This is a genomic window from Paenimyroides marinum (genome assembly GCF_900108395.1).
Classification (GTDB): domain Bacteria; phylum Bacteroidota; class Bacteroidia; order Flavobacteriales; family Flavobacteriaceae; genus Flavobacterium; species Flavobacterium marinum.
In genome coordinates, this window is record NZ_FNXE01000010.1 from 1 (window position 1) to 57,671 (window position 57,671).

The following is a 57,671-nucleotide window of genomic DNA, read 5'->3' on the forward strand; positions in this document are numbered from 1 at the left end:
GAACTATGCTTGTAGACAAGCATATCAAATTTATCTTTTGGAATAAAATTGATGATTTGTTTGAAAATCGGCTGACCGACTAATTTCTTTTCTGTATCTTTATTGCTCATATTTTTGATTTGTCGTAAAACCAAAATATGAAAAAAGGAGCTAACCACAATGGGAAGCTCCTTAATTTTGAAAAGTTAGTCGGTTAGTAGTGGAAAAAAATATATTTTTTGATTTTTGTTTTTATCAGTAATTGTACGATACTAAATGCACAATCAGCTTTAGACCAATTTAATATTGAAAACGCTAATAATTCTACAGAAAAACCAATAAAAGTTAGTCTCAGAAAATTATATAATAATCCAGAGAAGTATAATGGAAAGGTTATTTCTGTAACAGGATTTATGATAATTGAATTTGAAGGAACTGCAATTTATGATACCAAAAATCGGAATAGAAAAAATAAAACGAACTTGAAATATTGGTTAATGATGTCTAAAAAAGATATTCATAAGTTGGAGGGAGAATGTACACATAAATATGCGACAGTTATAGGACAGTTTAATAGAAATATTAAGGGGCATTTTGGTATGTTTAATGGTTGTATAATGAACATTCGAAATATAGAATTGAAATAGCATAAGAAACGCTCGATATTTTCGAGCGTTTTATATTTAAAAAATTATTTATCCAATCCACGTTTCTTCAACAGCGGTTCAATCTTTGGATCGGCACCACGGAATTTTCTGTATAATGCTGCGGGGTCTTCGGTTCCGCCTTTTTCCAATACGTTTTCACGGAATAATTTTGCTTTTTCCTGATTGAATAATGAAGTCTCTTTAAACGCCTGGAAAGCATCTGTGTCTAATACGGCACTCCAAATGTAGCTGTAGTATCCTGATGAATATCCTCCTGCAAAAATATGACTGAAATAAGTGCTGCGGTAACGGGGAATTATCGCATCAATCAAACCAATGTTTTTCATGGCATTGATTTCAAAAGTGTTCACATCGTCTTTAATTTCTGTAGTTGCTGTGTGGTACTGCATATCTAAAAACGATGCTGCCAAATATTCGGTTGTTGCAAATCCTTGATCAAACGTACCTGCCTTTTTCATTTTTTCTATTAAAGTATCAGGTATTACTTCGCCTGTTTTGTAATGTTTTGCATACATCTTTAAAACTTCGGGTTCGGCAGCCCAGTTTTCCATAACTTGTGAGGGCAGTTCTACGAAATCTCTTGGAACGTTAGTTCCTGCCAAACTTTTATAATTTACGTTTGATAGCAATCCGTGTAATGCATGTCCAAATTCATGAAAAAACGTTGTTGTTTCATCAAATGTTAGTAAAGACGGAGTGGTAGCTGTTGGTTTTGTGAAATTACAAACGATAGAAATTACCGGTACTTTGCGTTTGCCGTTTTCCATTTGCTGGTTGCGGTACGAAGTCATCCAGGCACCACCACGTTTTGATGCACGCGGGTGCATGTCCATATACAAAACGCCCAATGTAGATTTGTCTTGGTCAAAAACTTCCCAAACAGTAACGTCTTCGTGGTATTTTGGTACATTGGTCAGTTCTTTGTAGGTTAAGCCATACAACTTATTGGTTACATCAAAAATACCCTGACGAACATTTTCTAAACTTAAATAAGGTTTTAATTCCTGCTCGTCTAAACTGTACCGTTCTTTACGGATTTTTTCAGCATAATAACGCCAGTCGGCAGGTGTTACATCTTCGTTGATTCCGTCTTTTCTCATTAAGCTTTGAATATCCGAAGCTTCTTGTTTTGCTTTGTTCAGTGCAGGTTTCCACAATTTCATTAATAAATCGTTCACGGCATCCGGTGTTTTTGCCATACTTTCTTCTAATACGTATTCCGCATGATTTTTATAGCCCAGCAATTGTGCTTTTTGCATACGTAAATTCGCGATTTTTAAGGCAATTTCTTTGTTGTCGTTTTCGTTATTCTGGTTGCTTCGCATTTGATAAGCATCCCAAATTGTGGTGCGTAAATCACGTTTGTCGGCATATTGCAAGAACGGCATAACGCTGGCATTACTCAATGTAAATACCCATTTGCCTTCTTTGCTTTTATTTTTGGCTTCTTCAGCAGCGGCATCAACTAATTCTTGCGGCAAACCGGCTAAGTTTTCTTTATTATCGATAACCAACTCGTAATTGTTGGTTTCTTTTAAAAGGTTGTCTCCGTATTTTAACGATAAAACAGATAATTCACTGTTCAGCTTTTTTAGTTTTTCTTTATCTTCTGCCGATAAATTAGCACCGCTTCGCACAAAACGTTTATAGGTTTCGTTTAACAACATTTGTTGTTCTGCGTTTAATTTTAAAGTTTCGGGTTTTGATACAATATTTTGATCGTAAACAGATTTTACTTTTTGAAAAAGCGCATCGTTTAAATAAATGTTGTCGTTGTGTTCTGAAAGGGTAGGTGCCATTTCCTGCGATAATTTTTGCAGTTCGTCATTGGTATTGGCACTGGTTAAATTGTAGAGAACAGTGGTGACTTTTTTAAGCGTTCCGCCGGCGTTGTCTATAGCTACAATTACGTTTTCAAAGGTGGGATGCTCTTTATTGTCAACAATTTCTTTGATTTCTTTTTCATGCTCTTTAATTCCTTCTAAAATAGCCGGTTTAAAGTCGCTGTTTTTAATTTGGTCGAACGGAGGTACTTCAAACGGAGTGTTCCATTCGGCAATTAAAGGGTTTTCTTGTCCTGATGTCATTGCGGTATTTTCCTTTTTTTTACACGATTGCTGTACGGTGGCTCCTACTAAAATGGCCAGCATAATGATTGTTTTTCGCTTCATTTTTATGTTTTTCCGCAATTTACTAAATCTATTGGCATAAAAAAAGTACAATCTGTTGAAAGATTGTACTTTACAAAAACAATTAAAAAGGTTCGTTTTATTTTTGTTCAACCAACTGAATTTCAGCATTCAGATTTACATCTTCACCTACTAAAACACCACCTGTTTCTAATGCTGCATTATAGGTTAAACCAAAATCTTTACGGTTGATTTTTCCGTCTATATTTAAACCTACTTTTGTGTTTCCCCAAGGATCGGTCATTAATCCGCTGAATTCTGCATTTAATTTAACGGGTTTAGTAATGCCTTTAATGGTTAAATCACCAGTAATTTCGTAGTCATTACCGTTGCCTTCAATTTTTGTTGATTTAAAGTTCAATGTTGGGTATTGATCCATATCAAAAAAATCGGGACTTTTTAAATGGTTATCTCTGTCGGCATTGTTTGTGGTAATGGAGTTGATTTTTGCTTCAAACTGCAAATTCGCCTCTTTTAAATCATCATTAAAATTGATAGCTGCCGAATAATCGTTAAAATGCCCTTTAACGTTGGTAAACATCATGTGTTTTACTTTAAATCCAATTTCGCTGTGTGCTGAATCTATTGTCCATTTTTTCATAATATAAAATTTTAAATTAGTTGCTATTCATTGGAACTTCTATCATCAGAAATTCACTGTTTTGGTTTATTTTAATTTGTACTTTATCCGTTTCCCAAATACCAATTGCATCGCGGGTCGTTAACTGATTTCCGTTTATTTCTAAAGATCCGTTCAAGATAAAAATATACATCCCGTTCGTGTCAGGATTTTCAATATTGACCGAAATTTCTTCGCCGGCATTAAATTTTGCCATTTTAAACCAAGCGTCTTGCTGTAACCGTAAAGTACCTTCTGTGGCTGTAGGTTGAATCAGCGTTTTTAGTTCGTTGTCTTTTAACTGATATTCCATTTGACCGTAACGCGGCGTAATATTTATTTTGTTAGGAATAATCCATATTTGTAAAAACTTCACTGCTTCGGTTTGGCTGTCGTTCATCTCGCTGTGTGTAACACCTGTTCCGGCACTCATGAACTGAATTTCACCTTTTTGGATCACACCGGCAGATCCGGTACTGTCTCTGTGGCTTAACTTTCCTTCAAGCGGAATAGAAACAATTTCCATGTTTTCGTGCGGATGTTCTCCAAAGCCCCTTCCGGCTGCCACATAGTCATCATTTAAAACACGAAGTGCACCAAAATGAACTCGTTCCGGATTAAAATATCCTGCAAATGAAAACGTGTGATAAGATTTTAACCAACCATGGTCGGCATAACCTCTTGTATCTGCTTTATGGATAATGTGTTTTGCCATTTTTTTTTCCTTTCTTATAAATTGATAGTACAAAGTTAGGTGTTTGAGAATCAATGGCGATTAATCTAAATTAAGAAATTGACAATTATTTCCTACGCAATAAATTTGCTTTCATTTTACTGAAAAATTCGGGTGTTACGCCAATAAACGATGCAATGTATTTTTGCGGCAAACAGTTTACAATGTCTGAATATTTTGCAAGGAATTTTTCATAACGTTCTTCGGCAGATAACGACATTTTATCTAAAACACGCTGTTGATTTGCAATTAAGTTGTTTTCGGTTAAAATCCTGAAAAAACGTTCCAGCTTGGGTACTTCTTTAAACAAACGTTCACTGTCGCATTTTTGTAAAATTAACACCTCGCAGTCTTCCATAACATCAACATATAAAATAGCGGGTTTGCCGGTTAAGTAGCTATACATATCGGCAACCCACCAACCGGGTGTGGCGAAACTTAAAATATGTGCGTTTCCGTTATCGTCTATGGTGTAGCTGCGCAAAATTCCCTTTAAAACAAAATAAGTAAAATGTGCTTCATCTCCCGGTTTTATTACAATGGTTTTTGCCTTAAAGCGGTCTGATGCAAAAGCATTTAAAACTGTTTTTTCTTCGTCGGGAGTTAACGTAACATGTTTTGCGATATTTTGAAGTAACAGATTTTCCATAAAATACATTCTGAAATTAACAATTATAAAATTAATGATTAATTATGATTAGAACTATTTAAATTAGTACCTTGTTAAAAATATATAAATCGGTATGTTGACATTTAAACAAATAAAACCTGACAATGTTGTGGTAATGCGCCATAAAGTATTAAGAATGGGGCAACCCATAGAAACATGTTCTTTTGAAGGCGATTTAGACGAAGGAACGAAGCATTTTGGTGCTTTTCTAAACAATGAATTAGTAGGAGCGGTAACAATGATGCTAAAGAAAACAAATACTTATAAGGTGCATCCGGTGTATCGTTTAACAGGGTTGTCTGTTGAACAGAAACATCAACACAAGCATATTGGCAAACGGTTGTTGCATTTTGCCGAAGAAAATATTTCCAGAAAAGGAACCGTGATGATTTGGTGTTTTGCCCGTGATTATGCCGTTCCGTTTTATAAGAAAAGCGGTTATCAGTTAAACGTTCAGAAAGTGGTGATTCCGCATATAGGTTCTCATAGAATTATGTTTAAATTTGTACCCAAATAAGATTAATCATTTTTAGAATGAACTGGAAAAAAATTGTTGTTGGTTTACTGTTATTCTCTGCTTGTTCCGAACCTGAAACGGTCAGGGTTTCATTGAGCAACGCCGAGAAGAAATTTCTTATAGAAAAACCACTGTTATTTGGAAAAAATGAACAAATAACAACTTTTTATGCCAACAACGATTTTGAAACCGTATGGCAGGATAGTTTAAACCGCAACGAATTGATTTCTGCAATTATCGATAGCAGATATGACGGAGTTTTACCTGAAAGCTATCCGTTAGCAAAATTAATAAAGGCTCATTGGGATTATAAAAACCTAAGCATTCCCGAATTAAAAAAAGCAGATATTGATTTTAGTGAAAATTTTTTCAAAATAGCCAATCAATTAGCATCGGGCAAGGTCAACCCCAAAAAATTATATGGCGATTGGGAACCCTATATTCAAGAGTTTGACTTTGTGTCGTTGTTAGAAAAATCGTTAGTAGAAAAAAACATCCATAAAACGTTAGAAGATATTAAACCAAAAAGCGAATTGTATCTAAAATACAAGAAAGCCTTTGCAAAATATGTTCCCATAATCTCAAAAGATACGCTTTCGGCAGAAGGTTTGATGCAAAAGAAAATCTGGGTTAATTTTGAACGTACCAAATGGTTACAGCCCGATTTAGGTGAAAATTATGTTTGGATTAATTTGCCCGAATACCGGTTGCAGCTGGTTCAAAACAATCAAATTGTTGAAACGCACAAAGTTATTGTAGGTAAAAAAGAACGCAGAACACCTGTGCTTTCGTCTTCATTCAGCGGTATTATTATTAATCCCAAATGGACGGTTCCGCCCACCATTTTAAAGAAAGATCTGGTTCCGAAAGCCACAGCAAACCGAGGCTATTTTGAATCAAACCGATTGACAATTTACGATAAAAAAACAGGTAAACAGGTAGATCCTGAAAACTGGAATCCTGAAAATTATGGCTCGTACCGATACGTTCAGCAAACCGGACGTTTAAATTCGTTGGGACAAATAAAATTTGATTTCCCAAACAAGCACATGGTTTATCTGCATGACACCAATAACCGGGCAATGTTTGGCGTTGCTAACCGGGCGTTGAGTTCGGGTTGTGTACGGGTAGAAAATCCATTTGGTTTGGCTGAAACCATTTTTAAATTGGAGGGTAAAAACATATTGCGTAGCGAAATGGATACATTAGCACATTATGAAAAGACAAAAAATTTCAAACTGAACCAAAAAGTAAATGTTCATCAGGTGTATTTTACGGCTGTAATTGATTCTACAGGATCTGTGAAAATTCTTAATGATATTTACGCGTTAGATAACAGATTGTACAAACGATTGATCCAATAGGAAACCTATTCAGATAAATAATTATTTTCTTTCCTCTTTTTTTTATTCCAATAATAATAAAAAGGTAATCCGGAGAGAACCAAACCAATTCCTATCAAAGATTTTCCGGGAGATTCGTAAAGAGAAATTCCTAATAGTAAAATGCAAAAAAGCACAAACATTGCCGGAACAACTGGATAACCGGGCATTTTGTACGGACGTGAAATATCTTTTTCTTTGATTCGTAATAAAATGACCCCCAAAACAACAAGTCCGAAAAATAGAAAACCAACAATGATAAGCATATCGGTCAGCATGTCAAAGGATCCCGAGAAAACCAAAATGCAAGCCCAGATGCATTGGTATTTTAATGAATGGTGAGGCGTTTTGTTTTTAGGGTGCGTCAATGCAGCTTTTTTAAAGAAAAATCCTTTTTTTGCCATAGCGTAATAAATTCTTGACGAAACTAAAATCGTAGCATTTGTACAACCAAAAGTTGAAATTAAAATCATTCCGCTGATGATGTATGCACCGCCTTGTCCAAGCAGCTTGTTAATTACCAGCACAGCGGCAATATTATTTTCATCGGCACGAATAGATACCATCATTTCATCAATCGGCATCACGTATAGATACGCGCTATTGATAAGCAGATAAAGCAAAATAATAGAAGAAATACCGATGATAAGCGCACGTGGTAAATTCTTTTTCGGATTCTTAATTTCTTCTCCTATAAAACCCAAAGCAATCCAGCCTTCATAACCCCAAAAAGCGTTTCGGATTGCCAAAACCATGGCACTGATGAATCCAATAAACGTAAAACCACCCATGGGATAATTCTTAGAAACAGTCTCAAATGTGTGAATGCTTCCTACATCGTTGGTAAATGCAGCACAAGTTATAAGGAGAATGGAAACTGTAATTAAAAAGGTAAAAACAAGACTTAAATTTCCTCCTTTTTTTGTTCCTTTTATATTAACAAGAGTTAAAGCAATAATAAGTATGCAGGAAGCAAATTTTGCTCCGATATTAGAAAAAGGCTGAAGTCCGAGAACGTTTATATCTGCCCATTCGGAAGGAAGATGGGGCAAATCGATAAAAGTACCCAGAGCACCGGAGAATACAAAAGCAATCGATGAAATTGCAGCGGTTTGAATGACCGTAAAACAGGCCCATCCGTACAGGAATCCTAATTTTTTACCGTAGATTTTTTCCAGCCAGCTGTATGCACCACCTGAATGAGGAAACATTGCACCCAGTTCAGCAATACTCAAAACGCCACACATAATAATGATTCCTGCCATTAGCCAAGCTAATACTACCAGCCAGGGGGCGTGAAGCAAATCTGCCATAGGAGCAACTTTCTTGAATACACCCGAGCCAATGATCGCACTCATTACTATAATGATCGCCATTTTTAGATTAAATGATTTTAAAAGCTTGGGAGATTGTATATTTTTATCCATAATGATTTTTGTAATAAACAAATGTAATTCAAGAACATTAAAAAAGACTAAAAGCCCTTGAAAGAGGGCTTTTAGTTATATAATCTGTTTATTTTAATAATTCCGATTTTGTTAGATAATCTTGTTTATCTGCATGATAGATAAACAAGCAGCTTTCGTCTTTAATCAGGTTGATGATTTTATGGGCTACTGCATTTGGCAAGGCGGGGCAACCAAGGCTTCTGCCTAAGTATCCCTGGTTCTTCCCTAAGTTTTCATTAGCGTAATCTGCTGCGTGTATCACAATATCGCGTTCGCGCGCATTGCTGTTAATACCGGCTTCTAAACCGTCTAAACGCAAAGATAAACCATGTTTACCCATATACGTTTCAGCAGTGGTATAAAAACCAAGGCTGCTTTTGTAAGATTCGCGGGCGTTTGAAAAATCGTTAGCAAATTCTTTACCGCTGTTTCTTCCGTGCGAAACCACCGTTTGATAAAGAATGTCATGCGTTTTCATATCAATAACCCACATTCTGCGTTCGGTTGATGATTTTGTAAAATCTATAATTGTAAGGATTTCGTTTTTAATTTTCCCTTCCTCTTTCAGTTTATTGTATCCTTTAAAAGCGGCTTTAAAACTTTCTAATTCGGGTTTTGCAAAGTTTTTTTCATCTAAATCTAAATATTCTGACAAAACCATTTTATCAAAAGCACTTAAATTGCTGGTAGCATTAGATTTTAAATTAGTTTTAGTTACAGCGGCTAAATCCTTAGATTTTAAAGTAGAAGACTTTGTAACTACCGTAACTTTTTTACCGTTTCCATTTCCATTGTTGTCTCCGTTGTGGTCGTTAATTACCATTGGTTTAAATGATAACAGACCCACCATCATAATAGGCAATAATTTAAAATTCATTTGTTCTTATATTATATTATTTTAATTTTCTCAGCGTAAATATAATAACTTTATTGTAAATCAATGTCTTAATTTAATGTTTATGAAACATATTTAACATTTGTTTTTACTAAAATGTTAAAAAAACAGACCGTTTTCTAAAATTCTATAGTAAATTTGAACCATATTTTTTTACCGATTATGAACAAGAAAGTCCTTTTAATGATATTAGACGGATGGGGAAAATCGCCCGATCCCAAAGTATCTGCCATAGATCATGCAAATACGCCGTTTATTGATAGTTTATACAAAAAATACCCACATGCAGAGCTTCGTACCGATGGTTTAAATGTTGGCTTGCCTGAAGGTCAAATGGGTAATTCGGAAGTGGGACACATGAATTTGGGTGCCGGAAGAATAGTGTATCAGGATTTGGCTAAAATTAATCTGGCAGTAGTAAATAAAACTTTGAGTGCAGAGCCCGAATTGCAACAAGCCTTTAATTATGCCAAAGCAAACAACAAACCGGTACATTTTTTAGGTTTGGTTTCTGATGGAGGGGTGCATTCGCATATCAATCATTTATTTGGATTGTTAGATGCTGCGAAAGATTTTGGACTGAAAGATATTTTTGTTCATGCATTTACCGACGGACGCGATGTGGATCCAAAATCAGGTGCCGATCATATCAACAATTTAGTAAAACATATCGAAGATACTGATGCAAAATTGGCTTCGGTTATAGGGCGTTATTATGCCATGGATAGAGACAAACGTTGGGAACGCGTTAAAAAAGCTTATGATTTATTGGTAAAAGGTGTTGGAATGCCTTCGCACAATGCCGTTTTGAGCATGGCTGATAGTTATGCCAATGAAATCACCGATGAGTTTATTGAACCTATTGTAATGGTCGATGAAAAGAACCAGCCGGTTGCAACGATAAAAAATGGCGACGTGGTGATTTTCTTTAACTTTAGAACTGATCGGGGCAGACAATTAACCGAAGTGTTGTCGCAAACCAATTTGCCGGAATTTGGTATGAAAAAATTAGATTTATACTATGTTACCCTGACAAATTACGATGAAAATTACACCAATGTAAAAGTGGTCTATAATAAAGATAATATTACTAATACCTTAGGAGAAGTTTTAGAAGCTGCAGGTAAAAAGCAAATCCGTATGGCAGAAACCGAAAAATACCCTCATGTAACCTTTTTCTTCTCTGGCGGACGTGAAGAACCTTTTAAGGGCGAATCGCGAATCCTTTGCCCGTCGCCCAAAGTAGCTACTTATGATTTAAAACCCGAAATGAGTGCTTATGATTTAAAAGATGCTTTAATACCAGAGCTAAACAAAGCCGAAGCTGATTTTATAGTGATTAATTTTGCAAACGGAGATATGGTGGGGCATACCGGAAGTATGAATGCGGCAATAAAAGCTTGTGAAGCAGTTGATATTTGTACACACCAGGTAGTTGAGGCTGCCATAGCAAATAATTATACCGTACTTATTTTAGCAGATCACGGAAATTGTGAAACCATGTACAACGCAGACGGAAGTCCTAATACCGCACATACCACCAACCCTGTGCCTTTAATTTTAATAGACCATGACATTAAAGAAATTCATAACGGTATTTTAGGTGATGTGGCACCGACAGTGTTAAAATTAATGGGAATTTCCCAGCCAGATGTAATGACAGCTAACTATTTAATATAAAAATTTTAGTAATAATTTTTTTATATTAAAAAAAAGATTAATTTTAGAGTGAATTAATTAATAAAATTTAAATTATGAAAAAATTATTACTTTTAGCAGCATTTATTGTTGCTTCTGTCGGTTTAAATGCTCAGACAACGATTATTTCTCAAACAAATGGTGTTGCTCCTGATGCAAATGAAGGAACTGTGGGTTGTTTTCAGACAAACTCTCAAGGTCAACGTACAGGAATATTCGAAACACATTATTTTCGAGCTTATACAATGAATGCTAATACGGATATTCCAGCTATACAAGTAGGTGTTGGTAATTTAGCTTTTGCATCAGGGATTACTAATTTTCCGATTTCAGTAAAATTATATAAAAGTAGCGGTGCTTTTCCAGGATCTTATCCTTCAGGATTAACTGACTTATCATCGGGTGGTGTTACTGAAAATTTGACAATTAATGACACAATGAGCTTAGTAACCATCCCATTTTCTTCTCCTATTTCGGTGTCTTCCGGAGACGTTATTGTAGCGGAGGTTTTTCATGGAGCTGTGAACGGCGCTACCTATACTATGGGTGTTACTGCTAATGAAACAGCAATAGGGTATATACTAGCTACTCAATGTGGTCTTTCAACACCTGATGATATTTCTACTTTAGTTGCAGGTGCTGATGGTAAAATTATTATTGACTTGGTATCTGGAATATTATCCACTCAAGATTTCTTTATCGAAAACTTTACTATGTATCCAAACCCGGTAACAGATGTGTTAAACATTGAGTCTAAAAACGGTTTAAATGCAAACGAAATCAAGATTACAGATATGACCGGTAAAGTGGTTAAAGTACAAAAAGATGCAACTTCTATAAATGTTTCTAATTTATCAGCAGGTACGTATTTAATTGATATTACTACAAACGAAGGTAAAGCGACTTCTAAGTTTATTAAAAAATAATTTATCTCAATTTTTATAATTTTTTAAGAGCTTCAGTTTTCTGAGGCTCTTTTCTTTAAAGAAAAAAAGCACTACAAAAAATAAATCAGTAAATTTGCACAACAAAAAAATATAAAATGATTGTATTAAAAACTAAAGAAGAAATAGAAATCATGCGTAAGGCAGCGTTGCTGGTTTCTAAAACTTTAGGAATGTTAGCTACAGAAATTAAACCGGGTATAACAACCTTACAATTAGATAAATTAGCAGAACAATATATTAGAGATCATGGCGGAATCCCTGGGTTTTTAGGGCTTTATGGCTGTCCGTGTACCTTGCTTACAAGTGTAAATGAGCAAATTGTACACGGTTTACCAACTGACAGACCTTTGCAAGACGGCGATGTGGTTTCGTGCGATTTAGGTGCTATTGTAAATGAATATTACGGAGATCATTGTTACACCTTTGAAGTGGGTGAAGTTGCGGCTGAAACCAAGAAATTACTTCAGGTTACCAAAGAATCGCTTTATGTGGGAATTCGCGAATTTAAAGCAGGTAATAGGGTAGAAGATGTGGGGTCTGCTATTCAGCGATATGCCGAAGGTCACGGATACTCTGTTGTACGAGAATTAGTTGGTCACGGATTGGGTAAAAAAATGCACGAGGGTCCTGAAATGCCAAACTATGGTAAAAAAGGTCGTGGAAAATTATTTCAGGAAGGAATGACCGTTGCTATTGAACCAATGATTAATATGGGAACAAAAAATATTAAACAGTTAAAAGACGGTTGGACGATAGTTACCCGCGACGGAAGGCCATCGGCACACTTTGAACACGATGTGGCTTTGGTTGATGGAAAACCTGAATTGCTTTCTACATTTGCCTATATTTACAAAGCATTGGGTATTGAATCAACCGAAGAAGATGAGTTTCGCAAAGAACCATTCGTAATCTAATGATAAAAAACATATTTAAAACGATATTGAATACCATACCTCGCCCCGTGCTTATCAGGGCGAGTTATGTTATACGTCCTGTTTTGGCGTTGGCTTTAAAGGGAAATCGTTTTACAGATCCTATCGACGGAAAGTCGTTTAAAACATTTCTTCCTTACGGATATGGCACGCAACGAAACAATGTACTTTCACCAAGCACGTTGTCGTTAGAACGTCACCGTTTATTGTGGCTGTATTTAAAAAATGAAACCCCTTTTTTTTCAAAAGATTTAAAGGTACTGCATTTTGCACCTGAACAGGCTTTTTACAATCGTTTTAAAAAGCAAAAAAATTTGGAGTATATAACAACCGATTTAAATTCGCCTTTGGCAGATGTAAAGGCCGATATCTGTAATTTGCCTTTTGAAGAAAACGAATTTGATATGATTTTATGCAATCACGTTTTAGAACATATCCCCAATGATACCAGGGCTATGCAGGAATTGTATCGCATTTTAAAACCGGGCGGAATAGCAATTTTACAGATTCCGCAAGATTTATCAAGAGAAAAAACATTTGAAGATCATTCGATTACCGATAAAAAAGAGCGTGCTAAAATTTTTGGACAATACGATCATGTTCGGGTTTACGGACGCGATTTCTTTGATAAATTAAGAATTATTGGTTTTAAAGTTGATGAGGTCGATTATACAAAGGCTTTATCAAATGAAGAAATTGAACGATATTGTTTAACAAAAGGAGAAATAATTCCTGTTTGTTATAAATAAAAACTCCGATTGAATATTCAATCGGAGTTTTTTGTTGAACTGCTATTTTTTAGCCGTTTCTGGCTTTAATACTGCGATAATACGATTTTTAGTTAAATATTTCTTTGCTACCTCTTGTACTTCTTTTGCTGTTAATGCTTTTAGATTTTTTTCAAAATCTAACGCTTTTTCAGGGTTTTCTTGTGAAGTGTAAGCGTCTGATAATACATCTAACCAATATTTATTTTCCTTTAAAGATTTAGTGTAATCGGTCATTTCACCTTCTTTAAATTTGTCTAAATCAGCTGCCTCTGGCCCGTTTTGTTGAATTTTCTCAACTTCTTTCAACGTTAATTCAATTAATTTATCGGCATCAGCAGGATTTGTAGGATACGAAATAGAGAAATTGTATGAACCATACGGTAATTTGTTTAAACCTCCTCTTGCTCCGGCACCATACACGCCACCTTCTTTTTCACGCAACTCTTCGATTAATTTAATTGTCAGAATTTCACCTAATGCTTGCATTGCCAAGTCTTCTTTTTCAGAATAAGTAGTTTCTCCGGTGTATGAAATTCTTACGGTTGCCTTGTCATCGTTTCCTTTGAAAACCTCTTTTTTGTGAACTCCTGTAATGGCACGAATACCTGAATCTTTAAACGTTTCTTTTCTGTTTAAGGCAGGTAATGAAGCTAAATATTTTTCAGACAGCGTTTTCATTTGCTCGTCGGTTACATTTCCAACAAAGAAAAATTCAAAATCGCTTGCATCGGCAAATCGTTCTTTAAACAATTCGTATGCTTTTTTGTAATCGGTGGTTTCCCAATCTTTTTCTTCAGGTGGAAACGATATATAACGCTCATTATGTCCAAACATAAAATCTGATACTTCCTTAGAGAAATATGTTTCCGGACGCGACATGATGTTGGCATAAAATGACTTTGATTTACTTTTTTCAGATTCATACGCTTTTTCATCGTAATTTAAATCTGTGAAGTAAGCATAAATCGATTGGAATAAAAATTCTAAATCTTTTGGTGTAGAATTTCCATAGAAACCTTCAGTCATTCCTCCAACATAAGGTGTAACACGATAAAGCTTCCCAGTGTTGAATTTAGACAACGCATTTTGATCCATACCGGCAATACCGGCTTGTGGTACAGCGCTTGTTGCTAAATTGATGCTTTTGTATGTTTTGGTATCCAATAAATTAAATCCACCAAAACTTGCAGCGTCAAATAATACCTCGTCATTTTTAAAATCGGTCTTTTTGTAAGTAACCTTAGCGCCGTTAGAAAGTTCTAAAGTGGTTGTTCCTAATTTATCGTTCTTTGAAGTTTTAACCACTTTGCCCGGTTTGATTTCATTACGGATTAACGATTCGGCAACAGCTACATCTTCATAAGGTGTAATTTCAACTTTTGATACATCTAAAGCCGCTAAAACCTCTTGTTCGGTCGGTGTTTTTAAGCCGTCTTTTTCAGGACCCATTAAGATAATTACTCTGTTTTCATCTTTAATGTATGAATGAATCACCTTGTTTACATCTTTTAAGGTAATGGTTGGCAGTAATTCTTTTACCAAATTATATGAATATTCAATAGATGGAATTGCTTCACCTTTTAAGAAATTGTTTTGGTATCGACCTAAATATACCGATGAGTTATTTTTATCTCTATCATTGTACATTTTTTCATACGATGCCAAATATTCGTTCTTAGCACGATCTAATTCTGTTTGCGTAAAACCAAATTTACGTGCACGCTCATTTTCAGTAGCTAATGTTCTCACAGCTTCTAACTGTTTGTCTTCGGCTGTCATTGCAATCGACTGAAAAGCCTCTTTACCACGCCCTAACAAACTTCCGTGATAACTGTAACCGTAAACAAATGGCGGGTTGGCATCGTTTGTATATTCTTCTAAACGGGCATTCAGCATTCTTGAAAATAATCCCTCAATAAAATCGGTTCTGTAATCGCCCACAGTTGTTGACGGTGTGCTTTTTTCGTGGTCTTTGTAAAAAATCTGAACCATTGAAGAGGTTGCTTCTTTATCGGTGTTTATAGAAACAAAAGTTTCTTTGTGGTTAGGAATGTCAAATGTTTTACGTTCTTTAGCGTTTTCAGGATTTTTATATTTTCCAAAATGATCCTTGATCTTCGCTTCCATTTCATCAACATTAATATCCCCCACAACGATTACTGCCATTAAATCAGGACGGTACCAATCTTTATAAAATTGTCGGATTTCTTCGTGTTTAAATGTTTCCAGATTTTCTTTGGTACCAATAGGTAAACGTTTCGGGTATAATGAATTATGAAGCATTTTTGGTAAATAGTTTTTCATCATACGCTCGTTAGCTCCCAAACGGGTACGGTATTCTTCGATAACCACACCGCGTTCGTCGTCAATATCATTTGCATCCAAGTTGGCATTGAAAGCCCAGTCTTCTAAAATTTGGAATCCTTTGTCTAATTTTACGGGATCGTCAGACGGGATCGGTAAGAAATAAACAGTCTCATCAAAACTGGTATACGCATTTAAATGCTGACCGAATTTAACGCCGATACTTTGTAGATAGTTGATTAATTCGTTTTTAGGAAATGTTTTGGTTCCGTTAAAAACCATGTGTTCCATGAAGTGAGCCAAGCCTACTTGCTTGTCGGTTTCTAAGATGGACCCGGCGTTTAAAACCAAGCGTAAATCTACTTTTTTTTCTGGTTTTCCGTTTTTGCGGATGTAATAAGTTAAGCCGTTGTCTAATTTTCCGATACGAACATCTGGGTCATTAGGGATTTTTTGATTTAGATCAGCAACTTGAGCCCATAAAGAAGCCGGTAGCACAAGTAACGCTAAAGTAATTTTTTTTAAGTTCATTTGTGATGTTTTTGAATTTTGATAAAAATAGATAAAATAGTTAGATAATTAAATTCAAAACTGATAATGAATTGTTAAAAAATAAAAAGACTTCCGTGATTGAAAGTCTTTTTTGATAAAAATGTTATAATAAGTTTAATCCGTTGGTAATTAAATGAGCAACTTCTGGTCGGTTTTCCTTTACCTTTTGCAAATGTTCTAAAGATTTGTCATGTATTGGTAAATTTTTGAGTTTTGATAGCTCAACGATTTCTAAAGTTAACAGCCAGTCTTGCGGATGATGATTGATTAATTCTTCTAAGATTTGATTTAAATCTTCATTGGTTTGCTTTTCACGGTAATCTCTTACTCTTTTATAAAGTTTTTCTAAGGCTTCTCGCTCTTCCGTTTTTTTAGATTTAATAGTTTTGGTCGATGGAATGTGCGTAATCATATCAAAACTATTAATATCGGCAGGACCTGAGAATGCCGAAACAATTTTTTTACCAACTGCCATATCGTAAGTTCCCCATTCTGGTTGAAACAAAATATCGTTGTTATGTGTAACTGTGCAGTTTTTAAAGCTTATTAAGATGATTTCGCCGCGTAAGTTTCTTGATCCTGTGATGATTTCGCCCGAAACTTTAATATCACCCTCAAACTCTAATTCAACATGATTTCCTTCGTAAATATTATATGCCTGTAAATCGCGCGGACTCATATCTTCAATAGTCAGATTGATGTTTTTTAAACGACCAATCGGACTGCCAAATCCTTCTGAATGATGGGTTGTTCCATGATTTACCAATTCTTTTTCACGGTAAGCCAACGCCGTTTTTCCTGTCGTTTGAATATAGACGGGTTTACCATCATGTTCAATAACATTTGTGAAAATGCCCGAAATTTGCAAACCGGTAGAAAGTTCGATTGTTCCTAATGCTTTAGAGTTAATCAGCTTTTTAAGTCCGCTTAATCCTCCCGTGCGTAAAGCCATTTTATTTGCAAACTCTTCTAAAACCATGCTTAATTGGGCAAAGTCTTTAGTAACGTATAATTGAGGTTGAGGTTTTGTAATATCGAAACCTTGATAAGCGGCATCTATACTATAAGGTAGCTTTTTAACTTTGTCTGTCATGCACCATTCGCTTTCACCGATAGAAGATAATAAACCGGCACCATATATTTTAGGGTTTTCAACAGCTCCAATCAAACCGTATTCTACCGTCCACCAGTGTAAATTACGAATCAATGCCATTTCTGATGGTTCAGTGGTTTTCGCTTGTAATTCGTCAACTTTTGTACGAATACGTTTTAACTCACTTTCCGGGGTTCCTTCTGCCTCCTCTAAAATCGATAATTCGCGGATGGCTTCATAAATTTCATAATCATGAGCCGATGAGATGGCTTTGCAACCAATTTCGCCAAATCTACGTAAATATTCAGCATATTCGGGATTAGCGATAATCGGTGCGTGTCCGGCACCTTCATGAATAATATCGGGAGCAGGTGTATATTCAATATTTTCTAACTGACGAATGTCTGAGGCAATAACCAATACATTATAAGCTTGAAATTCCATAAAAGCATTTGGTGGAATAAAACCGTCAACCGCAACTGCAGCCCAACCAATTTCTTTTAAAATACGGTTCATGCCATACATACTTGGAATGCTTTCTATTGAAATCCCCGTTTTCTTTAAACCATCTAAATAGGAAGAATGTGCAACCTTAGATAGATAATCAACATTTTTGCGCATTACGTAACGCCACACCGCTTGGTTTATAGGCGTGTAATCTTCGTAGTTTTGTGGTTTAATAAACTGTTTAAGGTGTTTAGGTAAACGATCAATTAGCGGATTGGTTTCAAAATGCTCGTTCATATTTGGATGATGTTATTATAATTTATAATCTTCAAAAATAATGTATTTTTATTACTTTCGATATATTAAGGTGTTAATTCCGGTAGATGTTAAAAAAAACATTTTTTTGTACGAGGTGTTGTTTATTAAAAATTAATTCCTAATTTAGCGTTATAAATTAACAATAAAATAATATAAATCTATTATTATGAAAAAAGTATTTTTATCAATGGCAGCAATTGCTTTTGTTGCTGTAGGTTCTTTAACGGTGACTTCTTGTGGAAGTGATGATTCTAATCCAACTCCTCCAGAACCACCGGTAACAACAGGTAGTAAATTTACATGGGCTGGTACTGATTATACTATGGATATGACAACTACAGGAGTAGTCGTTAATGCTGAAAATCAGATGATTGGTTATAATATTGGAACTGAAGAAGAACCAGTACTCGCCACTCGGTGGATTTTTATTTCTCACGAAGGAGAAGGTACTTCAGATTGGCAAACAGCTGAGAATGCTCTATGGACTCAAATATTTGTTCCGGTAAATGGAGATACTCCTGTTTATCCGCAAGAAGCTGAAGAGGTTTTCTTACTAGGAACCGAAGTTATAGTTGGTGGAGAGTCAGTTGCTGATCCAGAAGGAATCACAGCGTTTAATATTAACATCGCTGTGTGGGATGAAGAAGGAGAGAAAATTAACTACACAACTTCAACTACTTTTGCAGAGGGTACAGTTAACTTAGATTTTGATGGACTTATGTATGGACCATTAGGATTTACATTATCAGGAGGGAAGTCTGCTTCTAATTTTACATCTTTTAAAGCAACTCAATTGACAAAAAAATCTGTTGATTTAAACAATGTTGAAAAAATTGATAATACTAAATTAACAAAAGTTGTAAAATAGTAAACATTTTAAATAAAAAACAGAGTGAAAACTCTAGTCATGGTCGGAATAAAATTCCGGCCATTTTTTATGCTTAAGTTTTGAACACTTTATCGGGATTTCCACCTGCGAAAACGATTAAAACAGCTGTAATCATATCTCTAAGTTCCATTGCAATGCGTCTTTTGGCTGTTTTGTAACCTAAGTTATTTGCTTTTTTGTAAATCAAAAGCAACATAGCGGCAATCATTGTCATGTAAAGCATTACTTCGATTCCGTTTTTGTTAAGTGAAATCAGATGGCTTAAATTTAGTTCTTGTTTCATAAATCTGAAGAATACCTCTATATCCCAGCGTTTTTGTAATAATCTGAAATTTCTTTAGCTGATAGCTCAAATTCATTCGTTAGGAACCAAAATTCTTTGCTTGTTGTTTCATTTTTGATGATTACCAACCGAAAATCTGTTTCTACTTTTTCTTCGCGATGATGAATATTTCCTCGTTTATTCAAAATTGGTTTTCCAGTGTAAAGCTTTACTTTACTGTCTTTTATAAGTTTCCAATCATCCCATTTCTGATCTTTTTCATCAAGAAAAGATTCTAATTCCTCAAATTTTCGATTTTCTTTTGAACGAATAATGAATTTCACAGACTTTTCTTCAAAGTGTTTCATTGTTCTGGTCGATTGTAAACCTCTATCTATGACATAAATATTATCGTGATGTTCTTCTTTTTTAACTTGTTTTAAAATAGCTTCGGGAAGTGCTGATTCTTCAGAAGAATACTTTTGACCTGTAAAAACTTCAACTCCCGAAGGTAGAATTCCATCAAACGAGAAATTAAATTTCACCAGTTTTTTACCGCTTTTCTGATCAATTCCCTCTTTAAGTTTGTTGCAAGTATCAGCAACAATGGTACTATCAACCCTAATTAAATTGTATTTTTCGATTTCAGTCTTCGAATAAAGTGCTGAAAACTGACCGTACATTTGTTCGTAAATCTCTTTAAAATAATTGGAATCTATCTTTGAAATCCTCTCGGAAATTGAACTTCTGCGTATTTTTTCTTCTTCTCCTAATCCAAATAAAGCTTTGAAACCACTACTGTTAAAGGTATCTTCTAAAGTTCTCTGACTCAATTTTTCATTATCAAAAATACAGAACAGAAGTAAGTAAAACATTTTCTTTCCATGAAGAACCTTACTGTAGTAATCTACTTTGGTTGTTGTTGAAAGATGACTTAAAAGTGCTTCTGGAATAAATTCCAAAACTTGTTTAAGAGAAATTTTGTGGTCTTTAAAAACAGACATAAATATTTGATTATCAGTAATAAAGATACAAAAAAACAAGCGTTAAAACAAGACAAATCTCTAAAAATCAACTAATTAAATTAATAATTTATAATGGATAAAAAAGAAAAAGTCGGAAGAAATATCTTCCGACCATGACTAGTGAAAACTCTGTTTTTTTATGAGTAAAATTTTTGTTAAAAAAGCGAAGCAATATATATTACTTCGCTTTTTGATTTTACTTTTTTAATGGTAAGGTGTAAAAGATTAGTTATTACTGCTTGGAATTAGTTTTCCTTTAACTTGTACAGCTTCCTCTTTACTTAATTCTCTAGCCTTATCAGTAGTTTCTGTATTAATTTTACCTTGAGCTTTTGTTACCTCTTTAGAAAGTTCTCCTTTGGTTTTCTCAACCTTCTTCTCAGCATTTTTTACAGTGCTTTTAGCAGCATCTCCTGCTTTTTTAGCGGCAGCGTTGGCTTCTTGTTTTACTTCTTCTGCAGTAGAGATAGCTTCACCTTTTAAAGTAGCCAAAGCAGCTTTAGCTTCGTTTAATTTTTTAGTTGCAGCTTGTTTTTCTTCAACTGTTACAGCTTTGTCAAACTCTGCCTGAGCTTCTTTTATTCTGGCTTCTAATGCTTCTACTGAGTCTTCAACTTGTTCTTCAATAACATTTAAAGTATCTTCAACTTGTTCTGTGATTGAATCTAATTTGTTGTCTAAATTTTCTTGTGCAGCATCTTTTTTACAAGATGTGAATACCAATCCACCGATTACTGCCATTGATAAAACGATTTTTTTCATACTATAAAAATTTTATTTGAGTTTAATATGCAAAATAAAACAATTTTACGGATTCTTTTTAAGAAAACGTAAAAAAAACTTTTAAAATTGAACATTTTATAAATCATTACTATCTTTACAAGAAACAGAAACATGTTCTTATGCGAAAAATAGTATTTCTTACCTTGTTATGTGTGCATTTTATTTCGGCTTTTGCGGTGTCTGATCCTTACTATATTAAATCGGTTTCTTTTAACCAGGGAAGTGAATCTTTAATTCCTATTTTCAGATTAAACGAATCTTTTCAGTTTAGTTTTGATGATTTAACCGGAACAGAATCTGATTATTATTATAAAATTGTGCATTGTAACAGAGATTGGAAACCGTCTGGCTTAAATATAACAGAATATATAAACGGAGTGCAGGATATTCGAATTTCAAACACCGAAACATCTTTTAATACTTTTCAGGCTTTTATACATTATAAATTGACGTTGCCTAACAGAAATACCCGGATTTTATTATCGGGAAATTACATGTTGGAAATTTACAACGTTGATGATGAAAAAGTTATTCAACGAAAGTTTGTGTTGTATGAAGATTTGGTTTCCGTTGGATTGGAAGTAAAAAAAACACGGGATTTGAAAGTAACAGATTTTAAACAGAATCTTTATCTGACAATTGATTTTGGTTCTATGCAACTTCAAAACCCAAAGCAAAATGTAAATGTTGTGCTGTTGCAAAATGGTCAATGGTACAATGCGTTAAATAATTTAAAGCCGCAATATATTATAGGTAGCCAATTTGTTTATCGATATGATGAAGAAACAAATTTTTGGGCGGGAAACGAATTCCTTTACTTTGATAACAGCGATATAAAACAAGTAAATAATACCATTGGAAAAATAACCAGAAACGATCTGTTTGAAGTTTTTTTGAGAGATAAATACCCGTTAAAAGAAAGTAATTTCTACACATATTATCAAGATGTTAACGGAGCTTTTAAAAGCAGAAATGCATTGCAAACCAATGGCGATACAGAAGCAGATTATGTCTGGGTTTATTTTAGTTATCATTTAGATAAATTGCCCAATAACCAAAAACTGCATGTTGTGGGAATGTTTAACGACTATCAGTTGAACAATGATTCTGAATTAAAGTTCGATGAGGCTTCACAATCTTATAAAACAGCCCTTTTGTTAAAGCAAGGTTTTACAAATTATAAATACGTGATCGCAAAAAACGACGGAACCGTTTTAGAAGAGCTAAACCCCGATGGAAATTACTTTGAAACCGAAAATCAATACCATGCGTTGGTTTACTATAAAACGGACTCTGACCGATACGACCGCATTATTGGTTTGGGTAAGGCAGACAGTAAATTGATAACTAATTAAAAATTAATTCGTAAATTTGGATAAATTCTAAAAAATGGTTTCAAAAATCACAAAAGGGATAAAAGTAGTTGTAAAAGTGCGTTATGCCGGACAAAGCCTGCGTTTAAATACCCTTTTAAATTTTTTTAACTATGAAATTAGTATTGAAAACAGAAATAACAATACAGTGCAGCTTTTACGTAGGTATTGGTTGATTAAAGATTCTTTAAATAACGATGTGACTGTGGAAGGAGAGGGTGTTGTTGGAAAAACACCTGTTATCAATCCAGAGGGAATTTTTGAATACACTTCCGGATGTTCCATTATGGGATATACAGGCAGTATGCAAGGATATTTTACTTTTGTCGATCTAAGTACTTCAGAAATTTTTCACGTAAAAATACCACTGTTTAATATGAGTATTCCAAAAATATTTAACTAAAATAAAATAACTAAATGTCTACAGGATTTTTTAATGTTCCGGTTGCCGTGAACGAACCCGTAAAAACATACGCTCCGGGAACAGCTGAGCGCGAAGAAGTTCAAAAAACTTTTAAAGAAATGTATCAGTCCACGGTTGATATTCCTTTGTATATTGGCGGAAAAGAGATAAGAACAGGAGCAACAAAAAACTTGTTTCCCCCGTTTGATCATCAACATCACTTAGGGGTTTATCACACAGCCACAAAAGACTTAATTCAAGATGCGATTGATTCAGCATTACAAGCACGTGTAAAATGGTCTCAAATGGCTTGGGAGCACAGAGCTTCAATTTTTCTTAAAGCAGCCGAACTAATTGCTGGTCCGTACCGTGCAAAAATTAATGCAGCAACCATGATTGCACAAGGAAAAACGGTTCATCAGGCAGAAATTGATGCAGCATGTGAATTCATAGATTTCTTGCGTTTCAATGTACAATACATGACTGAAATCTACAAACAACAACCTATTTCTTCAAAAGGAATCTGGAACAGAGTAGAGCAACGTCCGTTAGAAGGATTTGTATATGCCATTACCCCGTTTAATTTTACAGCAATTTCAGGAAATCTTCCTTCGTGTGTTGCCATGATGGGGAATGTGGTTGTTTGGAAACCGGCAGCTACGCAAATTTATTCGGCAAATGTTATTGTAGAAGTGTTCAAAAAAGCAGGACTTCCTGACGGGGTAATCAATGTGATTTATGGCGATTCTGCTATGATAACCAATACCGTTTTAGAATCACCTGATTTTGCAGGAATTCATTTTACAGGTTCAACAGGTGTTTTTAACGATTTCTGGAAAACAATTGGTCAAAATATCAGTAAATATAAAACATATCCAAGAATTGTAGGAGAAACAGGTGGAAAAGATTTCGTATGGGCACATCCATCATCAAATGCGAAAGAGGTTGCTACAGCCTTATCTCGCGGAGCTTTTGAATATCAAGGACAAAAATGTTCAGCGGCATCTCGTGCATATATTCCGGCTTCATTATGGAACGATGTGAAAAATTTCGTTATCGAAGACGTCAAATCCTTTAAAATGGGATCTCCTGAAGATATGGGGAATTTCATTTCTGCAGTGATTACAGAATCTTCTTTCGATAAATTAGCAAAAGCTATTGATGATGCCAAAGCGTCAAATGAGGCTGAAATTATTGTAGGTGGTGGTTATGATAAATCAAAAGGATGGTTTATTGAGCCAACGGTAATTGTTACCACAAACCCTAAATACGATACTATGGAACGCGAATTATTCGGTCCGGTTTTAACAGTTTATGTGTATGAAGATGACAAATGGGAGGAAAGTTTACAATTAGTGGACAGAACTTCCCAATACGCTTTAACAGGAGCTATTTTCTCTGGTTGTCGTTACGCAATTGAAACAGCTACAAAAGTATTAGAAAATGCTGCAGGTAACTTCTATATCAACGACAAACCAACCGGAGCGGTAGTAGGTCAACAGCCGTTTGGTGGTGCAAGAGGTTCAGGAACCAATGACAAAGCAGGTTCAATGATTAACTTATTGCGTTGGGTTTCGCCACGTACCATTAAAGAAACATTTGTTCCGGATACAGATTATAGATATCCTTTCTTGGGATAAGAAAATAAATAAAATTTTAGAAAAAGATTCAACGGTTTCGTTGGATCTTTTTTTATTTGAATGTCTTTAGATTTCTGTGAAAAGTGTTAAAACAAAAAAATCTGATTACTTCTTGCAATCAGATTTTTGTCGGGGTGGCAGGACGAATCTGCGCACACTCAAATATCTATATGTCAATATGTTGACTTTCTTTAAAAAGAACTACTCACCGTTTAACTCACATATAATTTGTGATTCGATGTTGCAAATTTAATCATTTAATTTGATTGAGCAATACAATTTGGTGATTTTTGATTTAAACCTCAAAATCACTAAAGCGATTTTTCTGGCTCATTTTTTCAAATAAAAAGATTAACAAGGTTCAAAGTTATATAATAAAGCAATCAGACTTAAAGTCTCTTTATATCCGTTAAATTTGCGTTTACTAAAGGGGCTTTTCAAAGTCATTTCATACTGAATATTTATAAAATAATCTCCACAGTTGGGTGAGATTTATGGCAAAAATCTTCCCACAGGTGGGGTGAACTTGGGTAAAGGTATCACTTAATATAATGATGTTTGTGTATTAATTAGGGATAAACTGAATTTGAAATTCGGTATTGATCACAAAAATTATGGGCTATGCAGCATTCTTTACACACCATTATTTTAGAGATACATAATAAGGAAGATAAGATTTTATCACAGAGCAAAAGGTTGATTGATGAGGCTTATGAAATGACCTTGTATCTACAAGACCTGTTATTTGAGGTCAAGAAATATATTGCTAAAAAGGGCTTTCAAAATGATGGGGAAGAAATAAAATTCTTCCGAACCATCAAACCCCAAATACTTGGAAAACTCATCTACTACAATAAAATTTACCGGATTGAAACGACCTGTCCGGTCAGCAACGGCAAAATGTATTACAGTTACTTTTCGACTCAATTAGCCAATCTTAAAAGAGAGTACATTGAGCATATCTGCAATTCAGATTTTTATAGGTACTATCGTTCGGGGCGTACGGACCGTGACGACACCTATTTCAAAAGAGGCAACATAAATTACCACGACGGTCTGAACAGTATCGTCTTTGAAATTGATCCCGAATTTTCTACTTTCTACGATTACAAGACCGCAAGGATTATCGCCAACGAATTGCTTTATACCTATCTGCTGACGAAAATCAATCCAGATGAAAATCCCGATGCTATTTTACAAAAGCCGGAAAACGCCAAAGATATTTTTTGGACAGAAAGCAAAAACGCACTTGTCGAATTGATATATGCCCTGTATGCTTCGGCAGCAGTTTCGCACGGTAAAAACCGGTGTCCGAAAAATCAGTTTGATGTTCCAGATACTTTTTGGCATTACGCTCGGTGACCTGCACCACGCATTCCACAGAATGAAAACCCGAAGCGGTTCCCGAACGGCATTCTTGGACCAGCTTAAAACTTCATTGGAAGAATATATGGATAAAGACCTTTAACCCAATGCAGGTCTTTTGTTCAGGGCAGTGCATTGTTGTGTACTGCTTTTTTGTTTATACCATAAGCCAATGTATGTCAATTGGCAAATGATGGTATAAACCATCTCCTAAATACTCGAAATTCTTTTTAAGCCCTACCAAACAAGGGTTTCTCCCAATTGCAAAAATTTTCAAAAAACAGCCAAACCAATTGGCAGGGCTTGGCTGATAAACACTGCCACGCTTCCCAATTTTGCATGGTGAACATTAAAACTTATCGACTATGAATATTGACAGAATGGAATTTATAGCGTGGATGGAACGCATCATGGACAGGTTTGATATGTTGGGCGACAATATTGACGATTTAAAAAAGAAACGCAATAGCATAGACGGAGAAGAACTGCTCGATAACCAGGACCTGCTGCAAATGTTGAAAATCAGTAACCGTTCCCTGCAACGCTACCGCTCCATAGGTAAACTACCTTACTATACCATTAGCGGAAAACTGTATTACAAGCTATCCGATGTGCACCAGTTTATCAGGGAGAGTTTTAACAAGTAAAACGCCAATGCGTGCCAAATACTGCCTTTGACTGCCACTTCGGGCGATGCAGTAATTGCTTCATTTACTTTCGGCAATAAAACTTTAAACTTTTCAGATTATGAGTGAAGAAAAAGAAACAGAAAACCAACAGGTTGCTTCCGAACAGTTATCGGATATACTTTTAGTGCTGGATAAAGAAAAAATGAAAATCCAAGCTGTAAAAAGTATTGACAAAAGCGGAAAAATGGAAACGGTTGACCCTACGAAGAAGAACCAAAGCGAGTTCATGCGGGTGGATAAACACGGTGATTTCGTGACCAATTTCCTTTCCAATTTTTGGAGGCAGTTAAAAGACCCTACCAAATTTGCTCTTTTCAAAGTTTCGGCTGACGAAGCCGTAGAGAAAGCAAAAGAATTTCAGAATCAAATAAACAATCCAACTGCCGAAGGCAAAAAGAAAATGGAAAAGCATGAAGTGAAAAATGAACCCGAACAAGAGCAAAAACAAGAAAATAAAAATGATATGACAAAAACAGAGACAACCCCGGAAACAAGCGAGTACCGCTTCCAGCCGGAACAGATTGATTGGGAAACAATGAACAATCTCGGATTAAGCAAGGAATACCTTGAGAAAAAGAACCTCCTTGACCCACTATTGAGGGGTTACAAGACCAATGAGCTTGTACCTATAAGCGTTAATCTTGGCGGTGCGGTCGTCCGTACAGATGCCCGCTTGTCTTTACAGTCCACCCCGGAGGGGGACGTTGTGGCAGCGGTACACGGTATCAGGCGTGAACCCAACTTAAACTTTGAGTTTTTCGGACACAAGTTCTCGGACGAGGACAAACAGAACTTACGTCAAACAGGCAATATGGGGCGTGTGGTCGATCTGATAAACTCCAAAACAGGCGAATTGATGCCGTCCATCATTAGTGTGGACCGGCTTACCAATGAGCTGATTGCTTTGAAAACAGATTTCATCAAAATCCCCGATGAGGTTAAAGGTATAAAACTAAATGACGAACAAAAACAAACCTTAGTGGAGGGCAAACCCCTGTTCATTGAGGGAATGATTTCTACAAAAGGTACTCCCTTTGATGCAAACGTACAGTTCAATGCGGATAAACGGTATGTGGAATTTCTGTTTGACCGAAGCAACAATAACAGGCAAACCCAAAACAGCCAACAGGACAATCAGCAAAGCAGGTCGCAGGAAGCCCCGAAAACCTTTAGGGGAAAGGAACTGGAGGATGAACAATACAACAAGTTCAAAGACGGTCAAACAGTTTACATTCCGAATTTGGTCGATAAGAAAGGGCAAACTTATAACGGCTATATCACATTCAACAAGGAAACAGGAAAAACCAACTTTGAGTTTCCCAACCAATACAAGGAACGGATAAAACCTACAGAAGCCCATAAAACGCAGATTGCCGTCAATTCCGAGGGCAAGACCAACGAAGCGACCAAGAATATCAAAGAGCCTCTACAGAAAGGGCAGCAAAGACCGAAAAACGAAAAGCAACAGGAGCAACAGAACAAACCCAAAGCACCTGCAAAATCAAAGGGTAGGAAAGTGAGTTAGGTATGAAAACAATTATCGCAGAAAAACCAAGCGTAGCAAGGGAAATAGCCGGCTTGTTGGGTGTTTCCGAAAAAAAGGACGGTTATCTAACGGGCAATGGCTATTTCGTTACGTGGGCATTCGGACACCTTATCGGTTTGGGAATGCCCGAAGATTATGGGATTTCGGGATTTGACAAGGCTTCCTTGCCGATACTCCCGAATCCGTTTATTTTGACTGTTCGTAAGGTCAAAAAAGACAAAGGTTATACAGCCGATACTGGAGCATTAAAGCAACTGAAAGTCATCAAGGAGCTATTCCATAAAAGCAACAGTATTATCGTAGCTACCGATGCAGGTCGTGAGGGTGAACTTATCTTTCGGTACATTTATGAATATCTGAAATGCCGTAAGCCCTTTCAGCGGCTTTGGATAAGCTCGCTTACTGAAAAAGCAATCAAGCAAGGGTTTGACAGCCTGAAAGACGGTAAAGAATTTGACGGCTTATTTCAGGCTGCACAAGGCAGAAGCCGTGCCGATTGGCTGATCGGCATCAATGCGACACAGGCATTGAGTATAGCCGCTGGCAACGGCATTTATTCGCTGGGCAGGGTGCAAACACCTACATTGGCTTTGATTTGTAAACGCTATCTGGAAAATAAAAATTTCGCTATTAAAAAGTATTGGCAAATTCAGCTATTGCACCGCAAAGAGGATATTGATTTTAAGAGTATCTCAAAAACCAAATGGAACGAACAAAAGCTTGCGGAAGATACATTACGACTGGTCCAAAGACACGGAACCGCAACGGTCATATCTGTGGAAAACAAAAACACCACGGAGCAACCCCCCTTGCTTTTTGATCTCACAGGCTTGCAAAAAGAAGCCAATAAAAAGCTGAACCTGTCGGCAGAGCAAACACTCAATATTGCCCAGAACCTTTATGAAAAGAAATTTATTACCTATCCACGTACCGGAAGCAAATATATACCCGAAGATATGTGGAGTGAGATACCTAATCTTGTAAGAGCGTTACAGGACAATGATAACTTTAAGCAAGCTATTTCTAAATTAAAATGGGGTCGCTTCAATAAACGTGTCGTGAATGACCTGCGTGTAACAGACCACCACGGAATACTCATCACGGACAAAGTGCCGTCTGCACTCAATGCCGACGAAACAAAGGTTTATGATATGATTGCCTTTCGACTGCTCGAAGCTATCTCTCAGCCTTGCATTAAAGAAATAACGGATATAGCATTGGAAGTATCACACTACGATTTTATGCTAAAAGGCTGTAAAGTTTTGGAAGCGGGCTGGCGTTCGATCAAAGGAACATTTTCGGACGAAGATAACGAACCCATACAAGATCTACCCGAACTGAAAACGGGCGATGAGTTGAAAATAAAAGAAGCCTCCGTTTTGGAAAAGACAACCAAACCGCCTGTGCTTTATACAGAAGCCGGACTATTGTCGGCAATGGAAAACGCAGGCAAAGAAATCGAAAGCGAGGAAGAACGGAAAGTCCTGCAAAACATCGGTATAGGTACTCCAGCGACACGGGCGGCAATAATTGAAACGCTGTTTACCCGTAGCTATATCCAACGGGAAAGGAAATCCTTGATCCCGACCGAAAAAGGATTACTGGTATATAGATTAGTGAAAGACAAAAAAATTTCGGACGTAATGATGACTGCCGAATGGGAACTGGCTTTACAGAAAATCGAAATCAACGAAGTAGATGCAAGCGTATTTCTAAGCGAAATGGAAACCTATGCGAAATCCATTACCGAAGAACTGCTACAAACTTCCATCGCCAGTATAAACCTGCCGAAACTTACCTGTCCGAAATGCAAAAATCAGCAACTTATTATCCGTGATAAGATTGCCAAATGTCCTGACGAAAGCTGTAAATGGATACAGTTTAGAAATGTTTGCGGTGTGCAGATTGGCATAGCCGACATAACAAGCCTTGTCAATAATGGTAAAACTTCACTTATCAAAGGAATGAAAAGCAAAGCCGGAAAGAAATTCGATGCTTATATCGTATTGGATGATGAATGCAAAACAACCTTTGAGTTTGATAATAAAAAAGCTAAAAAAAAATGACCGATATTATCATATCCCAAAAAGAAATTGCTCCGCTTATCCACACCATTAGGGGTAAACAGGTCATTCTCGACAATGATTTAGCAATGCTCTATCAGGTAGAAACAAAAGGGTTAAACAGGGTTGTAAAGCGAAACAACAACCGCTTTCCCGAAACTTTTTGCTTTCAACTTACCGAACACGAAGCAAAATCTTTGAAGTGCCAATTTGGTACTTCAAACGTTGGACGGGGCGGTCGTCGTACGCTACCCTTTGCATTTTGTGAGCAAGGAGTGGCAATGATGTCCGCATTGTTGCGGAGTGAAGTAGCTGTACAGGTAAGCATTGAGATAATGAATGCGTTTGTAGAAATGCGGAAAATGCTTATCAGCAACGCTTCGCTGTTTCATCGTCTGGACAATATAGAACTGAAACAATTACAAGCCGACCAAAAATTTGAGGAAATCTTTAAGGCTTTGGAAAGCGACAAGCTCCACAGCGAAAAAGGTATTTTCTACAACGGACAGGTTTTTGATGCCTATACATTTGTTTCCGATATTGTCCGAAGTGCAGAAAGTTCCATCATCCTGCTTGATAATTACGTGGACGATACGGTATTGACCTTATTGGGCAAACGCAATGACAATGTAACCGCAACTATTTACACCAAAAGCATCAGCAATCAGCTACGGTTGGACTTGCAACGTTACAACAGCCAATATCCCCCGATTGAGATTAAGACGTTCTCCGATGTGCACGACCGCTTTTTAATCATCGACCAAACAGAACTGTACCATATCGGAGCATCGCTCAAAGATTTGGGTAAAAAGTGGTTTGCTTTTTCGAAAATGGATATAGAAGTCGGCAGAATGCTTCAACTCTTGAATAAATAAGGTTAATTATCCTACTGTAATACCATCATAAAAATATTCAATAATATATTTTTCAAAAGAATCTATAAAATCAAAAGATTTGATATTTTCCTTTCCAATTTCGTGAAATTTATCAATTACATTATGTATATTCAGATGGTCATCCATAAAGTTAATTATTTGATTCTGATAAAGTTTTCTTGAAATCATTCTTGGAAGTCCATATTCTTCAAGTTGATAAACAACAGATGGTAAAAAGGCGTGAGATACTTTGGATACAAAGGGGGAAACGTCAGTTCCATTATCAAGAATCTCTCTTTGCAAGATATTAATATCACTAATTAGTGATGATAAGTTGAACGCAGCTATTCTTTCAAGTTTAAAAAATTGTTCAATATCTATATCAAATTCATCTAATTCGTCCAACAATTCAGGAATTGTACTTCCCCAATTTTCGACTAATACCTTTACGAACTCTACAAATTTTTTATGTTGAAGACCATAAGCTCCGTCACCCCATTCACCTGGTTGTAAGCTGATGATTTTCCATAGTAGTCTATCCCAAGATTCAGGGTCATCCGAGTTTAGGTATGAAAGTCCATTCCAATCTTCAGGATTTGCTTTCATTTGTCTTGCTGTTTCTTTTATGAAATCAGAGTTATTTGATTGGAAAATATTTTCTTTCAATAGTCTATCATAAGTTTCCTTTCCTAAAATTTCATACATTTCACCTTTGAATGTTATTATTTTTGAAATCTGTTCATTATTTAAACTTGAACTATAAATATCTTCATCCAAATCACCTAAAATAGTATCTGGAAATGGAATATCGAGTTGAGTTGCATTATCTTGAGGAGGAGCTTCGAGCAAATATATTTTCCCTATAAAATATTTAAACATTCTTCCACTTCTGCCGATAATATTTTTATAGGTAAAACTATCTAAAATACTATTGCTTCCACTTTTACGATTTCTCCAAATAACAACATTTTCAGCAGATGTATTAACTCCCTCAATTATTGAAGAGGTTGAAATAATATTATTTAGCCCATCTTGTTCTTCAAATAACTTGACTTGTATTTGACTAATTGAACGATGTAGCTGTCCGTTATGAATTCCAACACCTCTTTTTACAAGATTGGTTAATTTCCAGTTTGCTCCATAGTTAGTGGTAAGCCAATTAGCAAAATCAATTAATAATGGTTTTTCAGAAATAGGAAGCCGTTCATTTAAAAGATTTGAAACTTTATCAATTTGAGGATATGAAGCTGCATATATCAGAGATTTTGTTTTTGTTTCTTCGAGAATGTTTAGTAGAATTTCTCCTTTTTGGAGTTCTTTTTCAATTTTGTCCCCTGCAATTTCTTTGTACTTTTCAAATATATCCAGATAAACCGTGTTGAATCCTAATTTATCTTCGAACTCCATATCTTGCGTAAATACATTGTCTCCTATTGAAGTAATATTCGGAGCAAGAAAATACTTTTGCTTTGATTTATGTCCAAGTTTGATGATTGCTTTTAACAACGAAGGAGACCTTGATTTGTCGTAATCGGAACTTGCCTTATAAAATTCATCTATTATTAAAATATCAATACTGTCAATCTTATTGATATAATTCATTGCTCTTTCTTGAGGAAATATAAAAATGTTTCTTTCCGCCAATTCTACCTCAGTCGTTGTAATTATCTTGTATTTATGGGCAAATTTCTTGTATAAACGCCTACGGGTTTCATCTGTCAGTGCTATAGTTGGTACAATAATCACTACATTATCAGGGTCTTTAATGGAAATAAAAGCATCAATTACAAAACTTTTCCCAAAACTGGTAGGTGCACTTACCGCAATATTCTCTCCATTAACTAATCTTTTTAATAATGAAGATTGCTCTCTGTGTAGCGTTGACTGTTTTCCTCCTGTATCAACTTTAAAGATTTCATAAACAAATCTGTCTTCCCAATTAGCCGTTTCTGCTTTTAAATATGGATATAATCCCGTATGACGAATCAAGTGATTTACCAATGGAGAATATTCAACATTGTTTCTTTCGTGATAATCAAGAAGTTTAATTAATTCATTCCTTGCCTGAACTTCTTGATTTGAGTTCAAGAGGTCGTTTATTATGTGACAAGATTCAAATATTTCCATAGGTCAAGAGTTTTTATAAAAGTCTGCAATAGAAATAAATCTATCTACAATTGTCTTTTTTAACGGTACAGGAAAAAGAACTAAATGAAATTTAATTTCAGAATAATGTGGTATAGCCCCCAGCTTATTTATTTGTTTAGAAAAAAATGCTTCAGCCCTGTTTTTGTGATAATTTATCATTTCAATTTTATAGTCATCAGAAAGAGATGTTTGCTTTTGTGTTATTTCACATTCGTGTAAAAGCAATATTGGAATATGTAACTTTGGCTTTATAAGGTCGATAGATTCTCTTGGAGAAAGAGAGGTTTTTATTTCATTTCTTAATTTTTCGTCACCAATTAATGAATCAATATCAGATACATTTGTGATAATACTATTTTCCTTTTTTAATTTATCCGTTAATAGTGAGTTTTCTACAGATGTGATTATTTCAGCGAGTCTGGCATCTTCTATGCTATTATAAAATTTAGCTTCACCAAACCATATAGAAAAATCATTACCATTTTCAATAATTATATGCACACTGTCAGCACCTTTAGCGTTGTCTTGGGCATTCTGTTTATAAAATATTTTAGGAACGACTGGCAATGCCTTGAAATGATGTTTCATTATAGCATAAAGAATAATTTCTGCAATCTCACTTCCTTTACTAATATCGCCTGATTTATCGGAAAGTCTCAAGTTTTTTGCAGCATAAGTCAATAAAGAATGGTGATTATTAACCAGACTTTCTCTCTCTTTATGAGATAAAGAAGTTTCGGCTATATTATCCCATATAAAATTCTGAAAATGATTGTATCTCCATTCTTTATCCTCAAAGTTATTTATCATACTAATCACACTCTTGTTCTCTACAGGAGTTAAACTCTTGTCGAAACAAAAGTCTGTAAAAGGGTTGTTTATTAATATTTCAAAATTCATCTTATCTGCCTATAGGTTAGGAATAATTATTACCCATTTCTATAGGTAAATTATGGTTACAAAAGTAAACAATAAATCCTTTACTATTAATTTAATACGCCAAATCCTGCCTCTCAACGCCAAACCGTGCCACATCTTCAAAGGAACTTATCTACCGCTATAATTTTAGGCTTTCAGTAAAATTCTAAACAAAATCATAGTATGAGTACACAGCAAAAAGATCTATCGTATTTCAGATTACGATTGCAGGAACACCTTAACGGTAGCTTTCCTGAAAAAGCTCACGACCAAAAATTTATCGACCAGCGTTCTTCGTGGGCTGCCAATGCTTACGAGGGTGCATTCCGTTCGGGAAACCCGATTGAGCAATGCAACGAGATAGCCAACTACATACTTTTTGAGGGCTTGCATTTCTCCAAGTTTGATACAGTTTTCCAAGTAGTATGCAATGAGTTTGATACCCTGATGGCAGACGAGGAACTACGACCGTTCGCCCTTAAAATGCTCCCTGTCTGTGAGCCTGTTTTTTCAAGATATACACTAACCGATGATTTCGCATATGGTTATGAGTTTGACCTGCTCTACACCGAACTAACCGGAGCAATCGCAATATGGATAGAGGAAAATGGGCTTCAGTAAACGCCAACACCTCCAACAGAATATTGATGCCCTGCGGATTGCTTTTACATTGGAAAAGGAGAAACGACAAGCCACCGTAGGCGAAAGACTGTCATTGATGCGTTACAGCGGATTTGGCGGTCTTAAATTCGTTCTGAACCCCGTAGAAAACGAAACAGACATCAACCATTGGCGAAAAACCGAACACGATTTATTCCCCATTACGCAGGAACTCCACCGACTGCTCAAAGAAAACTCCGAAGACGATAAGCAATACCGCCGATACGTGGACAGTATGAAAAGCTCCGTACTGACGGCTTTTTATACACCACCACAGGTTATTGATGCGATTTCTGAAACTTTGCGTGAAAGCGGTGTAAATATTCAGAAATTTTTAGAGCCGTCCGCAGGGATTGGGTCTTTTATCCAATCCTTTTCGGAAAACCAACAAACCAAAGTTACCGCCTACGAAAAGGACTTGCTGACAGGCAAAATCCTAAAACACCTTTATCCCGAAAGCACTATCCGTGTAAGCGGTTTTGAGGAAATTCCCGAAAAGGAACAAAACAGCTATGATGTAGTTGCCAGCAATATTCCGTTTGGCGATACTTCCGTATTCGATTTATCCTTTTCCCGAAGCAAGGACAGTGCAAAAGTACAGGCAGCACGAAGCATTCATAATTATTTCTTCTTGAAAGGAAACGATATGCTCCGTGAGGGCGGTTTACAGGCTTTCATTACTTCGCAAGGCGTTTTAAACAGTCCGAAGAATGAACCGATACGCAGGGTGTTGATGGAAAACAATAATCTGGTTTCGGTTGTCCGGTTGCCCAACAACCTGTTTACGGAATATGCAGGTACGGAGGTCGGAAGCGATTTGATCATCCTACAAAAGAATACGGCAAAACAAAATCTGACCGAAACGGAAGAACTGTTTTGCCAAAGTAAACAGACCAAATACGGTACGCCAAGCAATGCTTTCTTTCAGAATGGTACGAGGGTCATACATACCGACCGTAAAATTGATACCGACCCCTACGGACAACCTGCAATCATTTATACACATAAGGACGGAGCTGAGGGCATTGCCAAAGATTTGAAGCAAATGCTTTCCGAAGATTTTGGAAACCGTTTGGACTTGAGCTTATACATAGGCGAACGGAACGATGAGCCATTGGTACAAATTCCTGTTACGCCAACACCAACGGTTACACCTCCGGTCGTAGATGTAACCCCTGTAAGCATTCCCCAAAAGCCACAACCCGAAATCCGTCTGGAAAGCCTACAGGAACCGAAGCAGCTGAGCATTTTTGACCTGTTTGAAAATGCGAACGAGCCTGTAATGGTGGTTGCTCCACCCAAAAGAACTACGCAAGCCAAAAGACAAACCGCTAAAAAAAGACGAGGTACAATAGGTCTTCAAACCGACCTGTTCGGCGGTGCGATGCAACAGCCTTATATACCGCCAAAACCTAACGGAACTACAAACGGCACAACTCAAATAAACGGCAAAAAACAGGAAGCTGTCGGCGATCTGTTTTCGGGTTTGGGTCGGAATGGCCACGTGGATAAGCAAATCGTTACCAATATTGCCATCAACACCATTCCAGAGCCTGCTCCGTACAGTGGCGAACTGCAACCGTTCCACCGAAACGACTGCCTTGTCGTGGATAACGGTTGGGTCGGTCATCTGCAAGATGTGGATACGCAGGACGGTAAGGCTGTGTTCCACCCTTTACAACTGCCTTCCTTACAGAAAGCACGAGCCGAAGCGTATATCGGGGTACGTGATGTTTACCAACAGCTTTACATCAAAGAAGCGGAACTACAAACCGAGCATAAGGAAGAAAGGGAAACCCTTAACCGCTTATATGATGCCTTTGTCAAAAAGTACGGAAACCTCAACAGTGCAGACAATATCAAACTCATCAAAGCGGACAGTGCAGGTAAAGAAACACCCTATCTGGAGCGTGTCGTTGGCGGTGTAATCCATAAGGCAGATATATTCAGCCGTCCTGTTAGTTTTTCCACCGCAACCATAGCAACCGACAATCCCGATGAAGCGTTAGCGGCTTCGCTGAACAAATACGGTAAAGTCAATCTTGACTATATGTCCGAAATCAGCAGTATGCCCATTGAGGAACTGACGGCTGTATTACACGGTCGTATTTACTATAACCCTTTACAAAAGGAATATGAAATAGCCGAACGCTGGGTTGCGGGCAATGTTGTAGAAAAAGCCAAAGCCGTCAAAGACTATATCGACACCAACCCCAATGATGATGTAGAGGCTGTTGAGAGTTATGAAGCATTAATAGCCGCCCGACCAAGACGTATCGAATTTGAGGAACTCGATTTTAATCTGGGTGAACGCTGGATACCCGCAGGTATTTATGCCCGGTTTGCATCGCACCTGTTCGATGCGGAAGTCCGTGTACATTATTCGGATAGTGCCGATGACTTTTCGGTAACCTGCAAACAGAAGAACGTACATATCTGGGATAAATATGCGGTCAAAGCCCAAAGCCGGACGTACGATGGGATTGCCCTGCTCAAACACGCCCTCGTCAATACCACGCCCGATATTTCAAAAACCATAACGATAGATGGCAAAGATGCCAAAGTGCGGGATATGGAAGCCATACAGATGGCGAATACCAAGATTGACGAAATCCGAACCGCCTTTACCGACTGGCTCCACGCCCAGAACGATGAGTTCAAAACAAGGCTGACCGACCAATACAACGATACGTTTAACTGTTTCGTCCGCCCTAACTACGACGGTACACATCAGGAATTTCCGGGATTAGACCGTAAGGGATTAGGTATTGAAGACTTGTATTCGAGCCAAAAGGATGCCGTTTGGATGATAAAGCTGAACAACGGTGCTATCTGCGACCACGAAGTAGGTGCAGGAAAGACGTTGATAATGTGTACAGGGGCACAGGAAATGAAGCGTTTGGGACTGGTCCACAAACCGATGATTATCGGGCTGAAAGCGAATATACCTGAAATTGCCGAAGCCTACCGCACCGCCTATCCTCACGCCAAAATACTTTATCCGGGCATTGATGATTTTACCCCCCAAAAGCGGTTACGGATTTTCGGTGATATTAAAAACAACGATTGGGATTGCGTAATACTCACACATGATCAATTCGGAATGATACCCCAATCGCCCGAAATACAAAAGGAAATTCTCCAAATCGAACTGGACAGTGTAGAACAAAACCTTGACTTCCTACGGAGCCAAGGCAATGAAATAACCAGGGGGATGCTTGCCGGAGCGGAAAAACAAAAAGAAAACCTCGAAGTAAAGCTTAAAACCCTCGCGCACGATATTGAAAACCGCAAAGATGACATAGTGGATTTCAAGATGATGGGTATTGACCACTTGTTTGTGGACGAAAGCCACCAATTCAAAAATCTGATGTTCAACACACGGCATTCGAGAGTTGCGGGATTGGGCAATCAACAGGGAAGCCAAAAGGCAATGAACCTGCTTTTTGCTATCCACACCATTCAAGAACGAACCAATGCGGATATGGGTGCAACTTTTCTTTCGGGTACCACCATTAGCAATTCATTGACGGAACTGTACCTGTTGTTCAAATACCTGCGACCTCGAGCATTGGAAAAACAAGGAATTAATTCCTTTGATGCGTGGGCGGCAATCTATGCAAAGAAAACAACCGATTATGAGTTTTCGGTCGCCAATAATATCGTGGCAAAAGAGCGTTTCCGCTACTTTATCAAAGTGCCGGAACTCGCTCAATTCTACTCCGAAATCACGGATTACCGTACCGCCGAAATGATTGGAATAGACCGTCCCGAAAAGAACGAGATATTTTACAACATACCTCCAACTCCAGACCAGGAGAAGTTTATTGAAAAGCTGATGGAGTTTGCCAAATCAGGCAAAGGGGAATTACTTGGCAGAGAACCGCTATCTAAAAAAGAAGAAAAAGCAAAAATGCTTATCGCTACGGACTACGCCCGAAAGATGTCTTTGGATATGCGAATGGTAAACCCCCATTACCAAGACCACGTCGATAACAAAGCTTCCCATTGTGCAGATAATATTGCTAAATATTACAATAAATTCAATGCACAGAAAGGCACGCAGTTCATCTTCTCGGATTTGGGAACATACAAGCCAAATCAGTGGAATATCTACTCCGAAATCAAACGTAAGCTCGTGGAAGACCACGACATACCTGCACACGAAATCCGCTTTATACAGGAAGCGAAGAATGACAAGCAACGAAAAGAGCTAATCAAAGGAATGAACGAGGGCAAAATCCGTGTCCTTTTCGGTTCTACGAGTATGCTCGGTACAGGTGTGAACGCACAGAAAAGAGCCGTTGCCGTACACCATTTAGATACGCCGTGGCGACCGTCCGACCTTGCGCAAAGGGACGGTAGGGCTATCCGCAAAGGCAATGAGATTGCCAAGCATTTTAACGACAATAAAGTGGATGTAATCATCTATGCCGTTGAAAAATCGCTGGATAGTTATAAGTTCAACCTGCTGCACAACAAACAGCTATTTATTGACCAATTAAAATCCAACAATCTTGGTAAACGGACGATTGACGAAGGTGGTATGGATGAAAAGTCGGGTATGAATTTCTCGGAATATGTAGCTATCCTTATGGGCAATACCGACCTTTTGGACAAAGCTAAAATAGAGAAACAGATTGCCGGATTGGAAAGCGAAAGGCAATCGTTCAATCGTTCAAAATCAAGTGCCAAGTACAAACTGGAAGATTATGAGGCAGAACTTGGAAAAGCCCAATCCCGCTATGACCGTATGAGCCTTGATTGGAATAATTTGCAGGGACGTATCCAAAAAAACACTGACGGTTCCGTTGCCAACCTTATTAAATTAGACGTTTTGTCGCCCAATGCGGATATAAAACAAATCGGTGCAAAGCTCAATCAGCTTGCCGACAAATCCCGAACGGGTGGGGATTATGAAGAAATCGGTAATCTGTATGGCTTTCAACTTTTGGTAAAAACGGAAATGTCGCAAAAAGAGGGGGTGGATATTCGTGTAAACCGTTTTTTTATTCAAGGTGAGGGTACTATCAAATATACATTCAACAATGGTGTAATGGCAAAAGATCCCGAAACAGCTTCACTAAATTTTATTAAAGCATTGGAAAAGCTGCCCACCTATATCAGAAAAGAACAGGAGAATATGGCAGATTTCCAAAAAAACATTCCAATACTTAAGGAAGTAATCAATGGTACGTGGACAAAAGAAAACCGACTTAGCGAACTCAAAACGGAGTTGGCGGCAATTGAGCGGAAAATACAGTTATCTATCACTCCGGAACCAATAGAAAAGTCTACAGAACAAGTCGAAAAGCAGCAAGAAAATCCAAAGGCTATGGAAAGCGTAGTACCGACAAAAAGTATTTATATGTCACGGGGAGTATTGTAAAAACATTTACCCATTCATACATTTTCCTAATCACAACATCTCAGGTTCGTTCAATTTATTTCTGGACTGTGATTCATTTCAAAATTGATGAATAAATAGTAGCATAAACCACTACATTACAGAAATAATCTTACACCCACATATCTTATCTGTAGCTCGTTTTGAATCCAAAAAATTAAACAAATTGAATTGTATGTTGTTCTGTCTATGTGTTCTATCAAAAAAAGCCTTTAACATTTCATTATTAAAAGAGAAAAGGAAATTGATAATAATAATATACATCTATGAAATTAGCGATAAAAATAATGGCAATGGCAGGAATACTGTTATTTATCCAAGCGTGAGATAAGGACGATATCAACAAAATCAAAATCCAGAATCACGATGACAATGAAATGATGACTATCATGCACAACATGGTGGATGAGATGATGGCCATGCAAATGCCCCCCGACCCTGATATTGCTTTTGGTCTGATGATGCGAATGCATCATCAGGGAGCGATCGACATGGCAAATAAGGAACTGCAATCCGGCGATGATGCGCAAATGAGGGAGATGGCCCAGAAAATGATTAAAGACCAGAAGGCTGAGATTCAAGAATTAACCACATTTCTCAATGGTCACGTACCGCATCTAAATGTTCCCGAATTTGTTACAGAGCAGATGAAAAATATGGAACGCTCAGGCAGAGTGACAGACCTCCAAATCATTAATGGAGACACGGATCACGATTTTGCCATGTTGATGATTCAGCATCATCAAAATGCAATTGAAAACGCAACATTGGAACTTATTTACGGACACGAAAGTGCTATGCAGACAATGGCAAAAAATATTATTGAAAAACAGGATCAGGAAATCTCGGAGATTCAAACCTGGTTATTAGCTAATAAGAATAGATAAATAATTTCTCACTTTAAACAATAAAATTATGTCACATCAACAATTTCAAAAATGTATTGACGAATGCTACGCCTGTGCTGTAGCTTGTAACCATTGTGCAGCTTCTTGCTTGCAAGAGGACAATGTAAAAATGATGGCTCGATGTATCCAGCTTGATCTGGAATGTGCAGCCATATGTAGAGCCGCAGCCGAACTCATGAGTTTGGGAAGCCAATATAGCCGTCACCTTTGCAAGCTATGTGCGGAGATTTGTAGAGCGTGTGGAGATGAATGTGCTAAGCATGATATGCAACATTGCAAAGAGTGTGCGGATGCTTGCTACAAATGCGCAGAAGCTTGTGAGCAAATGGCAACGGCGGTATAATCTCATTATTGGTAGAAGTCTAAAAACCTCCAATGAATTCAAACTGGGTAAAGAATTTCAGGACCGTTTCCATTTGTAAACGATAGTTAGGGAAAGAGGAAAATGGACGGTAGTGTAAACTGAACTGTGTCACATCACTCCTTTTAGGGTTCGTGCTCAGAGGCTGAAAGCCTCGAGTGCGAACCCTAAAAGGGGTTGCCGAAGGCTTTAATTCTATCTCATGGACTGGCTCCTTCGCCGAATAATGATCGACAAAATCGTCTTTTGATTTTATATTTCGTCCTGTTCTTCCATTTTTTTAATCAAAGCATCACGTAAGCTGTCAAGGAATTTCGTTCGGTTCAGCTTTCTTGCTTTGAGTTCCAAAAATGTATGGTAAAAATCGCCCAAATCAACATTAAAACTGTTTTCAAAAAATCTGACTATGGTTATAATATCTGTATTCCCATTATTGAAGACGGCTTGAGAATGCAGTCCGTAAATCAATTCCGTTAAAGCCGCTTTGCTTCCCGTCCAACTTAATGTTGGTAGGTCTATTGATTTATCTTTATAGATTATGTTGTGAAGTTGGTCTTCGAGATAAACTTGAATCAGGTCATTGGCAATTATTTTTGCCGCCTTATAATCGTGGGATGTAGAAAACCGGTGGTCGGTTTCAAAATAAACCGTGTCCAAACTTAACTTTATATCGTGTTTGCCCCGAACAAATAACTTTTCATCTACAAATGAACTGCCTGTTCGGTAATATTTATAGAATTCAAGGTTACTCTCAAAATACCGTTTGAGTTTCCTTAGCTCACCATTAATGTATTTCCTAATAGCTTTTATATCATTAGGTTTTTTTGTCTCTATTTTATAGATAGCGTTATAGTAAATGAGTTTTGCAACAATGACTGGTTTTTGATATTTGAAAAAGTGGATCTCTTCATTTATACTATCAAAGCCATTTTTTAGTGTATATTCCTTTATTTCGGAAAGTCTCGATAATATCAACTCGATAATAACTTCATACAAAGCTATGGAACCATCCAGTTCAAGAGACACCTCTTTTATTTCATCTTCTAGTTTCTTTATTATTTCCTCGTAATAATTGCTCATTAAGTAACATTTTTAATTCATCAAAAGAGGTCGGATTCTAAATCCGACCTCATAGAAAGTCAAACTTAATAGGACAAATTCAATCCGAACCCCCAGCCCATATCGCTGTCATAATGGGTAGTAGCGGCAATGTTTCTGGTCAAAATGTATTTTAGACCACCCATATACTCTTTGTCTGTATTTACCATAAATGCCCCTCTCAATCTTGCGGTCAAAGGGATATCCTCCCTTGCTAATTGGAGGCGGATAATACCGTCTGAATATACCTCAGCTTGAAAATCGACCAGCATAGGTAAAGTGTAAACGAAACCTGCACTTAGTTTGGCTCTTTTATTTTTCGTGTTTTTCTGTCCGAACATATTCTTTTCGATCTCATGGCTGCCAAATTCCCGATATCTCCAATCGAAGCCTACGAAAGGCATAAACCACTGCATTTTTCCGATATATCGACCGAAGTGCGTTTCAGTTTCATATCCATGGCGATTATTATAACCTAATCTCCATTCGGTACTAAGTTTCCAGCGTGTATTTTGAAGCATTGCCTGCCCGTCGTTACCATTTGTAGCAAAGTCGTTCTCAGCCATAAAATGCCATCCATTGCTCTCTTTTTGCAGTTTTTTATATGCTTTTTCTTTGTTAGGCAGATTTGGGTTTTGATAATCACCTACTGCAAAAACCCGGTTCATACCTGCCATCATATGATACATAATATGACAATGGAAGAACCAGTCACCCTCGGTATTGGCGGCAAATTCAATGATATTCGTCTCCATAGGCATGATGTCAATGACATTCTTTAGCGGGGACTGTATTCCATTACTATTTAGGACACGGAAATCAAATCCGTGGAGATGCATTGGATGCCGCATCATGGAGTTGTTGAACAGTTTAATCCTGAGAATTTCTCCTTTCTTGACAGGAATCTTATCCACTTCGGAAAGAACCTTGTTATCCATGCTCCAGACATACCTATTCATGTTCCCTGTGAGCGTAAAGGTCACTTGTTTTACCGGTTGATCTTTTGACAGTTCGGTATTGTACGGTGATTTAAGCATGTCGTAATTTAAGGTAACGATGTCATAACTTGACATATCATGGGCTGAGTGATCCATTGAGGAGTCCATTTCCATTTTACCCATCGCTTTATTACCATTTTTATCACCTGTGATCTCGGGATACATTACCGAATTCATGTCCATCTTTTGGAGACTCATTTTCATCCCCATGTCCTTCATGTCCCCGTTCATTTTCATCATATCGTTCATCATCTTCATGCCCTCAAAGTATTTAAGTTTCGGAAGTGGGGGATGTGGTACTTTCCTTCCTTCGCCGATATAAATCGATGCAGATTCGGTGCGATCCTCAGGGGTAACCAATAACTCATAGGAATTATTTGGCTCAGGAATGGTAACGATGATATCGTAAGTTTCCGAAACCCCTACGATCAGCCTATCCACTTCAACCGGTTCGACATCATTCCCGTCACTGGCAACGACGGTAATCTTTCCACCTGCGTAATTGATCCAAAAATAGGATGAAGCACCACCATTAGCGATCCTCAACCGAACTTTGTCTCCCGCCTTAAATTGTGAGAGTTGCTGCCCATCTGCGCCGTTGATCAAAAATTTATCATAATAAACATCACTGACATCCATCGCAAGCATACGTTTCCACTCGTTTGTAACTTTCGTTTTAAAATGTCCTTCTTTTATAGCTTCCAGATAACTTTGGGTCGTCCCTTTCTTAATTGCAAACCAGTCATTGGCATTATGAAGCATCCGGTGGACATTGTCTGGATTTAAATTTGTCCATTCACTTAAAATCAAAGGAACTGTAGGCAGATCATCAATATCTTTCCTGAATGTGGGATCACCCTCACGTTTATTCATTATGAAAGAACCATACATACCTATCTGTTCCTGCATGCCGGAATGCGAATGGTACCAATGCGTACCATGTTGGATTATCGGAAAGCGATACGTATAGGTAGAATTTGGCTCAATGGGCTTTTGGGTCAGCCAAGGAACACCATCTTCTTTGTTGGGCAGCATTACACCATGCCAATGCAGGGATGTGGCTTCGTCCATAAGGTTGTGTACCATGATCTCTGCCGTGTCCCCTTCCGTAAATGTCAATGTGGGCATCGGTATCTGTCCATTAACTGCGATAGCTCTTTTGGATTTTCCGCCATAGGTAACAACGGTGTCTTTTACATACAGATGGTATTTTACAACCTTTCCGCCACCAATTATCTTCTCTGGAAGCATTGGGACATTTTCTTGGGCTTGCTTGTTCATATTCATCTCTCCGTGGCTTTCGTTACCCTCCATTTTTTTAGGGACAAGTTTCATCCCGCATTTGGGACAGTTTCCCGGTTTATCGGAGAGTATTTCTGGATGCATTGGACAGGTGTATACCTTTTGTTGTTCCTTTTCCTCCTCATTTACATTTACTTGTGGATTATCCATTTTATGCTTATGGGTTGAATGTGCTGACTGCGCGCTACTGCTTATCGTAATAAGCATAAGTAGCATTATTAAATTATATCTCATAACATATTGTTGTTGTTACTGTTCGACAAGAGATTGATTACCTCCATCATTTTAGCGGTTTTAATTTTAAGAGGCTTGCATTAATCGCAACCACAATTGTACTTACACTCATCAAAACCGCACCCATTGCAGGACTTAGAACGAAATCCGGATAAAGCACACCTGCTGCAAGCGGAATGGCTATCACATTGTAGCCAACTGCCCAAAGCAGATTTTGCACCATCTTTTTATATGTCCGTTTACCGAAGTCAATCATTTTTACTACATCTCTTGGGTCGCTGTTTACCAGAATAATATCGGCTGTTTCGGCTGCTACATCCGTACCCGAACCTACTGCTATACCTACATCTGCCTGTGCTAATGCAGGTGCATCATTCACGCCATCGCCGGTCATCGCAACCACTTCACCTTTGGCTTGATATTCCTTTACTTTTTCCTGTTTTTCGTGAGGCAATACATTGGCGATATAACCGTCCATTCCTAATTGTTCAGAAACCGCTTTTGCAATTTTCTCATTGTCGCCTGTAAGCAAAATGGATTTGATGTTCATCTTTTTTAACTGGTCAATGGCTTCTTGCGAACCCTCACGAATACTGTCTGCCAACGTGATAATACCGATGACTTCACCGTCAATAAAAACATAATTGACTGTTTCAATGCTTTGATTGATTTCTTTTGGAGTTTCGGGTTCTGTAAGGTTGTTCTGCTTGAAATAATTAGGTCCTGCCGCTACAACTTCTTTTCCGTTTACAACTGCTTTTACACCTATACCTGCCATATAGCTGAAGTTTTCCGACTTCCATAGTTCAAGGTTTCTTTCTTTCAACGTTTTTAAAATACCTTTTGCAATGTGGTGTTCGGAATATTGCTGAACGGCTGCTGCATATTGTATCATTTCATCGGCAGCATATTTATCGGTTAATGGGATAACTTTTTCCACTGCGTGAGAACCTTTGGTAAGCGTTCCTGTTTTGTCAAAAATAATGGTGGATAAGTTGCGTGTGGTCTCAAATGCGGTGCGGTTGCGAATAAGTAAACCATTGGTTGCCGAAAGCGTTGTAGAAATGGCAACCACCAGCGGAATAGCCACACCCAAGGCGTGGGGACAAGCCGTAACCATTACCGTAACCATTCTTTCCAATGCAAACGCAATATCTCCGCTACTGCCAAACCAATAAATAAAGGTGATAACCCCAACCGCAATAGCGATATAAGTGAGCCATTTGGCTACTTTATCGGCAAGGTTTTGCGTATTCGATTTTGCTGCTTGTGCATCCTGAACTAAATTGATTACCTTATTGAGGTAACTGTCTTTGCCCACTCCGGTTGCCGTAACCCGCAAAGCACCTTCACCATTGATAGAACCTGCAATTACTTTTCCGTCCTTTTCTTTCTTCACCGGAACACTTTCGCCTGTGAGCATACTTTCGTTCACATAAGAAACTCCATCGACAATGGTTCCATCGGCAGGAATTTTTTCACCGGGTTTGATGATAATGGTTTCACCGTTTTTTAGGTCTTCGAGTTTTATTTTCAAAGCTTCTCCGTGTCGTTCCACCGTAACATCGTTTGGTAATAGAGCGACTAAAGACTGTAAGGCTTTTGAAGCCGCCATTGTAGAACGCATTTCTAACCAATGCCCCAAAAGCATAATCACGATAAGGGTTGCCAATTCCCAAAAGAAATCCATACCGGGCAATCCAAAAACAACGGCAACTGAATAGATGTAAGCAACCGAAATAGCGATGGCTACCAAGGTCATCATACCGATGGCTTTGGCTTTGATTTCGCCTACCATTCCTTTCAGGAAAGGCATTCCGCCATAGATGTAAATGATAGTTCCCAATGTCAGCAGTACATATTTATCTCCCGGAAAAGCAATCGTAAAACCGAACCAATGCTGTATCATTTCCGATAAGAGTAAAACGGGAACGGTAATGATTAAACTTACCCAAAAACGTTTGAGGAAATCGTGGGTGTGATGTCCTTCGTGTTTGTCGTAGCCACTATCGGAATGATGATTATGGTTTTCACTATGATGCGAATGTTCTTTGTGGTCGTGATGTTGGTGGTGTCCGTGATGGCTGTGAGCTTCTTTTTTTGCTCCTCCCATCGGAACTAAATCCATTCCGCAAAGCGGACATTTCCCTGGTTCGTCCTTCATCACCTGCGGGTGCATGGGACATGTGTATCTTTTCATATTATATGATTTAGAGTTTAAAATAACAGTTGTACATTATATTAAAGTGTTAATGGCGCTACATAATTTTAGGGAATCATCTAAGATTTTCCTCTGCCTTGACTCATTTATCCCCAATTGCTCTAACAAGATTGGATTTTCGTATACTTCTTTGCAAAGTACGATTCCTTTGTCCAACAGCTGTCTTTTTTCAGTTTTAGTGAGAGTAGCCAATGCTGTTAGAGGATACAGACCAGCTTTATCAATTCTCGCCTTCAATGAATTTTGCGGGGGATAATCCCAGCTAACAAGCATTAAATCAACGCAGGTTCCATACTGAATTGCATCGGTGGTGAAACGGGTATTGGTATAAAGCCCTCCCCGGTGGAGTTTAGTGTCATGTCCAACTTGACTCTTCCATCGTTGCTTTACGTCCACGAACCTCGATTGAACATATAGCGGGGTCTTTACATTACAGAATCGTCCTTGACTATTGTGATATTTACATTCAATCATATAATGGTTGTTCTCCTTTTCTGCGATCACATCTATTTCGTGTGAAACACAGTCCCCCTGAACAATAACACCAACCTGAGTATTAAAACCTTCGAATTCCATCAGTTTACCTACCAATTTTTCAAAAGGAAAGCCCGTTGAACCTAATTCCATCAGGGACTTCTTCAGATTATATTTTGAAGCACTTATCCGGGATCTGCTTTTCAGCATATTAAAAGCCATCTGATAGATCTTTTTGGTGGTCATCCCTTCTTCAACTTGATCCACGATATTACGAGCCACATGCTGGACGAGATTCTCATCTGCTTGCGATCGCCGAAGAGAATTAATAAGCTTGTTCATATCGAAATCCTGCAATTCCCCTGAGTATTTTTTTATTTTTACTGTTTTCATCATTCCTGTTTAGGTTTTCTGGATGAAGATGAGCATTTGGGTCAAAACTTATGCAACCGTAATCTTATCTTCCAAATATACTTGCTGGACAGTTTGTAATAGTTCGACCCCCTCACTAAAAGGTCTTTGAAAAGCTTTTCTTCCCAATATCAATCCCGAACCTCCTGCACGTTTGTTAATTACTGCTGTCGTGACAGCGTCAACGATATCTGATGCTCCTTTTGAACCACCCCCGGAATTGACGAGTCCAATTTTTCCCATATAACAGTTGGCAACCTGAAATCTGCAAAGATCAATAGGGTGATCCGTTGTAAGAATATCGTACATCTCATCGTTATATTTGCCAAATTGCAGGTTCTTAAAACCATAATTAGCGTCCGGTAATTTTTGTTTTATGATATCTGCTTGTATTGTTACCCCTAAATGGTTGGCCTGCCCGGTCAGATCCGCTGAACTGTGATAATCATTTTCATCGGTTTCGAATGCTTCGTTGCGGGTATAACACCAAAGGATAGTTGCCATTCCTAAACCATGTGCTTCCGCAAAGGTTTCTGCTATTTCCTTTATTTGCCGATCACTTTCATGAGAGCCAAAATAAATTGTAGCGCCAATCGCCACGACACCCATATCCCACGCTTCCTTAACCGTTCCAAACAAGGTCTGATTATAAGTGTTCGGATAGGTCAAGAGCTCGTTATGATTGATCTTGACAATAAAAGGGATTTTATGTGCGTACTTTCTGGCGTAAAGACCAAGTCCACCGAAGGTTGATGCTACGGCATTGCATCCTGATTCAACGGCGAGCCTGATGATATTTTCAGGATCAAAATAATCGGGGTTTTTATGAAACGAAAAAGCTGCGCTATGTTCAATACCTTGATCAACAGGAAGGATACTCAGGTATCCAGTTCCGCCAAGATTTCCGTGGTTATAAAGTTGAGAGAGACTTCGTAATACCTGTAAGTTACGGTTACTATTCACAAATACCTTATCAATGGAACTATTATCAGGTAAATGCAATTTATCCTTCGTAATCTTTTTACTAATATGATCTAAATAATAAGAGGCGTTGTCGCCTAAATGACCAACAATATTTTTATACATGTCCATAATACCTGTTCTTTAATTAATTCCAAGGCTTTTGTTTGTCCTGATAATCGACTGTTCAGCACTGGGTTCAATCCCTGTCAGTGCTCTTATCGCATCAATGGTTTCAGGAATTACGATAGCCTGATTATCTACCACATAGGCATAAAAAAGTTCATCACCCTGCACCTTCAGCATATCTTCCCAGAGGGCGACCTCATACATATCGCCCCAAGGTCTTCCCATATCCAGGAACATCTCTTTTATCGTGTTGTTTGAAACCAATCCCTGATCGTATTGAATCAGTCTAATTCGAGATGATGTTCTAAAAGCTTCCAAAACCTCTTCTTTGCAAGCTGCTTTGGTCATTTTTATGTTCCAGTAGTGCAGATGGCTAAGGGTTTGCGGAACCTTTATAGCTGAGGTAATAACATTCAGGTCAGGATCTACACTTTGTGCATCCGGTCCCTGATGACTTGGAATTTCTCTTTCGGGTACCATAGTGTTCATGATACCGCCCAAATGACTTTCCCAAGGATCGGTGGCTCGTCTTAAGAGTGTTCCTCTGGCATAATCAAGTAAACCCGCTTTCTTTAAGGCGGTGAGTGTTCTTAAGATCGAGGTGGTGTTACAGGAAACCACCCTCGTAGCATCTAAATTTAATGCCGATTGGTAATTATTTTCGGCACTGAAAGAATGTCGGGTTACTTCATGCTTTTCACCACCCTGAACGATAAACTTTATTCCTCTTTCCTTATAGGCCTGCACATTTTTGGCTGCCACCTTTTTAGGGGTGCAATCTACCACCAAATCTACTTTGGTGAGAAGTTCAGCAATTCTACCTTTTACTGAAATTCCGCAGGCGTTCATTTCTTTTTCGGCTTCTGGTGTCGATGCATAAATAGCATAGCCTTTGTTTACAGCATTTTGAATTCGCCAATCACTAACGACATCGCATACCCCTACTAAGGTCATATCATTTTGTTTTACTATAGCATCGGCTATCCTTTTGCCGATGACTCCATATCCTATTACTGCTATTTTCTTCATTTCTCTTCTCTTTTGAGTTAGTATTTTAAATTGCTGAAAATTTTTGATTATAATGGATATCGATTGCTTTATTTCAAAGCTCCATCTTTTTGATATTCGTTGTTTTCCAGCTGTTTAATTTTAGCTTTCATGAATTCAATCTCTCGATTTTGAGCAGAAATTATTTCTTCTGCCAGTTTTTTTACTTCCGGATCTTCCAGTTTGCTTTCTTCGACCATTAAAATAGCTCCAGCATGATGTGGGATCATTGATTTAAGAAACTGTATATCCCCCACAGCGGTTTGTTTTCTTATACTGACAAAGAATGCTAATGCGGTGCCGAATCCTACTAAAATTAGAATTGAATTAAGCTTCTTGTCAGGATACATCTTAGCCATCAAAACCAACTCCACAATAAGCATCGGAGAAGCCATTAGTCCTGCCATGTAAAATTGATTGATATTAAAAACCATGTTTGTCAACTGATCTATCATCGCGTACATAAGGAAAAACATGAGTACAAAAGAAATAAGCATCATCCATAAAAGTTTTTTATAGCTCCCTGAATGATGTGAATTCTTATGTTCTATTTTTGGAGTTGTTGATCCGTTGTTCATGCTCTCATGATTCTCCGGCTGGTGTGATGGCGTTTTCATAACTATTTTATATTTAATTGCTTATCAAAGTAATTAATCAACAGTTGTTGCTCCTCTTTGTTTAATCGTGCACCATTGTGCATCCACATATATGACCTCAACGGCATTTTACCTTTCTCGATTTGCTCAATAATCTGGCTAAACTTTGAGTTTATCCTTCTCGGGCTGTAATTTGGCAAATCATCAAAGTTCAATTTCTCTTTTCCTTCGGTTATATGATCTGCCATGAACCAACCCAAAGGCTGAACATTAGTGTACCAAGGGTATTGGGTATTATTGCTATGGCAGTCATAGCATGATACCGACAGGATTGCATTAACTTTTGCATCGACCTTAAATGAATCAACAAAAACCTGGCCCGCAGGAACCGGGGATAGGTTCCTTTGGGGGGTTATAAATTGCATTAACACAAACACACTTAACAGAACTGTTAAAATTACTTTGTATGCTTTCGTTCGTTTTCGGTTTTTTTTCATGATCTAATATTAATCAAGTACCATTATCTCCGGTCATAGAGACAACAACTCGGTAAACCATCATAAGTCTCTTTAGAAGCCTTGTCCAGCTCTGTATCGTGACCAACATTAGCAATAGCTTTGCTTATGGCACTTTTTGAGGTTACTTTTGAATCGAAATCCAAATGGATAACTTTGGCATTAACATCCCAGTTTGCGGAAATCACCCCCTTGACACTTTTCGCCGCTTTCTCAATCCGGCTTTTGCACATTTCACAATTTCCTGATACTTTCAACATATCATGGGTCTTATTGACATTGGTTTGAGCATCGCCATGCTGATGTCCGGCAGCCGATGCTGCGCCATCGTTATTCATCATACTGATTTTACCTTCCAGCTGGGCACTTGCATCAACGGTGAAAGCTCCCTTGGTCACGATTTCCTCGCCATTTTCCAGCCCCGACATAACAACATATTGGTCGCCCAATGAGGGGCCCAAGACGATCTCCCGAAGTTTAAAAGCAGGCGTGGATGTATTTGGCTGTTTTACGTAAACTATGGAGCGCTTCCCTGTCCATAAAACCGCCGACTTGGGAATGACCAACTCATCGTTGTAGCCCTTTAAAGGAGCAGTGATCCTTGCTGTTGCATACATTTCAGGTTTGAGATTGCGATCCCGGTTATCGGCTTCAACTCTAATCTTTGCTGTTCTCGAATTGGCATCAATAATTGGATTAATAAAAGCTATCCTACCTTTATATACTTTTCCGGGCACACTCTGTAAAGTATATTCCAACTGATCTCCCACCTTTAGAAATGGCAGATCTGTTTCATACGCATCAAAAACCGCCCATAACTTGGAAAGGTTTGAAATGGTGTACAAGACGCTCCCTTGGCTGATATAATCGCCTTGGTTCACATTTTTCGCTATGACCACGCCACCTGTATTTGCGTGGATGTTTACATACGGTGAAACGCTGTTGGATTGTAGAATTTTATCTATCTGCTCTTCTGACACTTTCCATAAACGCAGCTTTTCTTTAGCTGCATCAAGTAATAAGGGTTGCATATCTTGCAATTTTGCTGCTTCCAGCAGTTCCTGTTGTGCTGTCAATAAATCAGGGGAATAAATCCTGGCTATCAATTGACCTTCCTTAACCGACTCACCGGTAAAGGTTACATATAGATTCTCAATACGGCCATTGACATGCGATGTTTGGGATTGTTGTAAACGTTCGTCCACCTGAATAGTCCCATACAGTTGGACATCTTTAACAGCGTCTTGGTGGCCGACAATCGAAGTCTGGATATTAGCCAATGCTATGGCTTCTTCTGACATTTGGATGGCGTCATCGTCAATTACATCATCACCTCCCCCTGATGATTTCAAGGGAATTAGATCCATTGCACATATCGGGCATTTCCCCGGTTTATCCATTCTGATCTGGGGATGCATGGAGCAAGTCCATACTGTTTCTCCGTCCTCGGTCACTTCCATTTCAAGGTCATGACTGTGATCATGGGACGAATTCCCGCCAAATATCGCCCAGCCAAGCAGTAGTCCGGACAATAATATAACCCCGTAAGTTACCGCCTTATTTCTAAAAATATTTTTCAGTTTATTCATTGCTAAGAATTTTAAAATAATTGCATTATTTATGGTCTGCTAATAATTTTTTTATTGACACAACCATCGTATTATAGTTTGCAAGGGCCTCAGCTTTCCTAAGCTGATAATCCAATAATTGCCGCTGCACCTGAATAACGTTGGTCAAGTCACTTTTGCCTGTAACGAACTCTTTTACGATCAGGTTATATGTCGTTTGGGCGAGCGTAGTTTGTTTTTCGTACAGCTCGATGGCACGCTGAGCATCATCCAGTTGGCTTTTGAGACTGTAAAACTCGCTTTTCAAAGTGTTGAAGGTGTTTTTAAAGTTCTCTTCGCTTGATTTTCGCCATAGCCTGCTTTCGTTTTGCTGGGCATTGTATTTTTTACGGAAGAGCGGCAGGCTCACTGAAACCATGGGCATGACCATATCCTTGCCGTTCATCCCGTCCATGGCCAGCATTGAATTATTCGTCTTTCCCACAACCATGTATTCCACACCGATACCAATCATAGGGTAACTCATTTTCCGATCCATTTCCGCTTTTGCCTTAAATGCCAATCCTTCTTCGGTAATCATTTCAAGCATGGGGTTGTTTGTCTCAATAACCCTCAGCGCTTCTTCCTCGCTATATAAAAAATTCAGCTTGTGGATCTCTTGTCCCAACATTACTTCTTCATTGGCTTCCCTGTTCAGCAATGCATTGAATTTCGCTTTTTCGGCTTTGATCTGGGCATGTAAACTTTCAATGTTATTTTCAATTTCAGCGATTTCCAATTGGATACGAAGCACCTCTGACATACCCGATCCGGAGCCACCTTCCATTGCTCCCATGCCACCACCGGACGGCATACTCATATTCTGATTAGTAGCAGGAGCTGAATTGCCTCCTCCCATACTCATCCCTCCCATACCCGATGGAGTGCTAGAGCTGGTTGTTGAGGAAGGCGTATTGCTGCTTACAACGGGTGCTGCACTTGATTGTGAGGTGCTTGACGGTGCAGCGAATTTCCGTAAAGCCAATTGTTCCAGTTGCTGTAAAAACACTTTGTTTTCTTGATTATTCTTGAGTTGCTCGTTTAATTTTTGCATCGTGTACCACTGTGTGCTGACCTGAAGGATCAGATTATTTATGGCTTCCCGATACTGTTGATCTTGCATATTGGCCATATGTGTAGCCTCTGTGCGAGCTGCTTTTCTCGTGCCGAACCATGGAAACATTTGCATCAAGCTCACATTTCCAATAGAACGCCCTCCTATAATTTCCATAGGCATCGTATATGCTTCCATGGACAATTCCGGGTCTTGGTATGCTCCGGCTTGCGGAATTTTTTCAAGGTATGCCTCATGCGCATACTTTTGTGATTTTACACCCGGATTATTTTCGATTGCGACTTGTATATAATAGGACAGCGAATCGGTGGGGTAGTCTTGGGCTAAAGCTTGCGAAAAAATGCTTAAGCTTGTTAATACAGCCACGGTTATATACCGATTTATCTTATTCGTTTTCATTCGCTATATTTTTATTATTTTTTCTATTTTCTTTTTTCGTGGCAGATTCCCTCCACCAGCACTGGAATACCGGGACTACAAACATGGTCATGGATTGGATCAGCATGCCGCCGAAAGTCGGGATGGCCATTGGTACCATGATTTCCGCACCTTTACCGGTAGAGGTCAGGACAGGCAGTAAGGCGATCAGTGCTGTAGCAGTGGTCATCGCTGCCGGTCTGACACGCTTTAAGCCTGCGTATATGACTGCTTCCCGTATTTCATCTTTTGTTCTGGGGTTCCGTGCTTCAAATGTATCGTGGATGTATGTTCCCATTAATACACCATCACTCGTCGCCAGTCCGAACAGGGCGATAAATCCTACCCAAACGGCAATGCTGAGATTGATGCTGTGCATCTGGAACAGATCCCTCATATTTGTCCCTCCGACAGAGAAGTCCATAAACCAGGGCTGCCCGTAAAGCCATAATAAAATAAAGCCACCTGCAAGTGCTACAAAAACACCGGAAAAATGAATTAACGATGCTGTAACCGTTCGGAACTGAAAGTAGAGAATTACTAAAATGGCTAACAAACTCAGTGGTATAATAAGCATTAGCCTTTTTGCGGCACGCTCTTGTTGTTCATAATTGCCAGCAAATTTATAAGTCACTCCGTTAGGCAAACTTAGTTCTCCGGATGCGATTTTTTCCTGTAAGATTTGATCGGCTTCACGGACGACTTCAACTTCAGCTTTACCGCTTATTTTGTCAAAGATGACATAACCCAACAAAAAGGTATTTTCACTTTGGATCATCTGAGCGCCCTTGGCATATTCAACATCCACCACATCCCCTAGTGGAATCTGAGCTCCTGTAGCTGTCGGAATGATTATTTTTCGCAACGCATCCGGGTCATCCCGTAATTCTCGTGGGTAGCGCAGGCGAACGGGAAACCGTTCCCGGCCTTCGACTGTAGTGGTCAACGTCATACCGCCGACTGCCGCACTGATTACTTCCTGAAGCTCGGCAACGGTAATACCGTATCTGGCCATTCTATCCCGGTTCAGATGGATTTCGATATAGGGTGCACCAACAGCCCTGTCGTAGAAAACGGTCGATGGCATAACAGATGGAACATCCTTTAAGGCTGCTTCCAAGGCCTTGCCACCGATTTCAATCGACTCCAGATCCGGCCCCGAAACCTTTAGCCCCATCGGAGCTCTCATTCCCGTGGAAAGCATCACCATTCTTGTTTCTATGGGTTGTAACTTGGGTGCAGAGGTCAAGCCCGGCAAATGCGAAACATTGACAATCTCCTGCCAAATGTCGTCCGCCGTTTTTATCTCGGGACGCCATTGGCGGAAGAACTTGCCGCCTTTATCTATGATAAGGCTATCTCGTGGAATTTGTCTGAATCCTTGATCTATATGGTAGGTATCTCCGTTAATCAGTTCAAAATGCCCGTCACTATTGGTTTTAAACCGCTCTCTATGACCGTCTTCGTCCAAAATATACTCAGGTATATAATTGATCGTATTTTCAAACATCTGTGTGGGCGCTGGATCGAGTGCCGAATTTACACGCCCCCATTTACCTACGGTTAGTTCGACTTCCGGTATGTTTTGAATACGTTTATCAAGTGTTCTGATCAATTGCAGGTTTTGTTCAATCCCAGTATGCGGCATACTGGTAGGCATTAACAAGAAAGCCCCTTCATTCAGGCTGGGCATAAATTCTTCTCCGATACCCGGAAATGTTTCCGTTGATTTTTGCCAGAATGCCGTCTCCCGGAAAGATTTCCAACCTGTCTTTTCGAAGCCATTTGCAACAAAACCAAAACTCTTCTCTACGCCCATCCATGCTAACATTCCGAATAATAAAGTAATGATAGGGATGGCCATGAATTTCCACCGGTTGGAAAGTGACCAACGCAGGATCTGTTCATAGTAGATCACCAATGCCCATAACATTCCCAGGATGGAACCAATGGCAAAGAATACGAACACAAAGTTAAGTGTGGTGCTTGCCTGCGTGCCGAGTGGCAGCCACTCAACCGTCAGGTAATACATCGCTACAAAAAGTGTGATAGCTACATTAACGTAGTTGGCAATTTTTTCTCCTTTCCATCTTGGTGTAAACAGGTTGTTGACTCCGATCAAAGTCAATGCGAACGCGACAAAAACACCTGTATAGATCCAAAGAGCGATACCGGCAACTACCAAAACGTAGTTGGCTATCCGGCGAACTTTACTCCCATTGATACGGATTGAAAATATATAATAAGCCAGTGTTGGCAAGATAATAATGCCTAACACAAAGGCTGAAACCAAAGCAAAGGTTTTGGTGTATGCCAAGGGACCGAACAACTTACCTTCTTGTGCTTCCATCATAAAAACAGGTAAAAAGCTGATGATCGTGGTGAGCATCGCCGTTGACAAAGCACCCGACACTTCCGCAACAGCGGTGGAAATCAAGTTTACAAAGGCTTTCCCCCGACTCTCAACACCCTTGGCTTTTTCTTCATCCATATGGCGTAGTATGCTTTCGATAAAGACAATCCCCACATCCACCATGACCCCAATGGCAATGGCGATTCCCGAAAGAGCCACAATATTTGCCTCGACCCCCATTTGTTTCATGATGATAAAGGTCACCAGCACACCAATGGGCAGAATACTGGATATGAGAATGGATGCTCGCAGGTTGATTACCAAAACGATGACAACGATAATACAAATCAGGATTTCGTGTGCTAAAGCATTTTCCAGCGTCCCGATGGTTTCCTGGATTAAACCCGAGCGGTCATAAAACGGAACGACGGTGACTTTTGAAATAGTCCCATCCTCTAATGTTTTTTGAGGGAAACCTGCCTCCATTTCTTTGATCTTCGCCTTGACATTATTGATGACTTCCATGGGGTTGGTTCCATGCCGGGCAACTACTACACCGCCAACTGCTTCCACGCCTTCCTTATCCAATCCACCGCGTCGTGTGGAGGGTCCCAAATTGACAAACCCAACGTCTTTTATCTTTACGGGAACATTATTGCGCACAGCCACTACGGCATCTTCCAGATCCTGGACACTTTTAAGGTAGCCCAATCCACGCACCAGATATTCCGCTTTGTTTATTTCGATCGTCTCTGCAC

41 protein-coding genes and 2 pseudogenes (1 of these 43 running past the window's edge) are annotated in these 57,671 nt (G+C 38.2%); 20 read left to right on the forward strand and 23 right to left on the reverse strand.

Going from position 1 to position 57,671, the window contains the following annotated elements; all coding sequences use genetic code 11:
- Positions 1 to 218 precede the first annotated feature (218 nt).
- The gene (locus BLW20_RS04890; protein ID WP_091096971.1) at positions 219 to 626 is read left to right on the forward strand and encodes a hypothetical protein; all 408 of its coding nucleotides are present in this window, start codon (positions 219 to 221) and stop codon (positions 624 to 626) included.
- A 44-nt stretch (positions 627 to 670) separates the two neighbouring features.
- Here BLW20_RS04890 and BLW20_RS04895 read toward each other — a convergent pair whose 3' ends face one another.
- From BLW20_RS04895 to BLW20_RS04910, 4 genes are all read right to left on the reverse strand, one after another.
- A complete protein-coding gene (locus BLW20_RS04895; protein WP_091097060.1) occupies positions 671 to 2,818 on the reverse strand; it encodes a M3 family metallopeptidase in 2,148 nt (715 codons plus the stop codon).
- A 97-nt stretch (positions 2,819 to 2,915) separates the two neighbouring features.
- A complete protein-coding gene (locus BLW20_RS04900; protein WP_091096973.1) occupies positions 2,916 to 3,437 on the reverse strand; it encodes a YceI family protein in 522 nt (173 codons plus the stop codon).
- A gap of 16 nt (positions 3,438 to 3,453) precedes the next feature.
- Entirely contained in the window at positions 3,454 to 4,170 is a 717-nt protein-coding gene (locus BLW20_RS04905; protein ID WP_091096974.1) for a pirin family protein, read from the reverse strand.
- A gap of 85 nt (positions 4,171 to 4,255) precedes the next feature.
- The gene (locus BLW20_RS04910; protein WP_091096976.1) at positions 4,256 to 4,837 is read right to left on the reverse strand and encodes a Crp/Fnr family transcriptional regulator; all 582 of its coding nucleotides are present in this window, start codon (positions 4,835 to 4,837) and stop codon (positions 4,256 to 4,258) included.
- A 94-nt stretch (positions 4,838 to 4,931) separates the two neighbouring features.
- Here BLW20_RS04910 and BLW20_RS04915 point away from each other — a divergent pair, with 94 nt between their 5' ends.
- Positions 4,932 to 5,375, forward strand: a complete 444-nt coding sequence (locus BLW20_RS04915) for a GNAT family N-acetyltransferase (RefSeq protein WP_091096978.1) — start codon at positions 4,932 to 4,934, stop codon at positions 5,373 to 5,375.
- Positions 5,376 to 5,392: 17 nt separating this feature from the next.
- Entirely contained in the window at positions 5,393 to 6,739 is a 1,347-nt protein-coding gene (locus BLW20_RS04920) for a L,D-transpeptidase scaffold domain-containing protein (RefSeq protein ID WP_091096980.1), read from the forward strand.
- 5 nt (positions 6,740 to 6,744) lie between these two features.
- Here the strand turns inward: BLW20_RS04920 and BLW20_RS04925 are convergent, their stop codons facing one another.
- Positions 6,745 to 8,133 carry an APC family permease gene (locus BLW20_RS04925; RefSeq protein ID WP_177165031.1) on the reverse strand — a complete coding sequence of 463 codons (1,389 nt, stop codon included), beginning with the start codon at positions 8,131 to 8,133 and terminating at the stop codon, positions 6,745 to 6,747.
- 139 nt (positions 8,134 to 8,272) lie between these two features.
- Entirely contained in the window at positions 8,273 to 9,082 is an 810-nt protein-coding gene (locus BLW20_RS04930) for a murein L,D-transpeptidase catalytic domain family protein (RefSeq protein WP_245725271.1), read from the reverse strand.
- Between the two features lie 180 nt (positions 9,083 to 9,262).
- On the opposite strand from BLW20_RS04930, the gene gpmI reads away from it, so the two are divergent.
- The 4 genes from gpmI to BLW20_RS04950 all read left to right on the forward strand — a co-directional run bounded on the left by gpmI (position 9,263) and on the right by BLW20_RS04950 (position 13,426).
- Positions 9,263 to 10,780: a 2,3-bisphosphoglycerate-independent phosphoglycerate mutase gene (gpmI, locus tag BLW20_RS04935; RefSeq protein WP_091096985.1), complete on the forward strand. Its 1,518-nt coding sequence runs from the start codon at positions 9,263 to 9,265 to the stop codon at positions 10,778 to 10,780.
- A gap of 74 nt (positions 10,781 to 10,854) precedes the next feature.
- The gene (locus BLW20_RS04940) at positions 10,855 to 11,724 is read left to right on the forward strand and encodes a T9SS type A sorting domain-containing protein (RefSeq protein ID WP_091096987.1); all 870 of its coding nucleotides are present in this window, start codon (positions 10,855 to 10,857) and stop codon (positions 11,722 to 11,724) included.
- Positions 11,725 to 11,840: 116 nt separating this feature from the next.
- On the forward strand, positions 11,841 to 12,659 hold the full coding sequence (gene map, locus BLW20_RS04945; protein WP_091096989.1) for a type I methionyl aminopeptidase: 819 nt from the start codon (positions 11,841 to 11,843) through the stop codon (positions 12,657 to 12,659).
- 2 nt (positions 12,660 to 12,661) lie between these two features.
- Positions 12,662 to 13,426 carry a class I SAM-dependent methyltransferase gene (locus BLW20_RS04950; protein WP_091097065.1) on the forward strand — a complete coding sequence of 255 codons (765 nt, stop codon included), beginning with the start codon at positions 12,662 to 12,664 and terminating at the stop codon, positions 13,424 to 13,426.
- 42 nt (positions 13,427 to 13,468) lie between these two features.
- On the opposite strand, the gene BLW20_RS04955 is transcribed toward BLW20_RS04950, so the two are convergent.
- Together BLW20_RS04955 and BLW20_RS04960 are read right to left on the reverse strand one after the other, a co-directional pair.
- Positions 13,469 to 16,282, reverse strand: coding sequence for a M16 family metallopeptidase (locus BLW20_RS04955; protein ID WP_091096991.1), 2,814 nt, complete (start codon positions 16,280 to 16,282; stop codon positions 13,469 to 13,471).
- A gap of 124 nt (positions 16,283 to 16,406) precedes the next feature.
- Entirely contained in the window at positions 16,407 to 18,140 is a 1,734-nt protein-coding gene (locus BLW20_RS04960; protein ID WP_091096993.1) for an aromatic amino acid hydroxylase, read from the reverse strand.
- A 187-nt stretch (positions 18,141 to 18,327) separates the two neighbouring features.
- Here BLW20_RS04960 and BLW20_RS04965 point away from each other — a divergent pair, with 187 nt between their 5' ends.
- Positions 18,328 to 19,029: a hypothetical protein gene (locus BLW20_RS04965; RefSeq protein ID WP_143037737.1), complete on the forward strand. Its 702-nt coding sequence runs from the start codon at positions 18,328 to 18,330 to the stop codon at positions 19,027 to 19,029.
- A gap of 73 nt (positions 19,030 to 19,102) precedes the next feature.
- Here BLW20_RS04965 and BLW20_RS04970 read toward each other — a convergent pair.
- A pseudogene (locus BLW20_RS04970) lies at positions 19,103 to 20,316 on the reverse strand (IS4 family transposase).
- A gap of 246 nt (positions 20,317 to 20,562) precedes the next feature.
- Complete coding sequence (locus BLW20_RS04975) at positions 20,563 to 21,099, reverse strand: hypothetical protein (protein ID WP_091096998.1); 537 nt, start codon at positions 21,097 to 21,099, stop codon at positions 20,563 to 20,565.
- A 140-nt stretch (positions 21,100 to 21,239) separates the two neighbouring features.
- Here BLW20_RS04975 and BLW20_RS04980 point away from each other — a divergent pair, with 140 nt between their 5' ends.
- From BLW20_RS04980 to BLW20_RS05015, 8 genes and pseudogenes are all read left to right on the forward strand, one after another.
- Positions 21,240 to 22,475 carry a type IX secretion system plug protein gene (locus BLW20_RS04980; RefSeq protein ID WP_091097000.1) on the forward strand — a complete coding sequence of 412 codons (1,236 nt, stop codon included), beginning with the start codon at positions 21,240 to 21,242 and terminating at the stop codon, positions 22,473 to 22,475.
- A gap of 34 nt (positions 22,476 to 22,509) precedes the next feature.
- The gene (gene apaG / locus BLW20_RS04985) at positions 22,510 to 22,896 is read left to right on the forward strand and encodes a Co2+/Mg2+ efflux protein ApaG (RefSeq protein ID WP_091097002.1); all 387 of its coding nucleotides are present in this window, start codon (positions 22,510 to 22,512) and stop codon (positions 22,894 to 22,896) included.
- Positions 22,897 to 22,910: 14 nt separating this feature from the next.
- Positions 22,911 to 24,536, forward strand: a complete 1,626-nt coding sequence (gene pruA, locus BLW20_RS04990; RefSeq protein ID WP_091097004.1) for an L-glutamate gamma-semialdehyde dehydrogenase — start codon at positions 22,911 to 22,913, stop codon at positions 24,534 to 24,536.
- A 621-nt stretch (positions 24,537 to 25,157) separates the two neighbouring features.
- A pseudogene (locus BLW20_RS04995) lies at positions 25,158 to 26,004 on the forward strand (RteC domain-containing protein).
- 262 nt (positions 26,005 to 26,266) lie between these two features.
- Positions 26,267 to 26,548: a helix-turn-helix domain-containing protein gene (locus BLW20_RS05000; protein ID WP_002993296.1), complete on the forward strand. Its 282-nt coding sequence runs from the start codon at positions 26,267 to 26,269 to the stop codon at positions 26,546 to 26,548.
- A 100-nt stretch (positions 26,549 to 26,648) separates the two neighbouring features.
- The gene (locus BLW20_RS05005) at positions 26,649 to 28,115 is read left to right on the forward strand and encodes a DUF3945 domain-containing protein (RefSeq protein ID WP_091097006.1); all 1,467 of its coding nucleotides are present in this window, start codon (positions 26,649 to 26,651) and stop codon (positions 28,113 to 28,115) included.
- Positions 28,116 to 28,117: 2 nt separating this feature from the next.
- Positions 28,118 to 30,202 (forward strand): type IA DNA topoisomerase, encoded by a 2,085-nt coding sequence (locus tag BLW20_RS05010; RefSeq protein ID WP_091097008.1) that lies wholly within the window; start codon positions 28,118 to 28,120, stop codon positions 30,200 to 30,202.
- A complete protein-coding gene (locus BLW20_RS05015) occupies positions 30,199 to 31,074 on the forward strand; it encodes an ORF6N domain-containing protein (protein WP_091097010.1) in 876 nt (291 codons plus the stop codon). The genes BLW20_RS05010 and BLW20_RS05015 overlap by 4 nt, the downstream gene beginning before the upstream one ends.
- 6 nt (positions 31,075 to 31,080) lie before the next feature.
- Here BLW20_RS05015 and BLW20_RS05020 read toward each other — a convergent pair whose 3' ends face one another.
- Entirely contained in the window at positions 31,081 to 33,201 is a 2,121-nt protein-coding gene (locus tag BLW20_RS05020; RefSeq protein WP_091097012.1) for a DEAD/DEAH box helicase, read from the reverse strand.
- 3 nt (positions 33,202 to 33,204) lie between these two features.
- Positions 33,205 to 34,032: a HamA C-terminal domain-containing protein gene (locus tag BLW20_RS05025; protein ID WP_245725274.1), complete on the reverse strand. Its 828-nt coding sequence runs from the start codon at positions 34,030 to 34,032 to the stop codon at positions 33,205 to 33,207.
- Positions 34,033 to 34,323: 291 nt separating this feature from the next.
- Here BLW20_RS05025 and BLW20_RS05030 point away from each other — a divergent pair, with 291 nt between their 5' ends.
- The 4 genes from BLW20_RS05030 (at position 34,324) to BLW20_RS14840 (ending at position 41,458) form a co-directional block, all read left to right on the forward strand.
- Entirely contained in the window at positions 34,324 to 34,761 is a 438-nt protein-coding gene (locus BLW20_RS05030) for a DUF1896 domain-containing protein (protein WP_091097015.1), read from the forward strand.
- A complete protein-coding gene (locus tag BLW20_RS05035) occupies positions 34,748 to 40,189 on the forward strand; it encodes an N-6 DNA methylase (protein ID WP_091097017.1) in 5,442 nt (1,813 codons plus the stop codon). The genes BLW20_RS05030 and BLW20_RS05035 overlap by 14 nt, the downstream gene beginning before the upstream one ends.
- A 371-nt stretch (positions 40,190 to 40,560) precedes the next feature.
- Positions 40,561 to 41,094 (forward strand): DUF305 domain-containing protein, encoded by a 534-nt coding sequence (locus BLW20_RS05040; protein ID WP_262492796.1) that lies wholly within the window; start codon positions 40,561 to 40,563, stop codon positions 41,092 to 41,094.
- Between the two features lie 196 nt (positions 41,095 to 41,290).
- Complete coding sequence (locus BLW20_RS14840; protein ID WP_232047134.1) at positions 41,291 to 41,458, forward strand: four-helix bundle copper-binding protein; 168 nt, start codon at positions 41,291 to 41,293, stop codon at positions 41,456 to 41,458.
- Between the two features lie 270 nt (positions 41,459 to 41,728).
- Here the strand turns inward: BLW20_RS14840 and BLW20_RS05050 are convergent, their stop codons facing one another.
- The 11 genes from BLW20_RS05050 to BLW20_RS05100 all read right to left on the reverse strand — a co-directional run.
- Positions 41,729 to 42,556 carry an RteC domain-containing protein gene (locus BLW20_RS05050; RefSeq protein WP_002993221.1) on the reverse strand — a complete coding sequence of 276 codons (828 nt, stop codon included), beginning with the start codon at positions 42,554 to 42,556 and terminating at the stop codon, positions 41,729 to 41,731.
- Between the two features lie 65 nt (positions 42,557 to 42,621).
- On the reverse strand, positions 42,622 to 45,024 hold the full coding sequence (locus BLW20_RS05055; protein ID WP_091097067.1) for a multicopper oxidase domain-containing protein: 2,403 nt from the start codon (positions 45,022 to 45,024) through the stop codon (positions 42,622 to 42,624).
- A 130-nt stretch (positions 45,025 to 45,154) separates the two neighbouring features.
- On the reverse strand, positions 45,155 to 47,308 hold the full coding sequence (locus tag BLW20_RS05060) for a heavy metal translocating P-type ATPase (RefSeq protein WP_091097022.1): 2,154 nt from the start codon (positions 47,306 to 47,308) through the stop codon (positions 45,155 to 45,157).
- A 36-nt stretch (positions 47,309 to 47,344) separates the two neighbouring features.
- Entirely contained in the window at positions 47,345 to 48,199 is an 855-nt protein-coding gene (locus BLW20_RS05065) for a restriction endonuclease (RefSeq protein ID WP_091097024.1), read from the reverse strand.
- Between the two features lie 45 nt (positions 48,200 to 48,244).
- A complete protein-coding gene (locus BLW20_RS05070; RefSeq protein WP_091097026.1) occupies positions 48,245 to 49,306 on the reverse strand; it encodes a class I fructose-bisphosphate aldolase in 1,062 nt (353 codons plus the stop codon).
- A gap of 12 nt (positions 49,307 to 49,318) precedes the next feature.
- Positions 49,319 to 50,332 (reverse strand): type II glyceraldehyde-3-phosphate dehydrogenase, encoded by a 1,014-nt coding sequence (locus BLW20_RS05075; protein ID WP_091097028.1) that lies wholly within the window; start codon positions 50,330 to 50,332, stop codon positions 49,319 to 49,321.
- Between the two features lie 68 nt (positions 50,333 to 50,400).
- On the reverse strand, positions 50,401 to 50,967 hold the full coding sequence (locus BLW20_RS05080) for a DUF305 domain-containing protein (protein WP_214649527.1): 567 nt from the start codon (positions 50,965 to 50,967) through the stop codon (positions 50,401 to 50,403).
- Positions 50,968 to 50,969: 2 nt separating this feature from the next.
- Positions 50,970 to 51,443 (reverse strand): heme-binding domain-containing protein, encoded by a 474-nt coding sequence (locus BLW20_RS05085; RefSeq protein WP_091097030.1) that lies wholly within the window; start codon positions 51,441 to 51,443, stop codon positions 50,970 to 50,972.
- A gap of 23 nt (positions 51,444 to 51,466) precedes the next feature.
- Entirely contained in the window at positions 51,467 to 53,050 is a 1,584-nt protein-coding gene (locus BLW20_RS05090) for an efflux RND transporter periplasmic adaptor subunit (RefSeq protein ID WP_091097032.1), read from the reverse strand.
- A 25-nt stretch (positions 53,051 to 53,075) separates the two neighbouring features.
- On the reverse strand, positions 53,076 to 54,542 hold the full coding sequence (locus tag BLW20_RS05095) for a TolC family protein (RefSeq protein WP_091097034.1): 1,467 nt from the start codon (positions 54,540 to 54,542) through the stop codon (positions 53,076 to 53,078).
- On the reverse strand, positions 54,529 to 57,671 hold the 3' portion of the coding sequence (locus tag BLW20_RS05100; RefSeq protein ID WP_091097036.1) for an efflux RND transporter permease subunit. The gene runs 709 nt beyond the window's last position; 3,143 of the gene's 3,852 nt are visible here — the last part of the coding sequence; its start codon lies beyond the right edge, outside the window — the gene reads right to left on this strand; the stop codon is at positions 54,529 to 54,531. Before BLW20_RS05100 ends, BLW20_RS05095 begins: the two co-directional genes overlap by 14 nt.

Excerpts from the sequence above, each read along its gene's own strand:
- BLW20_RS05030 (WP_091097015.1), top strand. The coding sequence starts at position 34,324 with ATGAGTACACAGCAAAAAGATCTATCGTATTTCAGATTACGATTGCAG.
- BLW20_RS05020 (WP_091097012.1), bottom strand. The coding sequence starts at position 33,201 with ATGGAAATATTTGAATCTTGTCACATAATAAACGACCTCTTGAACTCA.
- BLW20_RS04910 (WP_091096976.1), bottom strand. The coding sequence starts at position 4,837 with ATGGAAAATCTGTTACTTCAAAATATCGCAAAACATGTTACGTTAACT.
- BLW20_RS04975 (WP_091096998.1), bottom strand. The coding sequence starts at position 21,099 with ATGAAAAAAATCGTTTTATCAATGGCAGTAATCGGTGGATTGGTATTC.
- BLW20_RS05035 (WP_091097017.1), top strand. The coding sequence starts at position 34,748 with ATGGGCTTCAGTAAACGCCAACACCTCCAACAGAATATTGATGCCCTG.
- BLW20_RS05055 (WP_091097067.1), bottom strand. The coding sequence starts at position 45,024 with ATGGATAATCCACAAGTAAATGTAAATGAGGAGGAAAAGGAACAACAA.
- BLW20_RS14840 (WP_232047134.1), top strand. The coding sequence starts at position 41,291 with ATGAGTTTGGGAAGCCAATATAGCCGTCACCTTTGCAAGCTATGTGCG.
- BLW20_RS05000 (WP_002993296.1), top strand. The coding sequence starts at position 26,267 with ATGAATATTGACAGAATGGAATTTATAGCGTGGATGGAACGCATCATG.
- BLW20_RS04965 (WP_143037737.1), top strand. The coding sequence starts at position 18,328 with ATGAAAAAAGTATTTTTATCAATGGCAGCAATTGCTTTTGTTGCTGTA.
- map (WP_091096989.1), top strand. The coding sequence starts at position 11,841 with ATGATTGTATTAAAAACTAAAGAAGAAATAGAAATCATGCGTAAGGCA.
- pruA (WP_091097004.1), top strand. The coding sequence starts at position 22,911 with ATGTCTACAGGATTTTTTAATGTTCCGGTTGCCGTGAACGAACCCGTA.
- BLW20_RS05065 (WP_091097024.1), bottom strand. The coding sequence starts at position 48,199 with ATGATGAAAACAGTAAAAATAAAAAAATACTCAGGGGAATTGCAGGAT.
- BLW20_RS05060 (WP_091097022.1), bottom strand. The coding sequence starts at position 47,308 with ATGAAAAGATACACATGTCCCATGCACCCGCAGGTGATGAAGGACGAA.
- apaG (WP_091097002.1), top strand. The coding sequence starts at position 22,510 with ATGGTTTCAAAAATCACAAAAGGGATAAAAGTAGTTGTAAAAGTGCGT.
- BLW20_RS04920 (WP_091096980.1), top strand. The coding sequence starts at position 5,393 with ATGAACTGGAAAAAAATTGTTGTTGGTTTACTGTTATTCTCTGCTTGT.
- BLW20_RS05080 (WP_214649527.1), bottom strand. The coding sequence starts at position 50,967 with ATGAAAACGCCATCACACCAGCCGGAGAATCATGAGAGCATGAACAAC.
- BLW20_RS05025 (WP_245725274.1), bottom strand. The coding sequence starts at position 34,032 with ATGATAAATAACTTTGAGGATAAAGAATGGAGATACAATCATTTTCAG.
- BLW20_RS05070 (WP_091097026.1), bottom strand. The coding sequence starts at position 49,306 with ATGGACATGTATAAAAATATTGTTGGTCATTTAGGCGACAACGCCTCT.
- BLW20_RS05075 (WP_091097028.1), bottom strand. The coding sequence starts at position 50,332 with ATGAAGAAAATAGCAGTAATAGGATATGGAGTCATCGGCAAAAGGATA.
- BLW20_RS05050 (WP_002993221.1), bottom strand. The coding sequence starts at position 42,556 with ATGAGCAATTATTACGAGGAAATAATAAAGAAACTAGAAGATGAAATA.
- BLW20_RS04925 (WP_177165031.1), bottom strand. The coding sequence starts at position 8,133 with ATGGCGATCATTATAGTAATGAGTGCGATCATTGGCTCGGGTGTATTC.
- BLW20_RS04930 (WP_245725271.1), bottom strand. The coding sequence starts at position 9,082 with ATGAATTTTAAATTATTGCCTATTATGATGGTGGGTCTGTTATCATTT.
- BLW20_RS05010 (WP_091097008.1), top strand. The coding sequence starts at position 28,118 with ATGAAAACAATTATCGCAGAAAAACCAAGCGTAGCAAGGGAAATAGCC.
- BLW20_RS04900 (WP_091096973.1), bottom strand. The coding sequence starts at position 3,437 with ATGAAAAAATGGACAATAGATTCAGCACACAGCGAAATTGGATTTAAA.
- BLW20_RS04895 (WP_091097060.1), bottom strand. The coding sequence starts at position 2,818 with ATGAAGCGAAAAACAATCATTATGCTGGCCATTTTAGTAGGAGCCACC.
- BLW20_RS05095 (WP_091097034.1), bottom strand. The coding sequence starts at position 54,542 with ATGAAAACGAATAAGATAAATCGGTATATAACCGTGGCTGTATTAACA.
- BLW20_RS04940 (WP_091096987.1), top strand. The coding sequence starts at position 10,855 with ATGAAAAAATTATTACTTTTAGCAGCATTTATTGTTGCTTCTGTCGGT.
- BLW20_RS04905 (WP_091096974.1), bottom strand. The coding sequence starts at position 4,170 with ATGGCAAAACACATTATCCATAAAGCAGATACAAGAGGTTATGCCGAC.
- BLW20_RS04915 (WP_091096978.1), top strand. The coding sequence starts at position 4,932 with ATGTTGACATTTAAACAAATAAAACCTGACAATGTTGTGGTAATGCGC.
- BLW20_RS05005 (WP_091097006.1), top strand. The coding sequence starts at position 26,649 with ATGAGTGAAGAAAAAGAAACAGAAAACCAACAGGTTGCTTCCGAACAG.
- BLW20_RS05090 (WP_091097032.1), bottom strand. The coding sequence starts at position 53,050 with ATGAATAAACTGAAAAATATTTTTAGAAATAAGGCGGTAACTTACGGG.
- BLW20_RS04955 (WP_091096991.1), bottom strand. The coding sequence starts at position 16,282 with ATGAACTTAAAAAAAATTACTTTAGCGTTACTTGTGCTACCGGCTTCT.
- gpmI (WP_091096985.1), top strand. The coding sequence starts at position 9,263 with ATGAACAAGAAAGTCCTTTTAATGATATTAGACGGATGGGGAAAATCG.
- BLW20_RS05015 (WP_091097010.1), top strand. The coding sequence starts at position 30,199 with ATGACCGATATTATCATATCCCAAAAAGAAATTGCTCCGCTTATCCAC.
- BLW20_RS04960 (WP_091096993.1), bottom strand. The coding sequence starts at position 18,140 with ATGAACGAGCATTTTGAAACCAATCCGCTAATTGATCGTTTACCTAAA.
- BLW20_RS05085 (WP_091097030.1), bottom strand. The coding sequence starts at position 51,443 with ATGAAAAAAAACCGAAAACGAACGAAAGCATACAAAGTAATTTTAACA.
- BLW20_RS04980 (WP_091097000.1), top strand. The coding sequence starts at position 21,240 with ATGCGAAAAATAGTATTTCTTACCTTGTTATGTGTGCATTTTATTTCG.